Raw genomic sequence first — 56,113 nt, 5'->3', positions numbered from 1 at the left:
TCCGCCGGCGTGCCCGTCGCGGCGGGGATCCTCTATCCCTTCATCGGGCTCCTGCTGTCGCCCATGATCGCCGCCGCGGCGATGAGCCTGTCCTCGGTCTCGGTCATCACAAACGCGCTGCGCCTGCGCCGGGTGAAGCTTTGACACCCCCTTGTCACGGGCCTGTGACCACCAACGGAAGCCAGGCGTGAAGATACCTCTTGCCTGTTTCTTTGTACGCGGCAATGGTCGCCGCACGATGACAAGTCTCCGCGCAATCATGGCAAAATACGTGCTCGTCCTGGCCCTTCTGGTGCTTGGGGTCGAGCCCGTGATGGCACGGACCGCGGCGCTGGACTGCGTGGCGAGGACCGCCCCCACGGTCGCCGTCATGCAGGGTGTGCACGAGACGCACCGGCTCCACGCCGATCACGCGGCGGAAGAGCAGACAGAGACGTCGGACGCGCAAGCGGCGCCCGGCATATGCTGCATCGGCATGTGCGGTCTTGCCATGAACCTTTTGCCGCATGTGGACCGGACTGAGTCCACCCTCATCATCGCACGGCATCACGGGATGAGTGAGATCGGCGCGAACCTCGTCGATCCCAAAGGCCCGAGGAAATCGCCCAAGGGCTGAGTGTCCCATGCCGGCTCCGCCGGCACGCGCGACACTCATCCCAGGAAGCATTCCATGATATTCCGAATTGCGGCCACGGTGCCGCTTGTTCTGGCCGACTGCGCAACGTTGCCGGACCTTCCCGAGACCGCCGCTCTCATCGAGCCGGCGGTGTCGCTGCAAACCGCCCCGCCGCCGACCCACGCCATCGTCACGCAAAAGTCCCGACGGATCGAGGCACCCGCCGACTGGAGGAGCCTGAACGACGCACAGGGGCCGGGAGGCGGAGCGTGAGGGTGCTGGGCATGACCGTTCTTGCGGTCCCCGCGCTGCTCGCCGCCTGCGCCGACACCGCCACCGTTTCCGAGGCCGCCGGCCCTCGTCCGGGCTTCGTGATGGTGGATACGACCGCGCGCGCAGCTACCGGGTCAAGCCCGACCTGGGCCCAGAGCAGCGCCGAGATCGAGGAGCGCGTCAGGGCGCTGATCCACGGCAAGACGATCGGTCCCGAAACCGCCGTCCAGGTCGCCCTGATCAACAACCGCGCGCTTCAGGCCGCCTTTGCCGATCTCGGCCTTGCCGCGACCGACCTCTGGGAGGTCGCGCTTGGCCCCAACCCGAGCCTCGGCGGCACGATCAGCGGCATCGGCGAGGTCGGGATCGCGCGAAGCGTCGAGGCGGCGGTCGTCGGCTCCCTGCTCGAGCTTGCGACGCGGAACCAGCGGCGCGCCATCGCCCGGACAGTCTCGCGCTCCGAATCGAGCCAGGCGCCCAGGCGATCGAGAGCGATTTCGAGGTGGGAGACGTCGGGCGCAGGCGCGGCGACATGGGTTAGGACGATCGAGTTCATGCGAACCTCCGTAGCGATGTGTCCGGGGCATTCCGCCCGAGGGCCGCGTCGGAAACGACGGCGAGGGTTACCGCTGCGGCCGTCAAGAAGGGGTCGCAAGGTCTTGAATGAGGGGTCCGGGTCTCCGTCTGTCGCTCCGTTCGGAGGGGATTTTGTCCGGCCGCCGGACTGGCGAAGAAGAAAATGCACCCGGCCCGGCGGTTTAGCGTTCCAGCCCGGAAGCGCCGCAGGCCCTCCGTATGGCTTAGAGCATCTGCAGTTCGTCGTGGGCGGAGACGGGCCGGCGCGGCGCCACCTCGTAGACGTCGCGCTCGGGCTCAAGCTCAACCGCGTAGCCGAGGCGCTCCAGGAGATCGCTTGCCTCGGCGCGGACCCGGCGGCGCCGGTCGCGGTCCTCGTCGACCCCGTGAACCACGACGAACGCGATGCGGTTCGGCGGGCCGACATGCGCCTGCGCGTAAATGCGCAGGTGCGGCAGGTCGCGGTTGGCAGCCCGCAAGGCACTCTGGGACCAGCCCAAGCGATCGGGCGGGTATCCTATATGGAGCGCATGTCGCTCCTCTTGCTCCATGCAATGGAGCTTGGCCAGATCGGGCATCGACGAGACCGAGAACCTTTTCCCTCGGTCGGGTCCCGCGCGCGACATGATGTGTCGGCATTTCTCGATCAACGACGATCGCCGACGACGGCCAAATGTTGTTGCTATTTTTCTGCTACTTGACTCTGCGAGGCGTATTATTCAATTAAGATCAATGACCTACGAAGCGTTGCTCCAATCCATCATGGGGGCGACGGACAGACGCGCCGCCGCACGGACGCTGGATATCCCTTGTTTCATTGGCGTGTCCGAGGGCTCGTACATCCCGCGTTTCCGTCGTTTCGGCCGCGTTTCGCGGGTTTTCGTGCGTGCGGGACCACAAATGCAGGCCCGACACCGGATTTGCAGTCCCGGTCTCAGGCTCATAGCAGCCCGCGACCCCTGCTTCAAACCTGGAGACGACAGCGCAAAGACGATAGCACCGGCCATGCGGGTCCGGTTCGCAAGTCGACACGGGGGAAGCCAATCGTCACCCGGGCTGAGACGGTGACGGCACTGTTCACCTTGTCGATATGGCTGTCGGGAAAAGTCGCGGCATGGAAGTCCGCCGGCGTGGGGGCTTCGCCCCGGTCGTGCCACAGGCAGGTTGCGAGACAGGTCATGTCCAGTCCCCCGGTTGTCAGGAATGGGGCGGTTGCACGGTGTCTGTCGCACCGGCACTTGGGCGTTTCGTCTTCCAGTTGATGCGCCAGCCGAGCGCCAGCGTGCTGCCCGGCCCGTGAACGGCGGCGAACAGCAAGCCTGCGATAAAGGTGAAGTGATCGACGAAGAAGCCGAACTCCATCGGGTTTTCCGCCCACCGATCCGGCCCGTGGAACGCAAACCCGAGGAACAGGACATAGGCGGCGGAGATCACCGCCGCCTCGCTGAAGACCGCGCCGGTGAAAAGCGCCAGAGCCAGGCCGAGTTCGAAGAAGGCAGCCACCCAGGCGAAGACCAGCGGAGCCGGAAAATTGATCGAGGCGATGTAACCCGTTGTCGCGCCCATATCCGCGAACTTGAAACAGGCCGCCATGAGGAATGCTCCGCCAAATATCAGGCGCGCGATGAGAATTGCCGTTGTTTTTGCCATTCTGGTAATCCCTGGTTGTTTGCCCTGCCGGGCCTTGTGTCCCAAGGACGCACGAGATCGTCGCGTCACGACATGCGGGGGAAACTTTTTTCGGATCCATCGGCGCGGATACGCGAGCTGCAGGGCAGCGCCCTTGGTCGCGGGCTCATCATATTGTGAGGTGAGCGCCTCATGGGCACGGTCCAGTGCCTCGGCAGGCCATTGGCCGTGGTCATGGCGGAGGACGCCGCTGCGAATGTGACCGCTTCCGACCGATTGATGCGCGCCCGGACGTCGGCCGCACGCGACGGAGCGCTTACGATCCGCCCGTATCGCGCTCCCCTTCGAACCGATCCAGGTGCTGGCGGATATGCGCGGCTTCGGCGGGCGTGTTGGCAAGGGCGATGGCGCGGCCAAAGGCGGCGCGGGCCTCGTCATGGCGCCCCAGCCGTTCCAGCAGATTGCCACGCACCCCGTGGAAGTAGAAATAGCCGTCCAGCGGTTCGGACAGGGGCGCGATCATGGCAAGCGCCGCCTCGGCGCCGTGAAGCTTCCAGACGGCGACGGACCGGTTGAGCGTGACGACCGGCGACGGGGTGTGACGTTCGAGGGCGCCGTAAAGTGCGTCTATGCCCGCCCAGTCGGTGTCCTGCGGCCGTTCGGCACGCGCGTGGAGTGCGGCGATCGCCGCCTGGATCTGATACGGGCCGGGCCGGCGGTGCAGCATGGCCTTGTCGATCATCGCCAGCGCCTCGGCAATCTGTCCGTGGTTCCACAGCCTTCGGTCCTGGTCGTCCAGCAGGATCGGGGCCCCCGTTTCGTCGAACCGCGCCTTCTGTCGGGAGTGCTGGAGCAGCATCAGCGCCAGCAGCCCCATCATGTCCGGTTCGGCCGGAAACAGCCGCAGCATCAAGCGAGACAGGCGGATCGCCTCGTCGCAGAGCTTTGCCCGCTCGGATTTCGGGTTGGCATCGGTATAGCCCTCGTTGAAGACAAGATAGATCATCGCGGCCACCACCGCGAAACGGTCTGCCCGCTCGACCGGGCCGGGCGTCTCGAACGGGATATCTGCCTTGGCGATGCGGGCCTTGGCACGGGTAATCCGCTGTTCCATCGCCCGTTCGCCGACCAAAAAGGCCGCCGCGATACGGGGAACCGACAGCCCCGAGACAACCCTGAGCGCCAGCGCGATCTGCTGGGTGGCGGGCAGATCGGGATGGCAGCAGACGAAGAGAAGCCGAAGGATATCGTCGCGATAATCGGCGGTATCCAGGCGCTCGGCCATGTCCGGTTCGGTGTCCTCGCGATCGGAAAACACCTCTTCGTCGGGCAGCGCGGTCAGCCGCGCCTGTTTGCGCTTGTGGTCGATGGCGGCGTTGCGACCGACCATGATCAGCCAGCTAGCCGCGTCACGCGGCGGACCGTTCTTCGGCCAGGATCTGAGCGCCCTCAGGCAGGCCTCCTGAAACGCTTCCTCGGCCAGGTCGAGGTCGCGGAAATAGCGCAACAACGCAGCCACCGCCTGTGGCCGCGCGCCGACGAGACGCGCCTCGATCCAGTCCGCTTCAGGGGGTTGGGGCATCTTCTATGGCCTCTCCATTCGGATAGTAGAGCGCGATTGGCCGCAACTCGTAGGCGCCGCCTGGGTTTGCCTCGGCCATCTCGCGCGCGATCTGGACCGCCAGCTCGTAGCTCTCCACATTGACGACGTAGAAGCCGAGCAGTTGCTCCTTGGTTTCGGCGAACGGCCCGTCGGTGACGATGTTCTCGGACTTGCGCAGGGTGGTCGCCGCGGTTGTCGGCATCAGCCTGACGATGGGCTCAAAGCTTTTCGCCCATTTGCGGTTGACCGCCTTGAGGTTCTCGATCACCTCGGCGTCCTCTTCCTCGGTCCAGGAAGAGGTGACTTCCTCGCTGTGGTAGCAAAGTATCGTGTAGCGCATCTTTCGGGATCTCCATTCAAACGACCGCGCTACCTTGCATCAACCGACACGAAACGAGAACATCAGGCGCTTTCACGGTATCGCTCCGGTGCGGCCAGGACCGTGGTCCAAGACTCCGGTCCTGGCCGCTCTGGCGGTGTCCGCAGGCGAGGCCCGCCTCACGACTCCACGTGACGCTTGAAACTGTCGAGGATGGCTCCCCAGCCGGCGCGTTGGTCCTCCACCGAATTTTCGGTCTCGGCATCGAATGTCACGCGAACCCGGATTCCGGCGCTGTCCGGCAGGAACTCGACCTTCGCATGGCGGTCGCCGAACTCGTACTCGATAAGCTGATGTTCCACGATCCTGGTGTAGGTCCCGGCAAAGTCGAACCCCATGCTGCCGTCCCTGGCCTCCATCCGAGAGCTGAACGCGCCACCTTCGCGCAGGTCGACCGTTGCAGCCGGCGTATGCCAGTCTTCCGATGCCGAGTTCCACTGCATGATGTCTTCGGGGGTGGTGTAGGCGTCCCAGACCGTCGCGATGGGTGCGGCGACGGTGGTTTCGACGGTGATCGGTTGAGTCGTCATCCGATGATTTCCTTTGACTTGATTGCGGTGCAACGAGGCGGGGGTGCCCGCCTTACTGGTTGATCTCGGGCTCCACGAGCTTTGCCAACTTGCGCAGGCTTTCCTGCCAGCCGAGGTAGCAGGCCTCCAGCGGGATCACGTCCGGAACGCCTTCCTGCACGATGGACATTTCCGTGCCGACCGAGACGGCTTTCAGCTCGACGGTGACTGTCATCTCGCCGGGCAGATTGGGGTCGTCGAAACGGTCGGTGTAGACAAGCCGCCGGCCGGGGACGAGTTCCTTGTACTCGCCGCCGAAGGAATGGCCGTTGCCGGTGGTGAAGTTGCGGAACGACATCCGATGCTTGCCGCCCACCTCGGGCTCAAGCTCATGGACGGTGCACAGGAAGCCGAAGGGCGGCAGCCAACTGGCCACGGCGTCGGGTTCGAGAAACGCCCGATAGACTTTCTCGGGCTTGGTGGCGATGACGCGGTGCAGGCGGACAGTGTTGGGCAAGGCGGTTCTCCTTTCGGGCCGGTTTGTCGTCTGGTTGCTTCCGAAGCGAACAGTATGTCCTGCCGCTCTGTCATTAAGACGGTCGAGTGAACCCTGTCCCGACATCGCAGGAAAAATTTTTTGATGTCCGCCGGACCGCCGTGCCGGCCGCCGGGTTCTGGCCGCCGGGTTCTGGCCGGGTTCCGCCTGACCCCGACGGCACTGTGCCAGCTGAAACGACCGACCCGGGAACCAGCGGATAGCAGTCAAGGTGGCGGGCGCCGCCCGGGCCATCAGCGCCCTGGCCCACGCGCTGCGTCCTGTGACCCGGACCTTTGCGCCGCGCTCCCGGATCACATCCTCGCTGAAATTTTCGGGGTTCGCCTTGCCGCTCTCCGGGGCAATCGCGATCTCCTGAACGAATGCGTTCTTGGGAGGGTGTCCACACTCTCTGCTGCGGCGGATTTCGGTCATCGACGCCTCCCTGAAAGCCGCGCGGCAGCGATCAATTCTGCGGCGCGAGCCGAAACAGCGACAGGAACCTTGCGGCTGCCGCAATATCGCCTTCGGCATCGACCACGCCCTTGGACATCAGCGCCGGCAGAGGCGTCGCGCCATAGACCGCTGCCGCAAGCGTGTTGCCATTTCCCCTGAGCACAAAAGGCGCATCGGGTTTGCTGACCGAAGTCGTTTGCAGACGTCCCTCTGCCAGGTGCATCTCGAAGGCTTCACGACCGAAGTCGAACCCGGCCAGTGCGTCTTGTCCCCGGGCCAGATCCGCAACCAGATTGACCCCCATCGAGATCAGCAGAGCCGAGGGGCTGATGAAGCGTGACGGATCGTGGCCGGGCACGGTCAGCGCCCAACGGCAAAGCGCTTCGAGAACCGGAAGAAGGCCCCGCCCGGCCCCGGTCAGCGTGTAGATGCCGAGCCGCTCGTCGTGGTCGATCACGCCGACCTGCGCAAGTTGCGTCAGACGGCCGGTCAGCACGCTCGCCGTGATGCCCGGCAGGCCGGCACGGATCATCTGAAAGCGCTTGGGTGCGAACATCAGTTCGCGCACGACCAGCAGCGCCCAGCGGTCCCCGATCAGGTTCAGCGCATGGGCCGCAAGGCAACCTTCGTCATAGCGGATGCGAAGGTCTTTGGCTCGATTGGTCATCTTTTAATATCGTCCGTTGTTTTTTCATACTACCTCTGGCAAGCTGAACCGACAAGCGGAGATTCACCGCACCGATTCCGATGCAAGGGAGATGTGACATGACCTATCTGACGGGTGTCGTTGCGGCCGTGCCGACCGCCAACAAGGAGAAATACGCAGCCCACATCGCTGCTGTCTGGCCGCTGTTCAAATCCTACGGCGCCACCCGGATGGTCGAAACCTGGGGCGTGGATGTGCCCAAGGGCAAAGTCACGGATTTCTATGGCGCGGTGGAGGCCCGGGAAGACGAAGCCATCGTGTTCTCCTGGATCGAATGGCCCGACAAGACGACGGCGGACGCCTCCTGGCAGACCATGCAGGACGACGCGGCAATGAAAGCTATGCCGGAGATGCCGTTTGATGGCCGCCGCATGATCTACGGCGGGTTCGCCCCGATCTACGAGTCCGGAACGCACAACGGCGCCGGATATTATCAGGGTTTCGTGCTCGCCGTGCCGGAGAAGAACAGGGAACCCTACGTGCAAATGGCCGATGAGGGCTGGAAGATGTTCGAGAAGGGCGGCGCCATCGGCATGGTCGAGGGATGGGGCGCAGACGTTCCCCGCGGCGAGGTCACGGATTTCTACCGCGCCACCAAGGCGCAAGACGGCGAAGTCGCGATGTTCAGCTGGGTGGCCTGGCCCGACCGCACCACTTGCGATACCGCCGCCAAGGCAATGGAGGCCGAGTTTGGCGATATGGACATGTCCCAGATGCCGTTCGACGGAATGCGGATGATGTGGGCGGGCTTTGAGCCCCTGTTCGATTCCGACAGGGCCGCTTGATCGCCGCGCGCCCCGCAGGCACCGAAAACGCGGCTTCGAGAACGGCCGCCCGACGCAAGAGCCCTCTGTACGCCACGGCTAACCGTCCCGCTGACTGGCGGGACGCGTCAATGCGTTGAAAGGCCGAACCATTGGCACGCCGGCAACGCTGCACTGCCGCTGCGGCGGGGTCGAGATGGCGGCCAAAGGGGCCTGCGACCCTCCGCTTACCAGGGGCAGAAAGGCGCGCCGCGTCAACGCTCGCGGCTACATCTGCAGGATGTGTTCCGCCGTGACGAAGGCGAACGTCATGATCGGGCCCAAGGTGATTCCTGCTCCGGGATAAGCGCCGCCCATGACGCTGGCCCTGTCGTTGCCGACTGCGAAGAGGCCAGGCACCGGGGCATCGTCTTGCCCCAATACCTCGCCGGTCACGCTGGTCTTCAGGCCTTCGAAGGTGCCGAGCTCACCCAAGGTGAGGCGAAGGGCGTAGAAAGGACCGCGGTCTATCGGCGCCACGCAGGGGTTGGGTCGGTGGTCCGGGTCCCCCAAATATCTGTTGAACGCCGTCGTGCCGCGGCCGAACTCGGGGTCCTCCCCTTTGCGCGCCCCTTCGTTGAAGCGCGCCACCGTACGTTCGAGGCCATCGGGGTCGATGCCGCAGTGCTCCGCCAGTTCCTTGAGGTCGCGGCCTCTCTGAATGTACCCCTTCCGAAGCGGTCCGGCCAGCGGCACAGGCGCGGGCTTGGCGTGTCCGAGGCCGTACTTCCGTATGGTCCGGTGATCGCAGACCAGCCACATTTCCGGCGCGCGGTCCGCCGGCGCCGCCGCGGCCATCGCCGCTCCGACATCGTGATACGAGGCGGATTCGTTTGTGAAGCGTCGTCCGTCCCGCAGGACGCCGATCATGCCCGGCTTGTAGCGATCCAGCAGATGAGGGAAGGCCTCGGTCCGGCCATCGGCGTAGCGCACCTCCGAGACGGGCATCCATGCCGCGGGGTTGGCAAGCGGCGCACAGAGCGCGCCGCCCACGGCCTCGGCCAGGTCCAGACCGTCGCCCGTGTTTTCGGCGGGAACGGGCGAGAGGTGGTCTTCAATGCCATTCTTGTGCGCATACCGGTCGGCCGTGCGCCTGCGATCGCGAGCAAAGCCGCCGGTTGCCAGGACCACGCCCCGGGAGGCGGAGACTTCCCGGCCATCCTCCAGCGCCGCGCCGGTGATGCGTCCGTCGCGTGTCGTCAGGCGCTGGACCGACACACCGCAAAGGATCGGGATCTCCAGGTCCAGTGCCGATTTCGCAAGCCGGGCGGCCAGCGCGTTGCCGCTGGTGACTTGTGTCGCCCGGCCCCGCCTTGCCAGTTCGACCATGTGGCTCGCCAGCCTGCGGGTCACGTAACCCGCCGATTTCAGCGACTTCGTCGCGTTGAAGAAATGCCGGATATCCGCATTGGACGAATTGAACATCATCCCCATGAAGGTGATGGTCTCCAGAGGCGGCCTGAGATCCTTCATCCGGTCGCCAAGTCGGGTGATGTCGTAGGGCGCGGCGAGAATGGAGCGCCCCACATCCACCCCGCCGGGCCTGTCGGGATGGTAGTCGGGATAGAGCGTCGGCACGAACCTGACCTCCGTGTGCCGCTCCAGGAAGTCGACCATCTTCGGACCTTGCTCCAGGAACAGGTCCACGGCCTCGCCGTCGAAATGGTTCCCCGCTTCCTCAGCGATGTATTGGCGCGCCGAGCGGCGGCTCTCCTCGCCCCCTGGATCGTAGGTGCTGCCCGGAATCCACAGCACTCCGCCCGACCGGGCGGTCGTGCCGCCGAACGTCTCGGCCTTCTCCAGCACGACAACGTTCAGCCCACCCAGTTTCGCCCTGATCGCGGCTGTCAGCCCTCCGGCTCCCGATCCGATGACGACCAGATCGTAATGAGATGCCCCAAGTGACGGCATGATTTCCCCCTTCTCTCCGGCGCGCTCAGTAACCTGTGAGAGCAGCGACGCGGGTGACGTGATAGTGCGCGTTGCCAAGCAGGTGGTCGGCAACGCGCGCCCGTTTGAGGAAGAGCCCGATGTCGAGGTCGTCGGTGATGCCCATCCCGCCATGCATCTGGACGGCTTCCTCGGACGCGCCAAGCGCCGCCTCCCCCGCCTTGGCCTTGGCGACCGAGACCATAAGTTCGGCGTTCTCGGCACCCTCATCCACCGCGCGTGCGGCTTTCAGAACTGCTGCGCGCGCCTGTTCGATTTCGGCGAACTGCAAGGCCGCGCGGTGCTGAAGGGCCTGAAAACTGCCAATCGGGCGCCCAAACTGGTGACGCTCCTTGAGGTACGCGATGGTCCGCGACAGCACCTCGTCGGCCAGGCCGATCAGCTCGGCCGCCACCACGATCCGCCCGGCGGCGAGCACGGCGTCAAGGATGTCCCTGCCCTTTCCGGGGTCGGACAGAAGCTGCATCTGGTTCAGCTGGACGTCCTCGAACTTCAGTGCGGCAGAGTTGTGTGCATCCATCATCCACTGACGTCTGACTGTCACGCCCGGCGTATCCCTGGCCACGGCCGCAACCGTCATCTCGCCATCAAGGAGCCCGGTCACAAGAACGGTTTCCGCGATATGGCCGTCCACCACGAAGGTTTTGGTGCCGTTTGCCGTAACCGTTGCCCCGGACCGGGCGAAGCCGAGTCCCGGCATCCTTGGGTCATGATGCGGCCCGGTGTCGACGGCACAGGCCATGACGATGCGGCCCAATGCGATTTCGGGCAGGAAGCGCCGCATAAGGTGCGTGTTGCCCGATACCACGAGGGCCGTGGTCGCCATCACCGAAGTCGACAAGAAGGGGGACGGCGTGAGCGTGTGGCCGTATTCTTCGGCCACGATGGTCGCATCGAACAGAGACAAGCCAAGTCCACCGAATTCTTCCGGCACGAGAACTCCGGCGAAACCAAGCTCGCCGAACGTCTTCCAAAGCGCGGGCGAGATGCCGTCGCTGCTCCGGGCATTGCGCAGCGCTCTGAGGTGCGAGACCGGGGTTTCGGACGTGAGAAGTTGCCGAAGGTTGTCCCGGATCATCCGCTGTTCGTCATTGAAATTGAGCATGTTAACTTTCCAGGGTGCAACGCGTCAGAGGTTCGGAAGGCCAAGGACGCGCTTGGACAGGATGTTAAGCTGGATCTCGGTCGAGCCGCCTTCGATGGAATTGGCCTTGGCACGCAGCCACAGCCTTGCCGCGTCGCTGACCGGCGCATCCCATTCGAAGTAATCCGAGCCGCCGATTTCCAGCATGAGCGAGGTCCGAAGCTGGTTCAGCCTGGCGTAGTGGATCTTGAGAACCGAGGCATGGGCCGCCGTCGATTCACCTGCGGCGGCGAGGTCGCCCGCCCTTTCGGACAGGGCGGAGAAGGCCCAGGCCGACGCCTCGTAGGCGGCGATGCGCTCTCTTAGCGACGTGTCCAGCAGGCTGGCATCGCTCTCGTGCCCGGGACCTTCGCGCTGGCGATCCAACGCGGTCAGGCCGATCGACCGTTCTGCCATAAAGTTGCGCGCGGTCGAGATCGAATTGCGTTCGTTCGAAAGCAGTATCTTCGACACGTTCCAGCCGTCGTTGACCTCGCCGAGCACGTTTTCCTTCGGGACCTTCACGTCGGTAAGGAAAGTCTCGCAGAATGCCGACTTGCCCGAGATGAGTTCGATTGGGCGCACGTCGACACCCGGCGAGTCCATATCCAACAGGACAAATGTAATGCCCGCATGTTTCGGGGTATCGGGCCCCGTGCGCACGAGGGCGAACATCCAGTCCGACAGGTGCGCATGGCTGGTCCAAATCTTCTGTCCGTTGATGACGAAATGGTCGCCTTCGTCCCGGGCGCGGGTGCGCACCGAAGCGAGATCGCTGCCCGCATTGGGTTCGGAATAGCCCTGGCACCAGCGGGTTTCACCGCGTGCGATCGGGGGGAGGAACCGCGCCTTCTGAGCATCGGTGCCGATGGCCAGGATTGTGGGGCCCAGAAGGCCGAGCGCCTGACTCACCCGTTCCAGCGGGGGCCTGCAATTCAGCGCGTCCATCTCTTCCCGCAGGATCTTGGCCTCGGCGTGGCTTAGGCCGCCACCACCGTATTCCCTGGGCCACGTCGGAGCCGTCCAGCCGCGGTCGGCCATGCGCTCAAGCCACAGGCGCTGCGCGTCTGAGTGGAACGTCCATTTCCGACCGCCCCAGCAGCGTTCCTCCTCGACAATCGGAAGCCGCATCTCTGGCGGGCAGTTCTGTTCCAGCCAGGCGCGCGTTTCGGCCCGGAAATCCCGCACGGAAGCGTCGTCCTTCATGCCGTTTCCTCCTGTCCGAGCCATTCACCGAGAACCACATCGTTGTGTTCGCCGACGGCGGGCGTCGCACCGCGGATCGACAGCGGAGTCCCGGACATCTGAATCGTGACTCCCTGAACATGGAATGTGCCGACGCGGGGGTCCTCGATCTCGGCGATCTGTCCGCGATGCCTGAGCTGCGGGTTCGTCGCCACCTCCGAGATCGTTGCCACCTTGCCGCAGGGCACCTGGGCGGATTGCAAGGCGCCAACGACGTGCTCGGTCGTGTGCGCCTCGGACCAGGAGCGGACCAGCGCCTCGCTTTCGTCCCAGTTGTCGCGCCGGTCCTTGACCGTTGCAAACTTGGGGTTCTCGATAAGCTCCGGCCGCTCCATCGCGCGCAAGAGGCGCGGGAAGTACTCGGCTCCACCGCACACGATGTACACCCAGTCACCGTCCTGTGTTCGATAGACATTCGTCGGCGCCGAGTAGCGGTCGCGGTTGCCGGTCCGACGGGACCGTGTCCCGAGTGCATGGAACTCCGGGATCGCCGAAACCAGAAGTGAGGCCGCGGTATCGAGCAGCGAGATGTCGACCACCTGCCCCTGCCCCGTGCGATCGCGCACCCTGAGCGCCGCGAGGATTCCCATCGTGGCGTACATGCCTGCCGCGTAGTCGCAGACGAAGGTGCCGCAAACCGTCGGGGGACCGTCCGGATCTCCGGTCAAATCCATGAGCCCGCCAAGCGCCTGCGCGATACCGTCGAACGCCGGCAAGTGCGCCCAGGGGCCATCCTGTCCGAACCCCGAAATCCGCGCGACGATCAAGCGCGGGTTGATCTCCTTGAGGCGATCGGGGCCGAGCCCCATCTTTTCCAGGGTTCCGGGGCGAAAATTCTCGACAAGAACATCGGCCTTGGCCACCAGACCGGACAGAATCTCCAGGTCGTCCGCATCGCGCGGTTCCAGCGCCACGCTGCGCTTGTTGCGGTTGAAAACCAGCGAGTAGGCGCTGGCATCGCCGATCTTGGGCTGGTAGCCGCGTGCGGGGTCCCCGAGGCCGGGTTTTTCGACCTTCACGACATCGGCCCCCATGTCGCCCAGGATCATGCTGCAATAGGGCCCGGCGATGAAACGCGACAGGTCCAGCACCTTCAGACCCGTCATCGGTCCCTGAGCGAAGTCTTCCAAACCCGTCATCGCGACACCTTCACGATCCCGTCCCCGAAAGGCGCGTCGCGCTTGCGCGAGGCGTCGCGGAATCCCAGTGACTTCACGTCCTCGTCAAACAGCGCCTTTGCCCGTGTGAGGTGGGCGCGGGCATCCATCTCTGCCGCCATGCGCTGGATCGTGTTGGCACCCATCACCTCGAGCGCGATGTTGACGATCCGCTTGTTGGTGGTCAGCAACTCGGGGTCGATGGTGGCCATCGAGACCGCCATGTCGCGAACGGCCCCGTCCAGTTCATGGTCTGGGAAAGCTTCGATCGCCAGCCCGATCTTGGGCGCATCGCGGCCGGTGACGACACCGCCAGTCAGAAGCAAACGCTTCGCCCATTGCGGGCCGACGTGGTAGATCCACATATGGTTCGGCGGCGACCCCATGGCCCGGGTCGCGGGAAACCCGATGCGCGCGGACTCTGCGGCCACGACGAGGTCGCAGTAGAGGGCCAGGTCGGTGCCGCCGGCCACGCAGTTGCCATGGACCTTGGCGATCACCGGCTTGTGGAGCGCGAAGGGCGTGCGGAGCAACTCCTGGTTGCGTTCCAGTTTCCAGGCATCGTCGTCCAGGCTGCTGTTGCCGGACCGGTAGGGGGAGGTCCCGTCCTCAGCCGCGTAGTTTGCATAGGCCGTCTTCATGTCGTAGCCGGCACAGAAATCCTTCCCCGCGCCCTCGACCACGACAACGCTCACGGATTTCAGGTCATCCGCTTCCAGCAGCGCGTTGCGGTATTCGCTCAGCAGCTCCGAACACAGTGCGTTGCGCCGATCGGGCTTGTTCAGCCGCACCGTGGCGACCCCTTCTGAGACATCGAAATCGATGAACTGTGCCGACTTTATCCATTTGGCCAAAACAAAGGTCTCCTCTCGGTTGACCCCGGTTTAGCGGCCAAAGTAAAATTCAGTCCATGCCGCGGATACGATACGTCGTATCCATCGAGCGAATACAGCAGCGGAGCAGGCGAAATGGAAGATCGGTCAGAAATGCTGTTGCGCCACTTGAGGACCTTCGAACAGGTCTACAACGAACGCAGCGTATCCAGGGCGGCCGAGGTGCTCGGCCTGAGCCAGCCGAGTGCCAGCCGCCACCTGGCGCAACTTCGCACGCACTTCGGGGATCCGCTCTTCGTCAGAACCTCGCGCGGGATGGAGCCGACACCGCTTGCGACCGAAGTCATGCGCACGGTGCGCAACGCGTTCGACTTGCTCGACAAGGCCATCGGCACGCAGCAGACATTCGACCCGCGGAGTTCTGAACGGGTCTTTCGCATCGGCCTGACGCATATCACGCAGATGGTCGTGTTGCCCTTGCTGCACCGGATCCTGATGGAGGAAGCCCCGATGATCCAGCTCTACGTGGTGGACGTGGATGCAACGACGGTCGCCGGGCTGGAGAGCGGCAAGACCGACTTCCTTGTCGGCTATGTACCTGATATCTCGGACGGCTATTTTCAGCGCCGCCTTCTGACGCGTGATTTTGTCACCCTTGCGCGCAAGGATCATCCGCGGATCGGAACGACGATGACCCGCCAGGACTTCGAACGCGAGCGCCATGTCATCGTGCACGCAGAGGGATCCGGCATGCAACGCGCAGAAGATGCGTTCCGCGAGCAGAACATCGCGCGGAACGTCGCCATGCGGATATCCGACTTTCACAGCCTGCGCACTATCATCGGGGAATCCGATTTCATCTCGACCGTGCCGCGACCGGTCGGGGGGGTGCTTGCGAAGGGCAGCAACCTGCGCGTTCTGGAACACCCGATCCAGTTGCCCACATACTTGGTCCGCCAATTCTGGCACGAGAGGTTCCACCTCGAACCGGGCAACGTCTGGCTCCGCCAGAAGGTGGCAAGCATCATGCACCCGAACGCCCGCCTGGTCTGAAAAGACTATTCGGAAAGCGAATACTCGGTATCGACCCTATTGCATGGACGCGCTTGTGTCTTGGAGGCTAGTTGCTCTCCGGCACGTGCCGATCCGGCGCGAACGGCAAATGCCGATAGGGAGGGAATTGCTCGATGAAACGGATTACGAGCGCCATTGGCGCGATGATGCTGGCGGCCGCGGTACCGCTGGTTGCTGCCGCTCAGGACGCGCGCTTGCCGAATACTCTTTTCTGGACGACCTACGACACAGGCGGCAGCAACCACGCCACAGCTGTTGCGCTGAGCTCCATCCTGAAGAAGGAGCAGGGCGTCAACATGCGGATCCTGACGGCCGGCAACGGCACGGCGCAGCAGACCACGCTGCGGATCGGCAAGTCGGACTTCGTCCTGGCGGGGTTCGACGTGTACTTCGCGCAAGAAGGCGCGGTACTCTTCGGAACACGGGAGTGGGGGCCGCAACCGGTTCGCCTCGTCGTGACCTCCAACCCGAATGACAGCCAGGCTCTAGCCGTGGATCCGGCACTCGGGATCGCGCATCCCAGCGAGCTCAAGGGGCTGCGCATCGCCTATGTCGAGGGTTCGACCTCGATCGACCAGGCATTGAACGCCCTGATCATGGGGTGCGGAGGACTGGACTGGAGCGATGTCGAGAAGGTCTCCGTGCCCGGCTTTGGCGCCTCCGTGGATGCTTACATCAACGACGATGTGGACGTGTATTACACGGTCACCGGCTCATCGACGTCCATCAAGGCCGACAGTTCGAGCCGCGGCCTGGGCTGGGTGCCGATCCCGCACGACGACGAGGCATGCTGGTCCGCAATTCGGGCCAGCGACCCGCGCTGGATCAAGAAGGTGGCCACGGAGGGTGTCAATGTCCCGAGCAGTGGCATTGAACTGGCAGCGTCGCCGGACATGATATTGAACACCTATGCCGACCGTGACGCAGGTTATGTCCACGCGATGGTCAAGGCGATCTATGACAACTTCGAGACCTTTAAGGCATCAGTGCCGAAAGCCTATGGCTTCGCCACGGATCGCCAGTTGCTGCCATATGTGGTGCCCTATCACGACGGCGCGGTGCAGTACTTCAAGGAAGCCGGTCTTTGGAGCGACGAGGCACAGAAGGAACAGGACCGCCTGATCGAACGCCAAAATGTCCTCAAGGCGGCATGGGACGAGGTCGTCGCTCAGGATATCTCGGACGACGCGGACTTCGCCAAGGCTTGGCAGAAGCTCCGTCGAGAGCGCCTCGAAGAGGCCGGTTTCTCGGTCACTCTGGCATCCTGGTAACAGACACTGGAGGGGGCCGCGGTATCGACCGCGCCCCCACCCCCCCGGGAGAGCCCAATGCGCGTGTCGTTTGTCCTAACTGTTGTGTCCGCGCTCGGACTGATGCTGGTCGTGAACCAGACGTTCGTCTTCTCACGCGGCATCGACTTCGTGATCGACTCTCAGACGTTCATGTATGTCCTCGCGGCGATACTGTTTCCGGTAGTTTTCCTGGTTCGCCCGACCACAGGAGACAAGGCCGGGCCCATCGACTGGGCACTGTTCTGTGTCGCGACCGGCGTCTTTGCTTATCTGGTCGTGCATGCGCATGACATCATCTATTCCAGTTGGCAGTACATCTCGCCGCTCGAGGCAAGGATCGTCGCGTTCATAGGCTGGCTCGTGCTGATCGAAGGCGCGCGCCGCACCAACGGCTGGCCGCTGACGGTCGTGGTCGTGGTCATGTCGCTCTATCCCTTGATCGCCGGGCTGCTCCCCGGGTCGTTGCAGAGCGTCAACACGCCGTTCTGGGATCTGTTCGGATTCCACTTCTTCAGTTTCGAAAGCGTCTTCGGGGTGCCCATGAAGGCCTTCGCCGACCTCGTGATCGGTTTCATCGTCTTCGGCCTGACCCTGCAGCACACCGGCGCCAGCCAGTTCTTCAACGACGTGGCCTTTGCCCTCATGGGGCGCGTGCGCGGAGGGGCCGGGCATGTGGCTGTGATTTCCAGCGGCATGCAGGCCTCGATCAGCGGCAGCGTCATCTCGAATGTGATGACCAGCGGCTCTGTCACGATCCCCGCGATGAAGCGCACCGGGTTCAGCGGCACCTATGCCGCCGGGGTCGAGGCCGTGGCCTCGACAGGCGGCGTGCTTACCCCGCCTGTCATGGGAACCACGGCTTTCATCATGGCCACCTTCCTCAACGTGCCCTACTCCGATATCGCACTGGCTGCGGCGGTGCCGGCGGCCCTGTTCTATTTCGGCCTGCTCCTGCAGGTCGACTGCTATGCTGCCTCGCGGCGGCTGAAACCGCTTCCCGAGGACCAGATACCCACACTGGGGGCCGCGTTCCGCGACGGCTGGCACTACATGCTGGTCTTCGGGACTTTGATCTACCTTCTCGTACAGGGCATGAACGAGAGCAGAGCCGCCTTCATCTCCACCGGTCTTCTGCTTGTGGTGAACCAGTACAAGAAACAGCACAGGCTCGACCTGGCGGGGTTCGTCCGGCTGCTGCAGAACATCGGGCGTGGGCTGGCAGAGATCATTGCCGTGATCCTCGCGATCGGCATGATCGCGGGCGGACTCTCGGCAACCGGCGTGCTCAGCACCCTGTCCACCGAACTTGTCTATCTGGCCGGCGACACTCCTATCGCACTTCTGGTGATGGGGGCACTTTCCGCCTTCATCCTCGGTATGGGGATGACCGTTTCGGCCTGCTATATCTTTCTGGCCATCGTGCTGGTCCCCGCCCTGGTCCAGATCGGCTACAACGCAATCGCGGTGCATATGTTCGTCATGTACTGGGGCATGTTGTCCTTCATTACCCCGCCGGTCGCCATCGCGACCTTCGCCGCTGCCTCGATCGCGCAGGAATCTCCCACGAAAATCGGGTTCCAGGCCATGCGTCTCGGCAGCGTGCTATACTTCGTGCCGTTCTTCTTCGTCATGGAGCCGGCGCTATTGTTGCAGGGAACCTGGCCCGAAGTCGCAAAAGCGATCTCGACCGCGGCAGTCGGGATCGCGGCTATCGCCTGGGGACTTCAGGGCTACGTGCACCGTGTAGGCACCTGCGCCGCCGGCCCTCTCGGTTGGCTGGAACGGGGCGGTCTCATCGCAGGTGGCCTGCTCCTGGCATCCCCCGGCGTGCCTTCCCTCGGCCTCGGGCACATTGAAATCGCGGTCATCGGCCTTGCCGTGATCGCCGCTGCGGTTGTCTTGATGGCGGTGACCCCGGGACTCCAGCGTCAGATTGCGCCGCGTGACGCGCTGCGCTGACCGGACCAACCCTCAGCGCAGCGGTGAGAGGGCCAGGGGTCGGAGGAATTCGTGTCTGAGAACTCCGTCCGGCGGAGTGGCCCGACCGCGCTCGTGCCGCATGATCGTGACCTGCGCCCCGACGTCCCGCCCGGAGGCTACGGACCAACGTCCAAGCACCTCCGCTCCGGACACCGCGACCTCGGCGGCCGAAAACGAAAGTGAATGGTAACACGACGCGAAGATCGCTTCGGACGGGTCCTGATGGCCGACGGGGACCTGTGTGCGACCGAGTAATTCCTCGACCTCCGGACTCAGGTCCAGGGCGCGCAGGAAAAAGCTCTGCTGACGCAGGATCAGCGGAAAGCACTTGGGAACGAAGCGGGAATTCCAGTCTGCGTCCTCGGCAAGAGCGGCACGCGCTCTGGCCCGGTGCTCCATGTCCGCATATGGCCAGAGGTGATACAGACGGTTGAGCGCTCCGTTGTCCGTAAGCCAATATCCGACCATCGGAAGATGGCGCGTGACGTACTGCACACCATCGGTTCGAAAGGTCTCGAGGTACGCAAGGGCTTGCCCAGGCTTCAGATCGTAGGCGCGTAATTCGTGTATCACGGTCGGTCCTTGTTCCACGCGGGTCAGATGCCCGCGATCAAAGCGTCCCTTTTGGATAGCACTGCGTCGCACTTCATCTAACTGCACGACGTGGATTGTGGATATTCGTCTGGCGAACCTGACGCGCCGTGTGGCCAGAGGCACCAAGCGCCTCGGGAACCGCGCAAATCCATGAATGCCGATGCCGCCCGCCCTGACGTATTTCGGATGGCTCTGGCCCTGTCACCTTGCAGACACCACATGGCATGCCGCTGCGCCGAAAGACGATGCGTCAGGCTGGACAGCTCATGTCACGTGCCCCGGAAACGCGCGCGCAACGAAGGTGTGCCGGACCCAAGGCGCTCTATCGTGGGGAGAATGGACAGGCACTGACCTATCCCCTGCAGAGTTGCAGCCCGTCCAAGACCCGGCGTGCCGGCTGAAAAGTGACAGCGCACTATTCGCCAGGCAAATGCCGCTTATTTGCGCACAGACCTCGCGCGAATGTGGCGCAGCCGATAGCCTGCTGCTCGGAGGGACCGAAAATGAGAGTATCGACTGTAACAGGATCAGTTCACCCGAACGAACTCGGTCGCGTTTTGGTTCATGAACACCTGCGGGTAGCATTCCCCGGCGCTGAGCTGGAGGCCGGTTATATCTTTGACCGGGCCGGCTTCGTCGAACGCGCTGTCGACCTGATACACCGTCTTAAGGCGCAGGGCATAGGAACGATCGTCGACGCCAGCCCGATCGAGCTTGGCCGCGACCCGGAGCTGATGAGGGAAGTTGCGGAAAAGGGCGAGATCAACGTCATCTGCGCCACCGGCTTCTACACGGAAAAGGTCGGCCTCCCGGGATACTGGCGCATCAGATCGGCAGAGGATATCGCCGCGCTCTACATCAACGAGATCGAGAACGGATGTCTTGAAACCGGCATACGTCCGGGCGTGATCAAATGCGCGACGAGCAGACAGGCGCCAAGCGATCTTGAGCGCAAGGTGCTTCGGGCCGTCTGCATCGCCCACAAGGCGACGGGTCTGCCGATCATGACCCACACCGAGGACGATCTGGGCGCGCCCGAACAGCAGGAGATCTTCGCCGAAGAGGGTGTGGCGCTTGACCGGTGCCTGATCGGTCACTGCTCGAACAGTGCCGAGCCGGCGTATCATCGTCAGGTCTGCGAGAACGGTTCCTTCATCGGATTCGACCGTATCGGAATGGCCTTCCGCCACCCCGATACAGTGCACGCCGACAATATCGCCCGATTGATGAAGGACGGTTTCGTACGCCAAATCATGATGAGCCAGGACCGGTTCGTGGAATTTGCCGGCAAACCGTTCCGCCCGATGCCGCAAGCGGACTGGGACGAACTCAGCCGGATGGACCATCTCGTCGACGGCTTCCTACCGCTGCTGAAGCAGAGAGGGGTAACCGATGCCCAACTGGACATCATGCTGATTGACAACCCCCGCCGGTTTCTGACCGGGGCGGGCATCCTTGAAACACAGGAAAACAACACGGAGGAGACCACGAAGTGAATTTTCAAAACATACTGGCAACCACTGCGGTCGCCGTTTCGCTGACGGCCGGTTCGGCGGTAACCGCGGAGAACCTGACCATGGTCAGATCATCGCCCTGGGGCATGGACAGTGCGCAGTTCACCTTTGGCGAAGAGCTTGGCTATTTCGCCGCCGAGGACATCAACATCGATTACGTCGTCGCGCAGGGGTCGCTTGCCGCAGTCCAGCAGGTCGTGGGGGGGCATGGGGACCTTGGCTATCTCAGCCCTGAATCGCTCGCCGTGTCCTTTCAGGACGGCAACGATCCGCTGCCGGTTGTGCTGACGTACAACGCCTACCCCAAGACGGTGTGGGAAGTGGTTGTTCTGCAGGACAGCCCGATCACCGATTTTGCCGGTCTGAAGGGCAAGACGATCGGCGTCGGCACGAATTCTTCGGGCAATGTGCCGTTCACCAAGGCCGCGCTCAACGCTGCGGGTTTCAGCGATACCGACTACCAGTTCCTGGCGGTGGGCTTTGGACCCCAGGCATTCCACGCGCTGACGTCGGGCCAGATCGACGCGCTCAACCTGTTCCACACGATGCACGAAAGCCTTGCGTCATCGGGCACTGCAATTCGCCGCCTATCCTATCCCGAAGGCTTCCGCGAGGTGCCCAGCAGTTCGATCTTCTTCGGCACGGATTTTGTGCGGGAGAAGCCCGATGTCGTTGCCGGTTTCGGGCGGGCCCTGGCAAAGGCGAACCTTGCCTGCAAGACGAACCCGGAAGCCTGTGCGCGGTCGCTGTGGCGCGCCATGCCAGAACTGCGCGTCCCCGGCTCGGAAGAAAAGGCGCTGAAAGGGGCCGTGGCCACGATTAACGTCAACTTCGACCACATGCTTCCCGACTTCGTGAAGCCGGGCGAATACGGCGCGTTCTATCCGGACTCGGTCCGCGCCTTGCTGGAGGCAGCAAAGGACGGTGGTCTTCTGGCATCGGCCGACATTCCGGACGACAATATCTTCACCAACGAATTCGTCAGCCAGTACAACGATTTCGACGCGGACGAAGTTATCAAAAGGGCCAGGGCCGCGGAATGAAGACGCAACACGAGGAGGACGCGACGGCACTGCCGTCCGTCCTGCGCTTTGATGCCGTCGGGCTCAATTACAAGACCCGCAGCGGCACCACCACGGCCCTTGAGGGGCTGAATATCGATATTGCCGAGGCTGAATTCGTCTCGGTTCTTGGCCCGTCCGGATGCGGGAAATCGACACTGATGAAGATTGCCTCCGGTCTACTTCCGACGACTTCGGGGTCGGCAAAGCTGAGCGGCCAGGTGATCACCGGTCCGAATCCCGAGGTCGGCGTGGTCTTTCAACAGCCGACCCTGCTTCCGTGGAAAACCGTGCTCGAAAACGTGTTGATGCCGATCCGGAGCCTCGGACTTCCGCAAAAGCAGTACCGGTCTCGCGCGATGCAGCTGCTCGATCTGGTCAATCTCTCCGATTTTGCAAACAACTACCCCTACGAGTTGTCGGGCGGCATGCAGCAGCGCGTCGGCATCGCCCGGGGACTGGTACATGACCCCAAGGTTCTCCTGATGGACGAACCCTTCGCCGCGCTCGATGCAATGACGCGAGAGACCATGATGGGTGAACTGCAGCGCATCTGGATGGAGACCCGCAAATCGGTCCTCTTCATCACCCATTCGATTCCTGAGGCCGTCTTCCTGTCGGACCGTGTTGTGACGCTGTCGCAGAGGCCGGGACGCGTGATCGACGACCTGCGCATCGACCTCCCCCGCCCGCGTCAGTTGCAAGATATGACCAGCGCCGAATTCGGCGCGCACAGTGCGCGACTTCGGCAACTGTTCGTCGATATGGCCAAATCCGCCGATCCGCAGGAGGCTACCGCATGAAAGCCACTCTTCAGAACATCGGACTGTTTCTGATCAGCGGAACGCTTCTGATCCTGTTCTGGCAATTCTGGGTGGTCTGGTTTGAGGTCCCCAGTTACTTCCTCCCGTCTCCCGAAGCGACGGGCGAGGCGTTGCTGTACGGATTGTCAGGCCCGTATTATCCGCATATCTGGGCCACGCTCAGTGCGACCCTCTACGGCTATGTTCTGGGCTGCGGACTGGCTATCGTCACCGGGGTGATCGTCGCGGAGACACCGCTGGTAGAAAAGATCCTCACGCCCTATATCGTCGCGCTGCAGGCCATTCCCAAGGTTGCCCTGGCGCCACTGATTATCGTGTGGTTCGGCTATGGGTTGTCTTCCAAGGTCATCATGGTTGCGATGATCTGCTTTTTCCCGGTCTTCGTGAACGTGGTGGTCGGGATCAAGGCGACGGATGCCAATTTGATCAGCCTTTTCCGGGCCTTTTCGGCATCGCGCTGGATGATGCTCTGGCATCTCAAGCTGCCTGGCGCCGCTTCGATGATCTTTGCAGGTCTGCAGGTTTCGATCGTGTTCGCCCTGATCGGAACAATTGTGACCGAATTCGTGGCCTCCAAGCTCGGCCTCGGGGTGCTGATCAGCAGCTCCATGACGAACCTGAACGTGGCCAACATGTTCGCGATCATCGTTCTTCTCGCAGTGCTCGGCATTGCGTTGAACGAAATCATGCGGGTGGTGCATCGCAGAGTTGTTTTCTGGGAGTCGAATCGGAACTGACCACCCCGCCCTTTGCCGGGGTCGGGGCGTCAGGGAAATTGCCCCTTCCGATGACCGGTTTTTCCGATCGCCCGGCAATGAAAGCACGCGCCCGGGCGGCATCCGCCAGCTTCCGCAAAAGCGGCTGGCGGCTGCCGCGCGGTTCGAACCGCCGGGTGACGCCTGCACGATGGATGGCGGGTGTCGCCTGAAGTCGCGGCCCGGGGGGCGATACGGCATTCATCGACGCCCCCCGTGGCCCGACATTCGCATGTGTCGCCCCCGCCCCGACAGGCATCCCCCGCGAAGGCCATTGACCCAGGACGGCCAAGGCAATAGGCCCGGGTCGCGGGATGATGGCGTCATCTCGTTTCCCGATCAGACCGTCCTGGACGCCCGGACTCGTTCGAACATCCTGTCCGTTGCAGCGGGGTATCTCATGGCATTTGCGACCGCCGCCCACCCGGGAAAAACCGATATGGACAAGCGTCTTGGCATGGCCACGATGTGCATCGCCATGGTCTTACTGCCGATGGGGGACGCCATTTCGAAATCGCTGACCGCCTATGCCGCGCCGTTCGAGGTCACGGTCTGGCGGATGATCGCCCAGGCGGTCTTTTTCCTGCCCGCCGCCGTGCTGATGCGGCGCCATTTTCACGGGTCCATGTTCTCGCTCGGCTCGTTCCTGTCCGCCTGCCTGATCCTGACGGTGACGCTGTCGCTGATCACCGCCTTTGCCACGATGCCGATCGCGACGGCCATCGCGATCTTCTTTGTCGAGCCGCTCTTGCTGACCCTTCTCGCCGGGCCGTTCCTGGGCGAGGTGCCGGGCTGGCGTCGCTATGCCGCCGTGGGGGTCGGCCTGATCGGCGCCCTGGTTGTGATCCGCCCGAACTTCATCACCTTCGGCCCGGTCGCGCTGCTGCCGCTGCTGGCGGCGCTTGCCTATGCGCTGAACATGATCGTCATGCGCAAATCCACCCGCGCGCGGTCGGCGCTGAGCTTTCAGTTCGGCGCTTCGATGTTCGCGGCAGGGCTTGCGCTGGCTGTGCTTGTGCTCGCGTCATGGCTCGGGGTCGGATTGACCGGCCTGACCGCCCTGCCTGGCTGGGGGCCCTGGGCCGTGGCCGGTGCCGGGGCATTGGCGATGGTCGCTTTCCTGATGATCACCTTCGCCTTCAGCAAGGTCGAGGCCAGCCTGCTTGCACCGTTCCAGTATCTCGAGATCGTCGGCGCGACCGCGGTCGGCTATCTGGTGTTCAGCGAAATACCTGACGGGATGACCTTCCTCGGCACGGCGATCATCCTCGCCTCGGGCGGGTATGTCTTCCACCGTGAACGCGTCCGCGACGCTGATGGCACGCCCCCGCGCGCGGAGGAACCTTAAGACCCCGGCCTTGCACCGTATGGCCGGGGCAAGGCCCCTGGACGGCCCGGCATCGCCCTGGCCGCTTCGATTGCCGCATCGGCGCTCTCTTCGGGTGTCACCGGCACGTGTCGGATCTTGCCGGTGGCATCGCCCGCCCCGGTGACGGCGCGGGTCAGCACGACTTCGCAGTTCATTCGGACACGCTCCCCTTTTCCTCGGCTTGGCGCTCAGGGGGGCAAGTATTCTGTCGATTATCCGCCACGTCTTTCGCTAGGATGACGAAAAATCGCACCTCGATACAAAGGACGATCGCCGTGGAAATCGATGTCTCGCCCAGGATGGCGCGGGCGCAAACACATGCCGTCTTTATCGTTGTGCCAAGGTTCAACATCACCACGCTGATCACGATGATCGAGGCGATGCGAATCGCGAATTATCTCGCACCGGCGCCGATATTCTCGTGGGAGGTTGCCTCCTTCGACGGCGCCAGGATCACGGCCAGCAACGGGATGACAACCGCGGTCGGTGTGGCGGACGACGGCCTGGCTGAGTCCGAATTCGCCTTCGTTCTGGGCAGCTGGGGGACGGAACATTACACCAACAGGACACTCATCGCATGGCTGCGCAAACGCGCCCGCGCCGGCACGCTCATCTGCGGGGTCGAGCTGGGGTGTTACATCGTGGCCCGCGCCGGACTTCTGGATGGCAAGCCGGCGACGATCCACTGGTCATGGCTGAACGGATTCCGCGAGACCTTCGACAATGTCGAGGTGCGCGAGGGGCTGTTCACGCTCGACGGCAAGGTGATGACCTGCGCGGGCGGGCTGGCCGGTGTGGATCTGATGCTGCGCCTGATCGAAGAGCGCCACGGCAGCAGCTTTTCGGGCGAGATTGCCGACCAGATGCTGCACCACCCGATCCGCACCGCCACATCGCCGCAACGGCGCACGATGGGGCACGGCACCGAGACGATGCTGCCGCTGGTGCGCGAGGCGATGACCCTGATCGAGAACAATATCGAAGAGCCTCTGACCGTGCCCGAAATCGCGGATCTGCTCGACGTGTCGCAGCGCCAGCTGGAACGGCAGTTCAAGAAGCATGTCGGGTGCACCGTGGTGCAGTTCGGGCTGCTGAGAAGGTTGCAGAATGCGCGGCTCCTGCTCATCTCGACCCAGCTGAGCATCCGTCAGATCGCCACCGCTTCGGGCTTCAACACCCTGTCACATTTCGCGTATTCCTTCGGGAAATTCTTTGGCCGCCGCCCGTCGGATTATCGCGAGGCCTGGCCGGAAAACGAGCCCGCGCCCAGTTGGCCGGTCTCGCTTACCGATTTCCTGAACACCCTGAACAAGGCCCCGGCCAAGGATCAGGCGGACCGCAGCTGACGCAGTGCGCCCGGGCGCGCAGGTCGTGACGTCTGTCGACATCACCGAGCCTCTCTGAATTCCGGCATGACCTCTTTCACGAACATGCGCAGCGAACGCTGTTGCGCCTCGTGGCTGAGGCCCATGGAGGCGTAATAGATGAATTCGTTCACCCCCAGGGCCTGATAGTCCTTCAATTTCCGAATGGCCGTGTCGGGGGAGCCGAACATCAGGTTTTCCTCCAGCATCGCGGGGTCGTATTGTTCGCGGCCTTCCAACTCATCCAGGGGAATGGCTTTGGGGAAGCCATTGACCACGTCGCCGGTGTTGCGGAACAGGTTTTCGAACTGGCTGAGCAGGCGGCGGATGGCATTCAACGCCTCTTGCCGGTCCGCGTCATTGTCGTAAAGGCAGGCGTGGCGCATCAGGGCAAAGCGCGGGCTCCAGCCATTGTCCGCCTTGGCGATCGCCTCGTTCAATTGCCGCATGTAGAGTTCCGCTTCGGCGAAGGGACGGGTCAGCGGCCAGCAGTTGACGTTGCATTTCTCGCGCACGGCATAGTCGTAGGTGATGGGCGAGCGAGCGGCGACCCAGACGGGCACCTCTGGCTGCACCGGCTTGGGCACGGAGGTAGAGGTGGGAAAGCTCCAGTACTCGCCGTCATGGGCATAGTCGCCACGCCACAGCGCGCGCACCGCCGGCAGCATTTCCTGCATGTAGCGCCAGGCGTCCGACTGTTTCAGCCCTGGCCGCATCCGGTCGAACTCACGCTGATAGGCGCCCGAGCCGATGCCGAATTCCAGCCGCCCGCCGCTGATCAGATCGACAAACGCCGCTTCGCCGGCCAGGTTGATCGGATGCCAATAGGCCGCCGTGGCGACGGCCGTGCCCAGGCGAATGGTGCTGGTCTCATGCGACCACCAGGTCAGCAGCTGAAAGGGATTGGGCGCAATCGTCATTTCAAGCGCGTGATGCTCGGCGGCCCAGACGATATCAAAACCGCCCTCTTCCGCGATCTGCACCATCTCGAGCGTGTGACGCGCCACGTCTTTCATGTCGTAGCTGTCGTCGATCCGCTCCATGTTCACGGCCAGCTGGAATTTCATCTTGATTCTCCCTTCTCGATTCCCGGGGCGGCTCAGCGCATCACAAACGGGTTCGCCATCGGCTCGTCCGAGGTATTCACCCAGACCGTTTTGGGGCGGGTGTAGTCATGGATCGCCTGGAACCCACTTTCGCGGCCGAAGCCCGACCCTTTGACCCCGCCAAATTCCGCGATGGGTGACACCACGCGGTAGGTGTTCACCCAGACAATCCCCGCCTGCACCGCATTGGCCATGCGCAGCGAGCGCGCCGAATTCTGCGTGAAGATGCCCGCCGCCAGCCCGTGTTCGGAGTCGTTGGCCAGCTCCAGCGCCTGCTCTTCGGTCTTGAAGCGCTGGACGGTGAGTACAGGCCCGAACAATTCGGTATCCACGATCCGCAAATCCTGACGCGGGCATTCGATGATCGTCGGCTCGTAGAACAACCCGCCCATGCCATCGGGCTGTCTGCCCCCGGCCAGGACCGTGGCGCCCTGCTCTTGCGCATGGGCCACCTCGCGCTGGATGGTCTCCAGCTGCGCGCGGGTGCACAGCGGCCCCATCTGGGTGTCCTCTGCCAGCGGATCGCCGATCACGATCCGGCGCGTCAGCGCGGTCATCCGCGCCAGAAAGTCATCCGCGATATCTTCCTGCAGGTAGAGGCGCGACCCCGCCACACAGCTTTGCCCCGTGGCCCCGAATATCCCCGCGATGGAGGCGTTGACCGCGCTTTCGATATTGGCGTCCTCGAACACGATGAACGGGGATTTCCCGCCCAGCTCCAGCGAGACTTCGGCAAAGTTGCGCTTTACGTTCTCCAGCACGTGGCGCGCCGCATTCGGCCCCCCGGTGAAGGACACGCGCGCCACCAGGGGATGGCCCGTCAGCGCCCGCCCGCAGGGTTCGCCATGCCCGGTCACGATGTTGACCACACCGGGCGGGATGCCTGCCGCCTCGATCAGTTTTCCGAATTCCAGCATCGGCGCGCTGGCATGTTCCGAGGCCTTCAGCACCACGGTATTGCCCGCCGCCAGGGCCGGGCCGATCTTGACCGCCACCAGAAAGAGCTGCGAATTCCAGGGCACCACCGCGGCCACGACGCCCAGCGGTTCACGCTTGGTGAAGACGAACATGTCGGGCTTGTCGATGGGCAGGGTCTCGCCACTGACCTTGTCTGCACAGCCCGCGAAAAAGTGAAAGAATTCCGCGATATACCTGGCCTGCCAGCGGGTTTCCTTGAGCATCTTGCCGGTATCGAAGGATTCCGTGCGCCCCAGCCCCTCGGACTGGTCGGCCAGCAGATCGCCCAGCCTGCGCAGGCATTTGCCCCGCTCTGTCGGTGTCATCCTGGCCCAGGGGCCTTTGGTAAAGGCCCTGTGCGCCGCCTCGACCGCGCGGTTCACATCGGCTTCCGTCGCCTCCGGCACGCGGCTCCAGACCGCGCCGGTGCTGGGGTTCACGCTGTCGAAACTGCCGCCGTCGGATGCATCCACCCAGGCGCCGTCGATCAGCATTTGATAGGTCCTGATGTCATCCATCGCAAAAAACCCTCCGTGATGTGAGTCCCATTCATGGCGGCTTTCTCGCCAGGGATTCGGGAAAAAACGACACCATCTGTCGAAAAATCCGGAACTCTCCTTTTTGGATCGGGGCACGGTGAGCCGAAAGGAGAGCCGCAAGATGGTCGAGAAAAAGCAAGTCATCGGGGGGCCGCTGGAAATCGGCGGGCGGGTTCTGTCGCTCTCGCGGGCCGTTCGCGCGGGCGATTTCGTCTTTCTGACGGGGCAGGTTCCGATGCGCGACGGTGTGCCGATGACAGGGGGCAGCGTGCAGGATCAGACCCGCGCCGTGCTGGATGAGATCACCGCGACTCTGGCCCAGGCAGGCTGCACCCGCGACGACGTGGTCAAGGCCATGGTCTGGCTGCGCGAGCGCGCCGATTTTCCCGGTTTCAACGAAGTCTACGGCGCATATTTCCCGGTAGACCCGCCGGCACGATCCGCCGTTGTCAGCGACCTGCTGGTCGACGTGCGGGTGGAGGTCGAGGTCGTCGCCCACAAGCCCCTCGGGGGCAAGGCATGATGGCCCTGGCACCCGACGGCACGCGATTCGCATTGTCAGGCCCGGCGGATGCGCCGGTTGTCGTGCTGATCCACGGTCTGGGTCTGAACCGGATGTGCTGGCAGTGGACCACCCCGGCCCTTGCCCACAGCTACCGCGTTCTGACCTACGACCTTTACGGGCATGGCGGCTCTGCCATGCCGCCTGAAACGCCCAGCCTGTCGTTGTTTTCCAGGCAACTGGCCGGCCTGCTGGATCACTGCGGCAGTGATCGCGCCGTGATCGGCGGCTTCTCCCTGGGCGGCATGATCGCGCGCCGTTTTGCTCAGGATGCCCCCGGCAGGACGCGGGCCCTGATCATCCTGCATTCCCCCCACACGCGCAGCGAGGCCGCACAGGCCGCGATCCTGAAACGGGTGGAACAGGCGCGCGACATGGGGCCGGCTTCCACCGTCGAGGCCGCGCTGGAGCGGTGGTTTACCGACCCGTTCCGCGCCGCCAACCCCGGGATGATGGAGACCGTGCGCGGCTGGGTAACGGCCAATGACATGTCGATCTACCACAGGAACTACAGCGTTCTGGCCACCGGCATTGACGAGATCGTGGCCCCTGACCCGGCGATCTCTTGCCCCGCCCTGGTCATCACGGGCGACGAAGACCACGGCAACGGCCCCGACATGACCGCCGCCATCGCCGCTGAAATCGTAGGCGCCCGTACCGTGATCCTGCCCGGCCTGCGCCACATGGCCCTGGCCGAGGCCCCGGATGCGGTGAACGGGCCGATCCGGCAATTCCTTGACGCATTGAGCCCTGCATCATGAGCACGCAAATCCTGAAAGGCCTGCGCGTCCTGGACCTGAGCCGCATGCTCTCGGGGCCCTATTGCACGATGCATCTGGCCGACCACGGCGCCGAGGTGATCAAGATCGAAGGCGGCAGCGGCGACACCAGCCGCGGCAACGGCCCCTTCCGCGACGACGATCCCGGCCAGGACTGGGCCGGGTATTTCGTCAGCCTCAATCGGGGCAAGAAGAGCGTCCGGCTCGATCTGAAATCCGAAAGCGGCAAGGCCGGTTTCCGCAGGCTCGCCGCGACCGCCGATGTGATTGTCGAGAATTTCCGCCCCGGCGTGATGGACCGCCTGGGCCTGTCCTTCGAAAGCCTCTCGGCGGATAATCCCAGACTGGTCTATGCCGCGATCCGCGGCTTTGGCGATCCGCGTTCGGGAGCCAGCCCCTACAGCGACTGGCCGTCCTATGATGTCGTGGCCCAGGCCATGGGCGGGTTGATGGCCATGACCGGCCCCGATGCCGCGACGCCAACCACGACCGGCCCCGGCGTGGGCGATATCTTTGCCGGGATGATGATGGCCTTTGGCATCATGGCGGCCCTGCGCGAGGCCGAGGCAACCGGCAAGGGCCAGTTTGTCGATGTCGCCATGTATGACGCGATGATCTCGCTTTGCGAACGCATGGTCTATCTGCATGACATGACAGGCGCGGTGCCGGGTCCCGAGGGCAACGGCCATCCCTTCCTGGCCCCCTTCGGACTGTTTCCGGCCAGCGACGGGCATATCGCCCTCGGCATTGTGGATGATGCCTTCTGGCGGCGCTTGGCGGAGCTGATGGACCGGCCCGATCTGGGCGGGGATCCCCGCTATGCCACCCGCGCGGCGCGCTCTGCCAATGCGGTTGAACTCAACGCCCTGGTGGCCCGCTGGTGTGGCGGGCGCAGCAAGGCCGAACTGACCACCCTGCTGGGCGGCGAGGTGCCTTTCGGGCCGATGAACACAATCGCCGACATCGCAGCCGACCCCCATGTCGCGGCGCGTGGCATGCTGGCCCGCGTCGCGGCACCCGGACGGGCCCCCTGGACAATTGCCGCCAATCCCTTGCGTTTCGCGGCGCATGGTCATGGCCCGCTCTCTGCCCCGCCAAGCTTGGGCGCGGATGACGCCCTGCTGGACAGCCTGACCGCCCCCGCACAGTCCGATGCACAGGCCAGACGCGCCCTGCGCAACGCCTTTGGCAGCTTTGCCACCGGTGTGACCGTCGTGACAACGCGCCAGCCGGACGGCACGCCGCGCGGGTTCACCGCCAATTCGTTCACCTCGGTCTCGCTTGATCCGCCGTTGCTGCTGGTCTGCATCGCCAAGGCGGCGCTGTCCTGCGATACCTTCGCGCAGGCGGATCATTTTGCGGTCAACATCCTGACGGATCGGCAAAAGGAGTTCTCGGGCCTTTTCGCATCGCAAGCGGCCGACAAATTCGCCCTCGCGACTTGGCATGCCGATGCGCAGGACATGCCCCTGATCGACGGCTCTCTGGCCAGTTTCAGCTGCGCGCGGCATCGGCTGGTGGATGCGGGCGACCATCTGATCCTGATTGGCCGGGTGCTGCAATTCGCAACCGCCGAAGGCACGCCGCTGGGATTTTACAAAGGGGCCTATTTCGACATCGGCATGGACGACGCATTGGTCGACGCCGCCGCCGCGGCCGGCAGCGTTTCGCTGGGCGCGGTTCTGGCCTGCGAGGACCGGATCCTGCTCTGCGAGGATACCTCGGGCAAGCTGTCGGTGCCCGCGGCCCCGGCGCGGACACGCTCGGCCGAGGGGCTGACGGATCACCTCAGACGCATTGGCCTGACGGCCGACCTGGATCACCTTTACGCGGTCTACCAGAACAGGCCGGATGCGACCCAGCACATCATCTATCACGGTGTCGTTGCCGGGGACGCGCCCGGAGGCATGCGGTATTTCGCGCTCGACGCCCTGCCCTATGACCGGGTCAGAGCCGAGGCCGAGCGCTCGCTGCTGCGCCGGTATGTCCAGGAATATCAATACGGTGCCTTTGGCATCTATCACGGAACCGAGGTCGAAGGGGTGGTTCACGCCATTGCCGGACGCCGGAATTATCATGTCTGACAGGAGACCAAAGATGCTGCCCGAACTGCGGAAAATCGTTACCTTCGACGAAGACATTCACACCGAAGGTGGCCGCGCAGCCGACCCCGTCCTGCGCATGATCGGGGTGGCTGCCGTGGTCAGCAACCCCTGGGCGGGCCGCGGATTTGTCGAAGACCTGTCGCCCGAGATCACCCGCATGGCGCCCGTTCTGGGCGCGCTGCTGACTGACCGGCTGATCGCATTGGCCGGGTCCGGGGACGCCATCCAGGCCTATGGCAAGGCCTGCATCGCGGGAACCGGCTGCGAGGTCGAACACGCCTCTGCCCTCATCCACACCCTGCAGTTCGGCAACTTCTATCGCGAGGCCGTGGGCGCCAAAAGCTATCTCGGCTTCACCAACACCCGGGGCCCGGCGAATACCCAGATCCAGATCCCCCTCATGGACAAGCACGATACCGGCCGCCGGTCCCACTATCTGACGGTGCAGTTTTCGATCTACGACGCACCTGCGGTGGACGAACTGGTGGTCGCATTGGGGGCCGCCACAGGCGGGCGGCCGCATCACCGGATCGGGGACCGGTATTCCGACCTGGCCGTCATGGGCCGCGACGTCGAAAATCCCGCAGGTGTGTAGAAGCCGGGATCGGGGACTTGGGCGATGGCGGTCTGCCGCTGGTCACGAACTCGGGCCAGATGGACGGGTCCGCGCCCCGGCCTCGAAGCGGCAGAGGGCGGGGACGGGGTGGCCTGCGCCGCCCGCAAGCGGCCCCGGCCAGGCGCAGCGCGTCGCCGATGGAGGCTTCGGGCGCCCCGGCCAGCGTCTTGTCGGTCTCGGGGCCAGCTTGCGGCGGCCTTCGAACGAGCCGGTCCGCCCCCGATAGCGCGGGCACCGATCCGCAACCCGTCCGCGCCGGATCGGGTCATATTCGCCGCCGCACCCCCTTCAATCCGGCGGGAATGCGGCGCAGGATCGCCGCGCGTGGCCGCACCCGGCCCGCAGCCCGCGAAGGACGCACATGCCTGACACCTCCCCCCTGTCCACCCGCGCCCGGCTGGAACTCGTGGCCCCGGGGCTGGCGCTCTGCCTGATCGTGGCCGCCGCCGCGCGGTTCCTGTCGGAACATTACGGCGCCCCGCAGATGCTGTTCGCCCTAATGCTGGGCATGGCCCTGCATTTCCTGATGGAGGAAGGGCGCAGCGCCGCTGGCGTGGATTTCGCCGCGCGCCACATCCTCAGGATCGGCGTGGCCCTGCTGGGCGTGCGGATCACCTTTGACGAGGTCGGCGATCTGGGCGCGCCGGCGGTGCTGTGGATGGCGGGCGGCATTGTCCTGACCATCGGCTTTGGCGTGCTGGCGGTGCGCCTGACCGGGCAGAACAGGCGCTTCGGCCTTTTGTCAGGCGGCGCCGTGGCGATCTGCGGCGCCTCTGCCGCGATGGCCATCGCCGCCGTCCTGCCCCGTGATGCGCGCAGCGAACGCGACACCATCCTGGTGGTTGTCACCGTGACGGCCCTGTCGACCCTGGCCATGATCATCTACCCGACGGTGACGGCGGCCCTGGGGCTTGACGACCGGGCCGCGGGAATCTTTCTGGGCGGCACGATCCACGACGTGGCGCAGGTGGTGGGCGCGGGCTACTCGGTCTCGCCCGAAACCGGCGACACGGCAACCATCGCCAAGCTGTTCCGCGTGGCCATGCTGATGCCGGTGGTGCTGATCATCGGCCTGGGCACCCGCGCGGGCGGCGGGCCCAAGGCGCCGCTGCCGATGTTCGTCCTGGGCTTTGCCGCGCTGGTGGTCGCCAACTCGCTGGGCGCGGTTCCACCCGTGGCGGCCGAATGGCTTTCGACCGTCTCGGGCTGGTGCCTGGTGACCGCCATCGCGGCGCTTGGCATCAAGACCTCGCTCAAGGCGCTGTTCGAGGTCGGCTCCGCCCCGCTCCTCCTGCTTCTGGGCGAAACACTGGTGCTGGCGCTCTGGGTCGGGCTGGGGCTGGGGCTGGGTGTCTGAGACTTCCGGCTATTTGCCCACGATTCCGCGCGCCGATCCGGCGATCAGCCGGGCCGCATCGGCCAGCGGGCCGACCGGCGGCAGGGCCGAGCGGCAGCAGAAATAGCGCGGCCGCCAGACGGGATCGAACTTGGACTTGAACCGGCGCAGCCCCTCGAAGCTGTAGAACCGGTCCCCGCGCGAATAGACCAGATTGCCGAACCGCGCCCAGAGCGTCGCGCCGCTGCGCCCGGGCAGCCCGGCAAAGGGCACCATCCCCAGGCTGAAGCTCTGCCGCCCCTCGTCGCGCAGTTTCAGCATCAGGTCGGCGAACAGGAATTCCATCGTGCCCGCCGGCACCTCCTCGCCGTGGCGCATCAGGTCGACGGCGCTGCTGCGGTCGGATTCCATGAGGTTGGCAAAGGCGCAGATCCGGCCTTCGTGGCGTACCAGCGCGATGCGGGTCCGGTTCAGCCAGTCCGCATCGAACCGCCCGACGGAGAACCGCTTTTCCCGCCCCGCCTGCCGCGCCAGCCAGCCGTCCGAGATCGCCCGCAACTCGTCCAGCAGGGCCGGGTCATGGGGGGCGGCGGCGATCTCGACAGCCAGCCCGTCGCGCTGCGCCCGGTTCCAGGTGGTGCGCAGCTTCTTGCGCTGCGGCCCCTCCAGCGAGAATGCGGGCAACGGCACAACCGCCTCTTCGCCCATCTTGTGCAGGGTCAGGCCCATGTCGATGGCCTGCGGGGTGAAACCGGTCGGCGCCTCGTAGAACACGGGCCGGGCCCCGGCGGCGCGGGCGGCGTCGTGAAAGGTCCAGGACAGGTCCTCGACATCTTCCTCGGTGCCGACCGGGGCGCCCATGCAGATCCACGACCCGCCCCTGACACCGTAGGACAGCACCGATTGCCCCGCCGGGCCGAACATCAGCGACTTGTCCCCGGTGACGGCGATCAGGTCCGAGCCCTCGCCATGTTCGGCGATGATGCGCTGCGCCCGGTCCAGCGCCTCGGCGTCCGGCTCGATCACGCCCGCCCGCGCGGTGCGCAACCCGGAAAACAGCAGCGCCGCGCTGAGGATCACCCCCGCCGTCAGCGCCGCCCGCCAGGCGGCCACGGCAGGCGCGTCGCCGGTCACCTGCCACCACATCATGTCCCGCGCGGCGGTCTGTTCGTGCACCAGATACCAGGTGAAACCCAGCGTGATCAGCGTCGACAGGGTAAAGACGATCCAGCGCACCGACAGCACGCCCTGGGTCAGACGCGCGCGGCGGTAGAACTCGCGCCGGCAGGGCCACAGGATCAGGGCCATCGCGACAAAGACCGCCACGCGCTCCAGGTCGCGCGTCTTGAATCCGGCCACCGCAATGCCCACCCCCAGCACCGCCAGCACCATCCAGTAGGCCAGCCGCGACCGGCGGAAGACCGACACCGAAAGCACCGCCAGCAGCGAGCCGAGGATCGACGAGACCATCGGCCCGCCCTCCACCATCGACAGCGGCAGCAGCGTCTCCAGCTCCTTGGCGGTGACATTGGGATTGGGCAGCAGGCCCGCGAACATCATGAAGAGGCCCGAACCCAGCACCAGCACGCCGGTTGCCATCGGGATCAGCGACCGCCCCGCCGTGACCACGGGCGTCAGCGTGGCGATGCGCGGCAGGCGCGGGCCGGCGGCGCCCCAGACCTCGATCAGCGACAGCAGCAGCAGGGCCAGGACAAAGGGCAGCAGGAAATAGATCAGCCGGAACAGCAGCAGCGCGGTCACCGCGTCGTTCACCGGGACCGAGGACGGCAGCGCGGCGATGACCACGCTTTCGAACACCCCGATGCCGCCGGGCACATGGCTGGCCACCCCCACCATCGTGGCCACGGCAAAGACCGCCAGCATATTGGCAAAGGGCAGCGATCCGGTGGGCAGCAGCAGGTGCAGCGCCAGCGCCGCCATGCAGATATCGACCGAGGTGATCAGCAGCTGGCGCAGCATCGCCCCGCCGCCGGGCGCTGTCAGGGCGAAGCGCCCCAGCCGCACCGTGCCCCCCCGGCGCGCCACCCAGACCAGCAGCGCGACAACCAGCAGGCAGATCGCCAGGGCGCCAAAGCGCAACGCGTCGGGCGAGAGCGGCACCATGCCCTTGAGCGCGGCCGGGTGGATCGCCAGCGCCCCCAGCCCGATCAGCGTGGCCCCCACCCCGTAGGACATCGCCGCAAAGGTCGAGATCGCGGCCACGTCATAGGCATCGAGCCCGAGGGCCGAGTAGATGCGATAGCGCACCGCCCCGCCCGACACCGCCGTCAGCCCGATGCTGTTGCCCAGGGCATAGCCCAGGAACCCGCCCAGGATGATCGAACTGGGCGGCGCGGTCTTGCCGATATAGCGCATGGCGGACCAGTCATAGCCGACCAGTGCGGCATAGCCGATCGCGGTCGCGGCAAGCGAGCCGATCACGATATGGGGCGGCACGGCGCGCAGTTGGCCCAGCACCACCCGCATGTCGAGCGGCGCCAGCAGCCGGTAGAGCGCATAGGCCCCCGCGACAAAGAGAATGGCCGTGACGATCAGCGCCGCGTGACGGCGCAGCAGTGCCAGATTGGGATGCTCCGGCGGGCAGGTCTCCTCCCCGGTCTCGTCCTGTTCGGCCTGGGTCATGCTGCGCGTCGTTCCCGTCTGTCCCCGTGCGCCGCGATCCGGACAATCCGCCTGTCGCGGCGGCGGCGTCCGATGGGCGATTACCCGATACCCTGCCCGCCGGTACAGCACAACGTGCCAATGGCGCGCCCGGTATCCCGCGCCGGCGCAAGGCGATTTCGCGGGCGCTGGCCCCCGCCAGCGCTGCCCCCGACGTCGCAATCGGGCTGTCCGGCGCGACGGCGAGCCGCTCGGCCCTGGGCTATGGGTTTACGGGTCGGACCGCCAAGCCCCCCGCAGAATGGCGCGGGCGCCCCGGTCCGCCGGATCCGTCAGCGCGGCAATGGCCCCGTCGCCTCCAGCGGGATCTCGATCTGGTCCAGCGCCACCCGGGTCAACGGCTTGCGCGGCAGGTATTCCGGCAGATACCGCCTGAGGTAGGTGACCGCGCAGGCGGTGGCCTCGCGGCGGTAGGCCTCGGTGATCGTGCCATGATAGCCGTAGGAGAGCGACCAGATCCCGTCCATCGCCGCCGCCGACATCTCCAGCCAGCGTGGCAGGTCGGGCATGGGCGGCATGTCGAAATAGGCCTCGAACATCCGCGCCCGGCTGCGGGCCAGCCGCGCGTTGCCGGTGAAATCGGCACTGCGCACGGCAGCCGACACCCCCGCCCCCAGGAACAGGCGCAGCGCCGCCGGGCGGCTGTTCTGGAACGCCGCCGCCGCCGCATGCTTCATGTCCAGCAGTTCCTGCCATGTCTGCGGCTCGGGATCGGTCAGGGGCTGGATCGAGCGGGCGTAGATTTCCTCGTTGAACCGCAGGGCCAGGGCCACATAGACGGAATTTCGGTTGGGAAAGAAGTAATAGACCGAGGCGAGAGAGACCTCGGCCTGCTCGGCGATCTGCGCCAGGCTGATATCTTCGTCCCCGCTGTCGGAAAGCAGCGTTTCGGTGGCATCCAGGATCAGGTGATAGCGTTCGATTCCCCTGCGGCGCATCGGCCGGTTCTGGCTCATCTCGGCCAGAAGGTCGCGTGATGTGGTCAAGTCGGGCTCCCTGCGGACGCGGGCCCAACCTAATGTGAAGGGTCGGGGGCCACAAGTTTTCACTCTGCCGCTGCGCTAGGGGATCCGGCCCCATCCGCAGCGGCGCTCGGTCTGTCAGCAGGCGCGGCTGCCCGGCCCGCTCCGGCGGGTCACTCCAGCTGCCGCGGGGTGCGCAGGCCCGCCGTTTCGCCGCCGTCCACGGGCAGGACCGCGCCGTTCACATAGCTCGACTTGTCCGAGATCAGCCAGGCGATGACCTCGCCGACCTCGCGCGGATCGGCGATGCGCCCGGCGGGGATGCGCAGCTCCAGCTCGCGCCGCCGCCGGTCGTCGGACAGCACGCGCCCCATCATCCGGGTGCCGATCTGACCGGGGCAGACCGCGTTGAACCGCACCGCATGGCCCAGTTCCAGCGCAAGCGCCTGGGTCAGCCCGATCACGGCGGCCTTGGAGGCGGTGTAGATCGCCAGCTCCTCCTCCCCCGCCCGGCCGGCGATGGACGAGATGTTGACGACCGACCCGCGCGCCGCGATCAGCCCGTCCAGCGCCAGCCGCGTCATCAGATAGACGCTGCGGGCATTGACCTGCATCACCTCGTCCCAGTCGGCCAGCGTGGTTTCAGCAAAGACATGGCGCCGGCCCAGCCCGGCATTGTTCACCAGCCCCGCGATCCGTCCGCCGCCCAGTTCCATCGCCCGGTCGACCAGCGCGCGGCAGGCGGCCTCGTCGGTGATGTCGGTCTGCTGAAAGCTGATGTTCGCCACCGCCCCGGCGATGGCCTGGCCGGTTTCGGCGTCCCGCCCGGCGATCAGCACCTGATGCCCCTCGCCCGCCATGATCTCGGCCGCCGCGCGCCCGATGCCATGCGTTCCGCCCGTCACGATGATCATCACTGTCCTTTCAACCCTGACGGCTGTCACACGGGGCAAATGCCCGGCGGGTCCAGCCTGACGCGCCATCATAATATATCAGACAGCACTAAAATCACACGCAGGGAAGGGCCCATTTAAAATTTTTTCAGCTAACATCCCCCGGTTTGCATAATCTTTGCTGGTTTTCCCGCCGCACTGCGAGGAAGATCGGGGGCATGATATATCCGAATCAAGCAGGGGCTGACATGGACTCGCCAGCCAGTAATTCCAAGGCAATCGACGCAGAGCTCCGGACCCTCGCGGGGTTGCGCGGCCGTGTCGAGGTCACCCGGGACCAGTGGGGAATTCCCCATGTGAAAGCTGAAAATCCTGACGATCTTTTCGTTCTGAACGGATATATCCACGCCGAGGACCGGATGTGGCAGATGGAGGCCGCCCTGCGCCGGGGCATCGGGCGGCTGGCCGAATGGGCCGGCCCTTCGGCCCTGCCCGCGGACAGGCTGGCCCGCCAGCTGGGGGCCGAGGCCGCCGCGAAACGGGATTACGATGCGCTGGCCCCCGAAACACAGGCGATGCTGGTCAGCTACGCGGCGGGCGTGAACGCCTGGATAGACGCGGGCGGAACGGCGCAGGAATACGACCTGCTGGGCGAGGCGCCGATCCGGTGGGAACCCTGGTTCGGCGTCGCCGTGATGCGCCAGCGCGGGATCCTCATGGGATCTGTCTGGTTCAAGTTGTGGCGCGCCGCCGCCCTGGGCACCGTCGGGCCCGAGGCCGTGCCGCTGCTGCGCTACGACGACAACGGCCCGGAACGCTTCATCGTGCCCCAGGGCCCCGAGGGCCGCCGCCTGACCGCCACGCTGGCCGACCTGGCCCCCGCCGTCGAGGCGCTGTCGGGCTTTGGCCCCGGCGACGGGACGGTGGGCGGGTCGAACAACTGGGCCGTCTCGGGCGCGCGCACCGCCTCGGGCATGCCGCTGGTCGCGGGCGATCCGCACCGCGCCTACGAGATCCCGGGGATTTACACCCAGTTGCACCTCACCTGCCCGGCATTCGACGCCATCGGCTTTTCGGTCCCGGGCGTCCCGGCCTTCCCGCATTTCTGCCACACGGAAAACGTGGCCTGGTGCGTGACCCATACCTTCGCCGACCTGCATGACCTCTATGTCGAGGAATTCGCCGAGGGCGGCGCGACCTACCGGACCGAGGACGGATGGGCCAGGACCACCACGCGGCGCGAGACGATCCGCGTGCGCGACGGCGCGGATGCCAGCGTAACGGTGCACGAAACGCGCCACGGCCCGGTCATCGCGGGCGATCCGGCAACGGGCAAGGCGCTGGCGCTGAAATCGGCGCAGCTGTTCGACACCGACCGCTCGCTCGACTGCCTCGTGCCGATGATGACGGCGCCCTCGCTCGACGCCTTTTACGACAGCTGCAAGGGCTGGGGCGTGATCGACCACAATGTCGTCGGCGCCGACCGCGCGGGCCATATCGGCGTGCTGATCCGCGCCACCGTGCCCGAGCGCGACGCGGTGAACGGCTGGCTGCCCGTCCCCGGCTGGACCGGCACCCACGAATGGCGCGGCTACATCCCGTTCGAGCGGATGCCGCGCCAGCTGGACCCGGCCGAGGGTTACATCACGACCGCCAACAACCGCCCCGTGCCCGAGGATCACCCCGATTACATGGTGACCGACTGCCACCCCACGACCCGCGCCAGCCGCCTGGCCGAGCGGATCGAGAGGGTCGCGGCCCTGACCCCGGGCGACATGCAGGATTTCCTGCGCGACACCGACAGCGCCCCCGCACGCGAGATCGTGGCCCGCATCCTGGCCGCCGTGCCCCGGGGCGGGCCGCTGCTGTCCGCCCTCGCCGCCTGGGACGGGCGGATGGATCCGGGGCTGACGGCCCCCACGATCTATTACCTGATCCGGCAGGAGATGACGCGCATCCTGGCCCGCCGCTCGGGGCTCGACCGCGCCTCGGCCCATGTGGCGGCCTCTCCCGCGCCGGGCATCCCCGCGCTGAACCAGCTGTGGTGGACCCTGCCGAACCTGCTGCGCGCCGATGACACCTCGCTGCTGGATGGCGCCGACTGGGGCGCGGTGATCGCCGAGGCGGTCGCCACCGTCGGCGCAGGCCCGCAGCCCCAGCCCTGGGGCAAGGCGCATCGCCCGGTCTTTACCCATCCGCTGGCCCACGTCTTTCCCGGCGCGCCGGGCGTGGCCCCGCCCAGTTCGGACCCGACGGGCGGGGATGGCGACTGCGTGCTGGCCACCGGCGGCTTTCCGGGATCGGGCACAGGCTCGGTCTACGGGCCGGTGTCGCGCTACATCTTCGACCTGTCCGACTGGGACAACAGCCGCTGGATCGTGATGCACGGCACCTCGGGTCATGCCGGCGATCCGCATTATTCCGACCAGAACCCGCTCTGGGCGCGGGGCGAGATGGTGCCGATGGCCTACAGCGCCGCCGCCGTCGCCGCCCATGCCGCAACGCGCACCGTTTTCCGCCCCGTCTGACCGGCGGGCCGCAAGGATCGACCAAGACCAAGAAGAAGGCCGGCAGCCCAACCAGCCGGCCCGGACACATGAAACCGACAACAGGGAAAACGAGATGAAACACTTCGATCCACGAAAGACCATCGGCATCCTGCTTTCGGCGACGGTTCTGGCCACGGCGACCCTGGCCCCTGCCCTTGCCGAAGAGCCCAAGATGGGCGGCACGATCATCTATGCCAACAACTCCGGCCCCGGCCAGCTTGACCCGCAGATGTCGGCCAGCCTGGTGGAACTGGAAGTCGAGGCGCATATCTTCGAAAGCCTCGTCTCGATGGACGAGAACTATTCGGCCCAGCCGATGCTGGCCGAAAGCTACGAGATCTCGGACGACGGCACGACCTTCACCTTCCACCTGCGCAAGGGGGTCAAGTTCTCGGACGGGCAGGAGATGACATCGGCGGACGTCAAGGCCACCTATGAACGCTATGCCGAGGTCAGCCCCGGCAAGGGCACGCTGGCCGACGTCAAGGAATACCGCACGCCCGATCCCTATACCTTCGTCATCGAGCTGAACAAGCTGAACGCGGTGTTCATCGACCAGCTCAAGACGCCTGTCTATCCGCTCTACATCCTGCCCGCCTCGCAGCGCAACGCGCCGCCGCGCGGGATCGAGGTGATCGGCACCGGCCCCTTCAAGCTGGGCGAATGGGTCAAGGACAGCCACCTGGTGATCGAGAAGAACCCCGAATACGTCCCGCGCGAGGATGCCGAAGGCCCCACCGGCTATGTCGGCAAGAAGACCGTCTATGTCGACGGCGTGCGCTACAACTTCCTCCCCGAGGCCAACGCCCGCGTGGCCGCGATGCAGACCGGCGAGGCGGATATCACCACCTCGCTGCCGCTGGACCTGGCCAAGCGGCTTGAGGGGACCGAGGGCGTCGTGCCGGTCACCGTCTTCCCCTACTGCCAGCAGTACCTGATCGTTCACTCCAGCAATCCGCCGACCGACAACCGGCTGATCCGGCAGGCGATCCGGACGGCGGCGGATGTCGACGACCTGATCCTGGCCAGCGGCGAGGCGGCCAACAAGAACTTCTCGATGGTCTATCCCAACGGCGAATACTTCATCGGCGAGGACAACGCCGGCTGGTACGACGGCGGCGACCCCGAAAAGGCCAAGGCGTTGCTGAAGGAAGCCGGGTACAACGGCGAGGAAATCCTGCTGCAGACCAACACCAATTACGACTACATGCGGGATTCGATCATCGTCCTGGCCGAGCAGCTCAAGGCCGCGGGCATGAACGTCAAGCTGGACGTGACCGACTGGACGACCAACGCCTCGAACCTGCAGTCGGGCAATGGCGGCTGGAACGTGTCGACCACCTCGTTCTGTTCGAACCCGATCCTTGGCCCGCAGCAGTGGGAGACGATGATCTACAACTTCCCGCATATCGAGAACAACGAGAAGCTCGATACCGCCTATGCCAAGTTCTACAGCTCGCTCGACCTGCCGGACCGCGTGGCGGCCTGGAAGGATATCGAGGCCGAAGTGCTGGACGGCGCCTATATGATCAAGGTCTCGGACCGTGGCTCGAACCGGGCGCTGTCGACTGACCTCAAGGGCTTCCGCCCCTATAACATCAACATTTTCTGGGACATGTGGCTGGACCGCTGATCCCCGACCGTTGACCCAGGAACGGGCGGCCCGGCCGCCCGTTCCGCCACGCTCCCCCCTATCCCGACCGGCAGGAGATGATCGGCATGCCAAGACTCATCGCGTTCCGTATCGCCCAGGCGATCCCGGTGATGTTCGTGGTGGCGGTGCTGACCTTCCTGCTGATGCACATGCTGCCGGGCGATCCGGCCACGCTGATCGCCGGCGACATGGCGGATCAGGACGCCATCGCCCAGGTCCGCCGCGACCTGGGTCTGGACCGGCCGGTGCTGGCGCAGCTCTGGCTGTGGATCACCAACCTGGCACAGGGCGATTTCGGCAAATCGCTGATGCTGAACCAGCCGGTGGCCGAGGCGGTCTGGGAACGCCTGCCCGTCACCCTGTCGCTGGCCTTGGTCGCCTTTGTCATCACCATCCCGGTCGGCATCGTTCTGGGTGTCGTCGCCGCCGTCTGGCGCGACACCTGGGTCGACAGCGCGGTGATGTTCCTGGCCCTGATCGGCGTCTCGGTCCCGAACTTCTGGATCGCCATCCTGTCGGTGATCCTGTTCTCGGTCACGCTGGGCTGGCTGCCGTCCTCGGGCTATGTGCCGATGGGCACGGATTTCTGGCGCTGGCTGGCCTCGCTGATCCAGCCCGCCACGGTGCTGGCGCTGTTCCAGATCGGCTATCTGGCGCGAATGACCCGGTCGGCCATGCTGGACGTGCTGGATCAGGATTACATCCGCACCGCCCGGGCCAAGGGCGTCTCGCCCCGCAAGACCATCCTGAAACACGCCTTTCGCAACACATTGATGCAGGTGGTCACCGTCTCGGGCTATATCCTGTCGCTGCTGATCGGCGGCTCGGTCGTGATCGAACAGATCTTTGCCATGCCCGGCATCGGCCGACTGCTGGTGCAGGCGATCATGGCGCGGGACTACCCGGTGGTGCAGGGCACCATGCTGATGCTGGGGTTCGCCTTCGTCTTCATCAACATCGTGATCGACCTGATCTATGCCTATGTCGACCCGAGGGTCCGCTATGACTGATGCCACCGTCCCCCCCGCCGCCGCCCGCGCGCCGCTGTCGCCCGGCGCCGCGCGCCGCCGCATCCTGATGCGGCGCCTGTGGCGGCACCGCTCGTTCCGGCTGGGCGCGGTGATCCTGCTGGTCATCGTGCTGATGGCCCTGGCCGCGCCGCTGCTGAGCAATGGCGAGCCGACCAAGATGAACCTCAGGGCGCGCTTTGCCCCGCCCTCGGCCGATTTCATATTTGGCGCCGACAACTTCGGGCGCGACATCTTTACCCGGGTGCTCTACGGCGCGCGGATTTCGCTCTGGATCGGCTTTGCCTCGGCGATGCTGGCGGCGGCCGGCGGGGCGCTGGTGGGCCTGGCCTCGGCCTGGTACCGGCGGCTGGACGGGGTGATCATGCGGATCATGGACGCGCTGCTGGCCTTTCCCGCGATCCTGCTGGCCATCGGGATCAACGCCGCCCTCGGCCCGCAGGTGTCGAGCGTGATCATCGCCCTGGCCGCCGCCTATGTGCCGCGCATGGCCCGGATCGTGCGCGCCGCCGCCCTGGTGGTGCGCGAACTCGACTATGTCGACGCCGCCCGGGTCAGCGGGGCCAGCGCGGGGCGGATCATCTTTCGCCACATCCTGCCGAACTGCCTGGCCCCGCTGATCGTCTCGCTCACCTTCGTCTTCGCCTATGCCATCCTGGCCGAGGCGGCGCTGTCCTTCCTCGGCATCGGCCCGCCCCCGCCGCAGCCCTCCTGGGGCAACATCATCGCCGAGGGGCGCGATTATTCGGTCGAGGCCTGGTGGATCATGCTGTTTCCCGGGCTGGCCATCAGCCTGGCGGCGCTTGGCACCAACCTGCTGGGCGACGGGCTGCGCGACGTTCTGGACCCCCGGCTGAAGATCGAGGCCTGACCATGCTGCAAGTCGAAAACCTGAGCGTGGACTTCCGGGTGGACAGCGGCTGGATCCGCTCGGTCGACGAGGTGAGCTTTGCGCTCGATGCGCAGTCGACCCTGGGCATCGTGGGCGAAAGCGGGTCGGGCAAGTCGGTGACGGCCCTGTCGATCCTGCGCCTGCACGCCCGGCGCAACACCCGGATGACGGGCCGGATCGTCTTTGACGGCGAGGATCTGCTGGCGATGCCGGAACGCCGCCTGCACGAGATGCGCGGCCGCGACATCGCGATGATCTTTCAGGACCCGATGCATTCGCTGAACCCGGTGCTGACCATCGGCGACCAGATCGGCGAGACGCTGCGCATCCACCAGGGGCTGAACCGCGCCGCCGCCGAAAAGGCCGCCGCGGGCCTGCTCGACATGGTGCGCATCCCGGATGCGAAACGCCGCGTCACGGACTTTCCGCACCAGCTGTCGGGCGGAATGCGCCAGCGGGTGATGATCGCCATGGCCATCGCCTGCCGCCCCCGCCTGCTGATCGCGGACGAACCGACAACCGCGCTGGACGTGACCGTGCAGGCCCAGATCCTCGACCTGCTGCGCGACCTGCGCGAGGAAATCGGCATGGCGGTGATCCTGATCTCGCACGACCTGGGGCTTGTGGCGGAATTCGCCGAACGGGTGCTGGTGATGTATGCTGGCGAACTGGTGGAGGACGCCCCCGCGCGCAACATCTTCGAAGCCCCCGCCCATCCCTATTCCGAGGGGCTGCTGAAGGCGATCCCCTCGGCCGACGTGGACATGCACCGCCTCTACGCCATCCCGGGCCGCATCCCCGATCCGGGCGACCGCCCGCCGGGCTGCAACTTCGCCCCGCGCTGCGCACTGGCGCAGCCCGCCTGCTCGGCCACGCCGCCCGCGCTCGACACACTGGCCCCCGGCCACCGCATCCGCTGTCCCGTCCGCCTTGCCGCAAGGGAGCCCGCCGCATGAAGGATACGACCGATCCCGCCGTCCCGATCATCCGGGTCCGCAACCTGCGCCGCGACTTCAAGGTCGGCGCGCGCGGCCGGGGCCGGGGTGTGCTGCGCGCGGTGAACGACGCCAGTTTCGACGTGATGCCCGGCGAGACGCTGGGCGTGGTCGGCGAATCCGGGTCGGGCAAATCGACCATCGGGCGCATGCTGGTCGGCCTGCTCCCCGCCAGCGGCGGCGAGATCGAGCTGTTCGGCGAAACCATCACCGGCCCGCTGGGCAAACGTGCCCTGGCCCGGGTGCGCCACCGGCTGCAATTCGTGTTCCAGGACCCCCACGCGGCGATGAACCCCAGGATGCGGATTTCCGACATCATCGCGGAACCGATCGACATCCAGGGCGGCTGGTCGCGCAAGGCGCGCGCCGACCGGGTAAGCGAACTGCTGGACCTTGTCGGCCTGTCGGCCCAGTTCGCCGACCGCTTTCCGCATGAATTCTCGGGCGGGCAGCGGCAGCGCATCGTGATCGCCCGCGCCCTGGCGCTGGACCCGGATTTCATCGTCTGCGACGAGGCGGTCGCCGCGCTGGACGTGTCGATGCAGGCGCAGGTGATCAACCTGCTGATGGACCTGCAGGACCGGCTGGGGCTGTCCTACCTCTTCATCGCACATGACCTGGCCGTGGTGCGTGCCGTGTCGACCCGCATCGCCGTGCTCTACGCCGGCGAGATCGTCGAGCTGTCGGGCAAGAGCGCGCTCTACGAGGACCCCAGGCATCCCTATACCCAGGCCCTGCTGGCGGCGATCCCGCGGCCCGAGGTCGGCGTACGCAAGCCGCCGATCCGGGGCGAGGTGCCCTCGATGCTGAACCGCCCGGCGGGCTGCGCGCTCTGCCCGCGCTGCCCCTCGGCCTTTGATCGCTGCAAAACCGAGGCCCCCGCCCTGCGCGAGGTCGCCCCCGGCCACAGCGTCGCCTGCCACCTTTACGACGGAGCCTGACCGATGACCGATCCCGCATGGCTGACCGCGGCCCAGGCCGTGGCGATGATGAAACGGCGCGAAATGTCCCCGGTGGACTACCTCGACGCCCTGCTCGCCCGGGCCGAGGCGCAGGCCGACCGGCTGAACCCGTTCGCCCATGTCGCCGCCGAGCGCGCCCGGGTTGAGGCCCGCGCCGCCGAGGCCGCCCTGATGACGGGCGAGGCGCTTGGCCCGCTGCACGGCCTGCCGGTGCATGTGAAGGACCTGTTCCGCACCGCCGGGATCCCCACCGAATACGGCTCGGCGATCCACGCGGGCAATATCCCCGATGCCGACGACCTGCTGGTGACGCGCTTGCGCAGGGCGGGCGCGGTGGTCTTTGCCAAGTCCCACACGCCGGAATTCGGCCACAAGGGCCAGACCGACGGGCCGCATTTCGGCACCACCCGCAACCCGTGGGACACATCGCGCTATGCCGGCGGGTCCTCGGGCGGGGCGGCCTGCGCGGTGGCCGCCGGGATCGGCCCGCTGGGCCTGGGCACCGATGGCGCGGGGTCGATCCGCATCCCCGCCGCCGCCTGCGGCACCCTGGGGCTGAAGCCCTCGCCCGGCCTGTTCCCCTATGAGGAGGCTGTCGATGCCTTCTTCAACTACGCCGCCGCCGGGCCGCTGTCGCGCACGGTCGAGGACGCGGTGCTGATGCTCGACGCGATCCGGGGGCCCGACCCGCTGGATCCCTGGTCGCTGGCGGCCCCGGTGCCGGTGGCCACCCGCAGCGGCGCCTCGCTGCACGGGCTGCGGGTGGGCTATATCGAGAAGTTCCACAACGCCCATCTCTCGCCCGACGTGGCGGCGAACACCCGCGCGGTGCTGGACCTGCTGGCCGCGCGCGGCGCGCATGTCGAGGACGTGACCGAGCGGATCGACTGGATCGAATATCAGGGCCGGGTCATGTACCAGGCCAATATCGCCGTGTCGGGCGGGCCGCATCTGGCCAAGTTCGCCAACCAGATGGACCCGGTCTACAAAGGCTTCATCGAACGCGGCAAGGCGTTTTCCACCGACGATTACCGCAAGGCGCAGATCGCGCGGACCCGGCTCTACCGCCGTGTCCAGACGCTGTTCGACCGCTACGACGTGATCGTCACCCCCACCCTGACCCGCACCGCCCTGCCCGCCGATTTCGAGGCACTGGACGGCCAGGTCATCGTGAACGGAGAGGAAAACGGCCTGACCCGCGTGGGCATGTCGCCCTATTGTTACCCGTTCAACCTGACCGGCAACCCGGCACTGGCCGTGCCCTCGGGCTTTGGCGGGGACGGGTTGCCCACCTCGGTCCAGTTCGTGGGGAAATGGTACGACGACATGAACCTGCTGGCGCTGGCGGGCGCGGTGGAACAGGACCGGCCCTGGGCGCATCTGACCCCGCCGGGCCTTTAGTCCCAGCGGTAGTTGAAGCTGACCGATATCCGGTCGTCTTCGGACATGTTCATCGGCACCTCGTGGCGCAGCCAGCTTTCCCACAGCAGCACGTCGCCAACCGCGGGCGTGACGTAGATGAAGGGTTTCAGCTCTTCGCGCGCGTCCTTTACCCGGGTGGGCGCGGCCATCATCATCGGCAGGCGGGGGTCCTCCAGCTTCAGCGCGCTGGTGCCCTCGGGCATCGCGACATAGGTCGTGCCCGAGATCACGGAATGCGGATGGATATGGCTGGAATGAGTGCCGCCCTCTGGCAGGATGTTGATCCAGAGGTCCTCCAGCTTCAGCTCGCGGTCGCCAAGGTCAAAGCAGAGATCCTTGGCAAAGCTGGCGACATGGGCGTCGAGCGCGCTCACCAGATCGCCGAAGATCGGGAAGCGCCAGGGCAGATCGGTCAGCGAGGCATAGGAGGTGTAGCCGGGATAGGCGTTGTCCTCGCACCACTGCTGGCCGGCCTCGTCATCCTCGGCGATGGAATAGCACGAGGCCTCCAGTTCCGCCGCGTCGATGGCGGGGTCATGCGCCGAAAGGGGTGCGTGGTAAAGTCGGGTGGCAAAGAGCGATCTGATCCGGGTCATGGGGCCCTCGGGGTGGCTGGGTTGCCCGCCTCCCCTACCCTCAGGCACCGTGCTTTGCAAAGGCCCCGGCGCAAATCTCCACCCGCTTGCCCGCGGGACAGGACCGGATGCCCCGGGGCCAGAGGCGCGGAAGGGCCGGAGGCTCAGCCCCCCAGGCGGACCTTCGACACCTTCATGCCGGTCGAGCGCATCTCGTAGTCGAACATGGTCTTCGAATAGACCCCGTGCTTGAAATAGAAGTGCCTGGACCGGGCATAAGTCCGCCCCTCGACAAAGCTGTAGGCGCCCGCCAGTTCCTGCCGCCCGTCGAGCGTCACCCAGACCCGGAACCCGGATTTTCCGTCAAAGGACAGGATGATCTGCAAACGATGCGGCGTGCCGTCCCGGCTGATGCGGCCGGTCGAGACAGCGCCGTTCAGCGCCCGAACCGGTACGCAGGTGTTCCCGGGCGCCGTGCCGACCTTGTAGGCGCTGTCGAAGGACAGTCGCCCGTCGGGCAGGACCTCGACCTTCAGCGGCGGGGCACAGCCATTGCGCCCGTCGTGGATCTGGAAAATGTCGAACCGCTCGCGCGCGGGGCTTTGCATCCGGACCGTTGTCTCGAAGACATAGTCGCCGCGGTGCGTGGGCGCGATCTCCCTGGTCTTGATCTCGGCCCGCTGCCCGAAGGTGCCGCCGGGGCATCTGTTGGTGCTGGGCCGGAAGGTCCAGACCTTGCCCTTCCGGGTGATTGCCCCCGCATCGACCGAGCAGGAAATCGACCAGTCGTTCAGCGGGGTCGCCTGCGCCGGACGGGCGAGGCCACAGGCCAGGACGATCGCGCCCAGCAGGAGCGTCAGGCCGGTCAGCGGGGTTCGGGTGTTCAAAGCATGCATACCGGCAGGTTAGCCGCCTCCGGGCCGGGTGTCGAAAGATACCGCGCGCCGCTTGGCGATGACATGACACCAGCGCGGAACGCGAAAAGGGCGGGGATGATCCCCGCCCTTCCCATCAATTCTGTTCCGTCTGCTGCCTTGCCGCCGTCGTCACTGTTTCGGGCGGCGGCAGACCCGCCGGTTACCAGTCCTCGCGGACCACGACGCGGGTCTTGACCGGCAGCTTCATCGAGGCGAGGCGCAGCGCTTCGCGGGCGATATCCTCGCCCACGCCGTCGATCTCGAACATGATGCGGCCCGGCTTGACCTTGCAGGCCCAGTAATCGACGGAGCCTTTACCTTTACCCATCCGAACCTCGGTGGGCTTCGACGTGACCGGGGTATCCGGGAAAATCCGGATCCAGACACGGCCCTGACGCTTCATGTGACGGGTCAGGGCGCGGCGTGCTGCCTCGATCTGACGTGCGGTCACGCGCTCGGGCTCCGTGGCCTTGAGGCCATAGGTGCCGAAGTTGAGGTCCGAGCCGCCCTTGGCGACGCCATGAATGCGCCCCTTGAACTGCTTGCGGAATTTCGTGCGTTTCGGTTGAAGCATTTTTCTGTCTCCTTACCGGTCGCGACGACCGCCGCCCGCACCGCGGGGGGCCGGACCGTCCTGAAGCTCCTGCGCCTTCCGGTCGCGTGCCGACGGATCATGCTCCATGATCTCGCCTTTGAAGATCCAGACCTTGATGCCGATGATGCCGTAGGGCGTCGTGGCTTCGGAGTGCGCATAGTCGATGTCGGCCCGCAGGGTGTGCAGGGGCACACGGCCCTCGCGATACCATTCGGTCCGTGCGATTTCGGCACCGCCCAGACGGCCCGCGACGTTGACCCGGATACCCAGGGCCCCCATGCGCATGGCGTTCTGCACGGCACGTTTCATCGCGCGACGGAAGCTGACCCGGCGTTCCAGCTGCTGCGCGATGGACTCGCCGACCAGCTGGGCGTCAAGTTCCGGCTTGCGGACTTCGACGATGTTCAGGTGCAGCTCGCTGTCGGTCATCTTCGCCAGCTTCTTGCGCAGCGTCTCGATGTCCGCGCCTTTCTTGCCGATGATGACACCGGGACGGGCCGTGTGGATCGTGACGCGGCACTTCTTGTGCGGACGCTCGATGATCACGCGGGCCACGCCGGCCTGCTTGCATTCCTTGGCGATGAACTCACGGATGCGGATGTCTTCCAGCAGAAGATCACCGTAATCCTTGGTGTCGGCGTACCAGCGGCTGTCCCAGGTGCGGTTCACCTGCAGGCGCATGCCGATCGGATTGACTTTCTGACCCATCAGGCTTGCTCCTCGATCTGACGCACCTTGATGGTGAGTTCGCTGAACGGTTTGATGATCCGGCCATACCGGCCACGTGCCCGGGGACGGCCGCGCTTCATCGTCAGGTTCTTGCCAACGTAGGCCTCGGCCACGACGAGTTCATCCACATCCAGGTTGTGGTTGTTCTCGGCGTTCGCGATGGCGGACTGAAGGCATTTCTTCACGTCCTCGGCGATCCGCTTCTTCGAGAAGGTCAGGTCCGTCAGGGCCTTTTCCACCTTCTTGCCACGGATCATCGCGGCGACCAGGTTCAGTTTCTGCGGGCTGGTGCGAAGCATGCGGGTCTTGGCCATCGCTTCGTTGTCAGCCACGCGGCGGGGGTTCTTGTCCTTGCCCATGACTTACTTCCGCTTCGCTTTCTTGTCAGCCGCATGGCCATAATAGGTCCGCGTCGGCGAGTACTCACCGAACTTCTGACCGATCATGTCCTCGGAGACGTTGACGGGGATATGCTTCTGGCCGTTGTAGACGCCAAACGTCAGGCCCACGAACTGGGGCAGGATCGTCGAGCGGCGCGACCAGATCTTGATGACTTCATTGCGGCCCGACTCGCGCGAGGCTTCGGCTTTCTTCAGCACATAAGCGTCGACGAAGGGGCCCTTCCAAACAGAACGTCCCATGTCTTAACGGCCCTTCTTGCGAGCGTGACGCGAGCGGACGATATACTTGTCCGTCGCCTTGTTCTTACGGGTCTTGGCACCCTTGGTCGGCTTGCCCCAGGGCGTGACCGGGTGACGACCACCCGAGGTCCGGCCTTCACCACCGCCGTGGGGGTGGTCGATCGGGTTCATGACGACACCGCGGACGCTCGGGCGGATGCCCTTGTGGCGCATGCGGCCGGCCTTGCCGTAGTTCTGGTTGCTGTTGTCGGGGTTCGACACGGCGCCGACGGTGGCCATGCATTCCTGGCGCACCATCCGCAGCTCGCCCGAGGACAGGCGGATCTGCGCGTAGCCGCCATCGCGGCCGACGAACTGGGCATAGGTGCCCGCGGCGCGTGCGATCTGGCCGCCCTTGCCGGGCTTCAGCTCGATGTTGTGGACGATGGTGCCGATCGGCATGCCGCTGAAGGGCATCGCGTTGCCCGGCTTGATGTCGACCTTCTGGCCGGCGACGACCTTGTCACCGATGCCGAGGCGCTGCGGGGCCAGGATATAGGCCTGCTCGCCATCGTTGTACTGGATCAGCGCGATGAAGGCGGTGCGGTTCGGGTCATATTCGATCCGGACAACGATACCGTCCACGTCGTACTTGGTGCGTTTGAAATCGACGATCCGATAGAGGCGTTTCGCCCCGCCGCCCTTGCGGCGCATCGTGATCCGTCCGGTGTTGTTCCGGCCGCCGTTCTTCGTCAGACCCTCGGTGAGGGCTTTGACGGGGCGTCCTTTCCAGAGCTCCGAACGGTCGATCAGCACCAGCCCGCGCTGGCCCGGCGTCGTCGGCTTATACGACTTGAGTGCCATGCTTTCTGTCTTCCGTTTAGCAGTGCCAGGCGTTTGCGCCCGGCTATGTTTAAGGCCCCCCGAAGGTGACCGGATGTATAGGGCCCCGAAGGTCCCCGGCTAGAGCGGTGGCCCCGTGTCCCGGACATGATCCGGGACCTCCTGGCCACCCTGCCCCGGGGTCAGACCCTGGGGCTGCGGTCACGATGGACCGCAAAAGCAGAGCCCCGGACGAATCCGGGGCCTTGCGGATGGGGTCGTGTACGGGATGGGTGGTAGCAGGTCAAGGGCCCGGAACCATGCAATGCCACGGAAATGACCTGTCGCGCCGCTGCGCCTGCCACCCCCTTGCCCAAGTTGCCGCCCAAGCTTCGAAATGCATTATGGATCACCCAGACAAGCCGAGGAAAACATGCGTGTCATCCAGCCAAAAGGCAATCGCGGCAGCCTCAAATGGCTACAGCTCGCCGTAAACGAAACCCCTCACCTGCTTCAACCCGCCGGATTGCCCCAGATCGCCTGGCTGTCTCCGCTCGCCTCGGATGACTACGCCGAATATCGCGACGGCGCGTTTCTGGAACGCCTCGGTCTGGCGCACCTGACGGCGCCCCTGAAAGAGTTCTGGCCGCAGCGAGGGCCGCAATGGGATGCGCTCGGCACGATCGGTTCCGCGCCCGTGCTGGTCGAGGCCAAGGCCCATGTGCGCGAGTTCCTCTCGCCCGCCACCCAGGCCGGCCCCGAGTCACGGGCACAGATCGCCACCGCCTTTGGCATGGTTCAGGCCGACCTGGGCATTGCCGCCCCCTGCGACTGGACCCGGATCTATTATCAATATGCCAACCGCGTTGCGTTTCTGTGGTGGCTCAGGTCACAGGGCATCGACGCGAAACTGCTCTTTGTCAGCTTCCTCAACGACACCGAAATGAACGGCCCGGCCGCCGGAGAAACCTGGGATGCGATGTTCGCCGCGGCGAATTACGCACTGGGCCTGACCGGCGCAAAGGACCTGATGCGGCACGTCCATCACGTCATGCCCGACGTCATGACGATCCCAGAACCCGTGGCCTGACACCCCCCGAAACAGAAAAGGCCCCCGCGATCCGCGGGGGCCTTTCGATGCCGACAAAGGCGATCTCAGAGACCGGTGGTCACGTCGATCGTGTTGCCCTCTTCGAGGGTCACATAGGCCTTCTTGACGTCCTTGCGCGAGCCGAGCTGGCCGCGGAAGCGTTTGACCTTGCCCTTGGTGATGGTCGTGTTCACGGCCTTCACCTTGACATTGAAGAGGGCCTCGACGGCCTCCTTGATCTGCGGCTTGTTCGCGTCGATCGCCACTTCGAAGACAACCGCGTTGGCATCGGATGCCATGGTCGCCTTTTCGGTGATGACCGGCTTGCGGATCACGTCGTAATGTTCTGCCTTCGCGCTCATTTCAGTCGAGCCTCCAGTGCTTCGACACCCGCCTTGGTGAGCACCAGGGTGTCACGCTTGAGGATGTCATAGACGTTCGCGCCCATCGAGGGCAGGACATCCAGGCCTTCGATGTTGGCCGCGGCGCGGGCAAAGCCCTCGTTCACGGTTGCGCCGTCGATGATCAGCGCGCGCTTCCAGCCCAGGCTCTTGACCTGCTTGGCCAGCGCGGCGGTCTTGCCCTCGGACTCGGCGGACTCGATGATGACCAGCGAGCCTTCCTTGACCTTGGCCGACAGCGCGTGCTTCAGGCCCAGCTTGCGGAATTTCTTCGGCAGGTCATGGCCGTGGCTGCGCGGGGTCGGGCCCTTGTAGACGCCGCCGTGACGGAAGATCGGGGCCTTCTTGGACCCGTGGCGTGCGCCGCCGGTGCCCTTCTGGCGATAGATCTTCTTGGTCGAGTAGCTGACTTCGGACTTGGTCAGCACCTTGTGGGTGCCGGCCTGCGCCTTGTTGCGCTGCCAGCGGACCACGCGGTGCAGAATGTCCGCACGCGGCTCCAGGCCGAAGATCTCGTCGCCGAGATCGACGGAACCGGCTGCGGAGCCGTCCAGGTTGATCACGTCGAGTTTCATTCTTCGCCTTCCTTCTTCTCGGGTGCGGCGGCGCCGTCATCGGACTTGTCAGCCTCGATCGACGCTTCGGCTTCCTTCAGCGCGGCTTCCTCGGCGGCGGCCTGCTCGGCGGCGGCGGCTTCCTCGGCTGCCTTGGCTTCGGCTTCGGCTGCAGCTGCGGCCTCCTCGGCTGCCTTGCGGGCTTCCTCGGCGGCGGATTTCAGCGCGGCGGGCAGGATCGCGTTCTCGGGGAACGGCTTCTTCACGGCGTCCTTCACCGTGACCCAGCCACCTTTCGAACCGGGGACGGCGCCCTTGACCATGATCAGGCCGCGCTCGCTGTCGGTGCGCACAACCTGCAGGTTCTGGGTGGTCACGCGGGCTGCGCCCATGTGGCCTGCCATCTTCTTGCCCTTGAACACCTTGCCGGGGTCCTGACACTGGCCGGTCGAACCGTGCGAACGGTGCGAGATCGACACGCCGTGCGAGGCGCGCAGACCGCCGAAGTTGTGCCGCTTCATCGAACCGGCAAAACCTTTACCGATCGAGGTGCCCGACACGTCGACGAACTGACCTTCGAAGTAATGGTCGGCGGTGATCTCCTCGCCGACCGCGATCAGGTTGTCGGGGTCGACGCGGAATTCCGCGACCTTGCGCTTGGGTTCGACCTTGGCGGCGGCAAAATGGCCGCGCATGGCCTGGCTGGTGCGTTTCGCCTTGGCCGAGCCTGCGCCCAGCTGAACGGCGGTATAGCCATGGGCATCGGCGGTGCGCTGCGCCACGACCTGCAGGCCGTCGAGCTGCAGCACGGTCACGGGGACCTGCTTGCCGTCTTCCATGAACAGGCGGGTCATGCCCACCTTCTTGGCGATGATTCCGGAACGGAGCATCAGTGGACCCTCCTTACACCTTGATCTCGACATCCACGCCGGCGGCGAGGTCGAGCTTCATCAGCGCGTCCACCGTCTGCGGGGTCGGTTCCACGATATCGAGCAGCCGCTTGTGGGTGCGGATCTCGAACTGGTCGCGGGATTTCTTGTCGATGTGGGGGCCACGGAGAACCGTGAACTTCTCGATCTTGTTCGGCAGCGGGATCGGGCCACGGACCTGGGCGCCGGTGCGCTTTGCCGTGTTCACGATTTCCTGCGTGCTGGCGTCCAGCACGCGGTAATCGAATGCCTTCAGCCGGATGCGGATGGTTTGGCCTGACATGTCAATTCAGCCTTCTTCGGCGTTTGAGTTGAGAGGAGGAAGCCGGACCACCCGGCCCCCTCGTCGAACCCGCTTCGGGCGGGACTGGCGAAACGGCCCCGGATTGGTCCGGGGCCCTTTCGGGCTGTCCTGCCCTGTTATTGCTGCCCCGGGGTGCGGGGCGGGACGGGCGGCCCGGGGGCCGCCCCTTTCTTGACCAGACGGGTTCGCCGTGCGAGCCGCGTCTTACTTCAGGATCTTGGAGACCACGCCCGAGCCGACGGTCCGGCCGCCTTCACGGATGGCGAAGCGCAGCTTCTCTTCCATCGCGATCGGGGCGATCAGCTCGACTTCGAACTT

57 protein-coding genes (1 of these 57 cut by a window edge) are annotated in these 56,113 nt (G+C 65.3%); 27 read left to right on the top strand and 30 right to left on the bottom strand.

Features of this window, described 5'->3' with window-relative positions; genetic code table 11:
- The 4 genes from GLS40_RS10335 to GLS40_RS10320 form a co-directional block, all read left to right on the top strand.
- Positions 1-144: the end of a heavy metal translocating P-type ATPase gene (locus GLS40_RS10335; protein WP_202076085.1), read on the top strand. It extends 2,214 nt beyond the left edge of the window; only the last 144 of its 2,358 coding nucleotides appear in the window; the start codon falls outside the window, past its left edge; its stop codon occupies positions 142-144.
- A gap of 115 nt (positions 145-259) precedes the next feature.
- Complete coding sequence (locus GLS40_RS10330; RefSeq protein WP_107978295.1) at positions 260-616, top strand: hypothetical protein; 357 nt, start codon at positions 260-262, stop codon at positions 614-616.
- 54 nt (positions 617-670) lie between these two features.
- A complete protein-coding gene (locus GLS40_RS10325; RefSeq protein ID WP_076695428.1) occupies positions 671-889 on the top strand; it encodes a hypothetical protein in 219 nt (72 codons plus the stop codon).
- Positions 890-900: 11 nt separating this feature from the next.
- Positions 901-2,166 (top strand): hypothetical protein, encoded by a 1,266-nt coding sequence (locus GLS40_RS10320; protein WP_146178876.1) that lies wholly within the window; start codon positions 901-903, stop codon positions 2,164-2,166.
- A 496-nt stretch (positions 2,167-2,662) separates the two neighbouring features.
- Here GLS40_RS10320 and GLS40_RS10315 read toward each other — a convergent pair whose 3' ends face one another.
- From GLS40_RS10315 to GLS40_RS10290, 6 genes are all read right to left on the bottom strand, one after another.
- Positions 2,663-3,115 carry a DoxX family protein gene (locus tag GLS40_RS10315; RefSeq protein ID WP_160382699.1) on the bottom strand — a complete coding sequence of 151 codons (453 nt, stop codon included), beginning with the start codon at positions 3,113-3,115 and terminating at the stop codon, positions 2,663-2,665.
- A gap of 295 nt (positions 3,116-3,410) precedes the next feature.
- Entirely contained in the window at positions 3,411-4,676 is a 1,266-nt protein-coding gene (locus tag GLS40_RS10310) for an RNA polymerase sigma factor (protein WP_160382698.1), read from the bottom strand.
- Positions 4,660-5,037, bottom strand: a complete 378-nt coding sequence (locus GLS40_RS10305) for a YciI family protein (RefSeq protein ID WP_160382697.1) — start codon at positions 5,035-5,037, stop codon at positions 4,660-4,662. Before GLS40_RS10305 ends, GLS40_RS10310 begins: the two co-directional genes overlap by 17 nt.
- A gap of 158 nt (positions 5,038-5,195) precedes the next feature.
- On the bottom strand, positions 5,196-5,606 hold the full coding sequence (locus GLS40_RS10300) for an SRPBCC family protein (protein WP_160382696.1): 411 nt from the start codon (positions 5,604-5,606) through the stop codon (positions 5,196-5,198).
- Between the two features lie 52 nt (positions 5,607-5,658).
- Positions 5,659-6,555 carry an SRPBCC family protein gene (locus tag GLS40_RS17970; RefSeq protein ID WP_235905880.1) on the bottom strand — a complete coding sequence of 299 codons (897 nt, stop codon included), beginning with the start codon at positions 6,553-6,555 and terminating at the stop codon, positions 5,659-5,661.
- A gap of 31 nt (positions 6,556-6,586) precedes the next feature.
- On the bottom strand, positions 6,587-7,243 hold the full coding sequence (locus GLS40_RS10290) for a winged helix-turn-helix transcriptional regulator (protein ID WP_160382695.1): 657 nt from the start codon (positions 7,241-7,243) through the stop codon (positions 6,587-6,589).
- Positions 7,244-7,341: 98 nt separating this feature from the next.
- Here GLS40_RS10290 and GLS40_RS10285 point away from each other — a divergent pair, with 98 nt between their 5' ends.
- Complete coding sequence (locus tag GLS40_RS10285; protein WP_160382694.1) at positions 7,342-8,067, top strand: DUF1428 domain-containing protein; 726 nt, start codon at positions 7,342-7,344, stop codon at positions 8,065-8,067.
- Positions 8,068-8,313: 246 nt separating this feature from the next.
- Here the strand turns inward: GLS40_RS10285 and GLS40_RS10280 are convergent, their stop codons facing one another.
- Genes GLS40_RS10280 through GLS40_RS10260 form a run of 5 tightly spaced genes read right to left on the bottom strand, consistent with a single transcriptional unit; the run spans position 8,314 to position 14,414 of the window.
- Positions 8,314-9,996: an FAD-dependent oxidoreductase gene (locus tag GLS40_RS10280; RefSeq protein ID WP_160382693.1), complete on the bottom strand. Its 1,683-nt coding sequence runs from the start codon at positions 9,994-9,996 to the stop codon at positions 8,314-8,316.
- A gap of 25 nt (positions 9,997-10,021) precedes the next feature.
- Complete coding sequence (locus GLS40_RS10275; protein ID WP_160382692.1) at positions 10,022-11,140, bottom strand: acyl-CoA dehydrogenase family protein; 1,119 nt, start codon at positions 11,138-11,140, stop codon at positions 10,022-10,024.
- 24 nt (positions 11,141-11,164) lie between these two features.
- Positions 11,165-12,364: an acyl-CoA dehydrogenase family protein gene (locus tag GLS40_RS10270; protein ID WP_160382691.1), complete on the bottom strand. Its 1,200-nt coding sequence runs from the start codon at positions 12,362-12,364 to the stop codon at positions 11,165-11,167.
- Positions 12,361-13,542: a CaiB/BaiF CoA transferase family protein gene (locus tag GLS40_RS10265; RefSeq protein WP_160382690.1), complete on the bottom strand. Its 1,182-nt coding sequence runs from the start codon at positions 13,540-13,542 to the stop codon at positions 12,361-12,363. Before GLS40_RS10265 ends, GLS40_RS10270 begins: the two co-directional genes overlap by 4 nt.
- Positions 13,539-14,414, bottom strand: a complete 876-nt coding sequence (locus GLS40_RS10260) for a crotonase/enoyl-CoA hydratase family protein (RefSeq protein ID WP_160382689.1) — start codon at positions 14,412-14,414, stop codon at positions 13,539-13,541. Before GLS40_RS10260 ends, GLS40_RS10265 begins: the two co-directional genes overlap by 4 nt.
- A gap of 114 nt (positions 14,415-14,528) precedes the next feature.
- On the opposite strand from GLS40_RS10260, the gene GLS40_RS10255 reads away from it, so the two are divergent.
- The 3 genes from GLS40_RS10255 (at position 14,529) to GLS40_RS10245 (ending at position 18,718) form a co-directional block, all read left to right on the top strand.
- A complete protein-coding gene (locus tag GLS40_RS10255) occupies positions 14,529-15,446 on the top strand; it encodes a LysR family transcriptional regulator (protein ID WP_160382688.1) in 918 nt (305 codons plus the stop codon).
- Positions 15,447-15,580: 134 nt separating this feature from the next.
- Complete coding sequence (locus GLS40_RS10250) at positions 15,581-16,738, top strand: TAXI family TRAP transporter solute-binding subunit (protein ID WP_160382687.1); 1,158 nt, start codon at positions 15,581-15,583, stop codon at positions 16,736-16,738.
- Positions 16,739-16,795: 57 nt separating this feature from the next.
- Positions 16,796-18,718 (top strand): TRAP transporter permease, encoded by a 1,923-nt coding sequence (locus GLS40_RS10245; protein ID WP_160382686.1) that lies wholly within the window; start codon positions 16,796-16,798, stop codon positions 18,716-18,718.
- 12 nt (positions 18,719-18,730) lie between these two features.
- Here the strand turns inward: GLS40_RS10245 and GLS40_RS10240 are convergent, their stop codons facing one another.
- The gene (locus GLS40_RS10240) at positions 18,731-19,399 is read right to left on the bottom strand and encodes an NIPSNAP family protein (RefSeq protein ID WP_160382685.1); all 669 of its coding nucleotides are present in this window, start codon (positions 19,397-19,399) and stop codon (positions 18,731-18,733) included.
- 437 nt (positions 19,400-19,836) lie between these two features.
- Between GLS40_RS10240 and GLS40_RS10235 the strand changes: the two genes are divergently transcribed.
- From GLS40_RS10235 to GLS40_RS10215, 5 genes are all read left to right on the top strand, one after another.
- Positions 19,837-20,829: a phosphotriesterase family protein gene (locus GLS40_RS10235; protein WP_160382684.1), complete on the top strand. Its 993-nt coding sequence runs from the start codon at positions 19,837-19,839 to the stop codon at positions 20,827-20,829.
- A gap of 80 nt (positions 20,830-20,909) precedes the next feature.
- The gene (locus GLS40_RS10230) at positions 20,910-21,890 is read left to right on the top strand and encodes an ABC transporter substrate-binding protein (RefSeq protein ID WP_160382683.1); all 981 of its coding nucleotides are present in this window, start codon (positions 20,910-20,912) and stop codon (positions 21,888-21,890) included.
- The gene (locus GLS40_RS10225) at positions 21,887-22,711 is read left to right on the top strand and encodes an ABC transporter ATP-binding protein (protein ID WP_160382682.1); all 825 of its coding nucleotides are present in this window, start codon (positions 21,887-21,889) and stop codon (positions 22,709-22,711) included. The genes GLS40_RS10230 and GLS40_RS10225 overlap by 4 nt, the downstream gene beginning before the upstream one ends.
- Positions 22,708-23,469 (top strand): ABC transporter permease, encoded by a 762-nt coding sequence (locus GLS40_RS10220; RefSeq protein WP_160382681.1) that lies wholly within the window; start codon positions 22,708-22,710, stop codon positions 23,467-23,469. Before GLS40_RS10225 ends, GLS40_RS10220 begins: the two co-directional genes overlap by 4 nt.
- A 457-nt stretch (positions 23,470-23,926) precedes the next feature.
- On the top strand, positions 23,927-24,835 hold the full coding sequence (locus GLS40_RS10215; RefSeq protein ID WP_160382680.1) for a DMT family transporter: 909 nt from the start codon (positions 23,927-23,929) through the stop codon (positions 24,833-24,835).
- On the opposite strand, the gene GLS40_RS10210 is transcribed toward GLS40_RS10215, so the two are convergent.
- Positions 24,832-25,011, bottom strand: coding sequence for a 3-keto-5-aminohexanoate cleavage protein (locus GLS40_RS10210; RefSeq protein WP_235905878.1), 180 nt, complete (start codon positions 25,009-25,011; stop codon positions 24,832-24,834). The two genes, GLS40_RS10215 and GLS40_RS10210, sit on opposite strands and share 4 nt — an antisense overlap.
- Positions 25,012-25,131: 120 nt before the next feature.
- Here GLS40_RS10210 and GLS40_RS10205 point away from each other — a divergent pair, with 120 nt between their 5' ends.
- A complete protein-coding gene (locus GLS40_RS10205) occupies positions 25,132-26,202 on the top strand; it encodes a GlxA family transcriptional regulator (protein ID WP_160382679.1) in 1,071 nt (356 codons plus the stop codon).
- A 41-nt stretch (positions 26,203-26,243) separates the two neighbouring features.
- On the opposite strand, the gene GLS40_RS10200 is transcribed toward GLS40_RS10205, so the two are convergent.
- Together GLS40_RS10200 and GLS40_RS10195 are read right to left on the bottom strand one after the other, a co-directional pair.
- Positions 26,244-27,287 (bottom strand): LLM class flavin-dependent oxidoreductase, encoded by a 1,044-nt coding sequence (locus GLS40_RS10200; protein ID WP_160382678.1) that lies wholly within the window; start codon positions 27,285-27,287, stop codon positions 26,244-26,246.
- Positions 27,288-27,319: 32 nt separating this feature from the next.
- A complete protein-coding gene (locus GLS40_RS10195; RefSeq protein ID WP_160382677.1) occupies positions 27,320-28,801 on the bottom strand; it encodes an aldehyde dehydrogenase in 1,482 nt (493 codons plus the stop codon).
- 142 nt (positions 28,802-28,943) lie between these two features.
- Between GLS40_RS10195 and GLS40_RS10190 the strand changes: the two genes are divergently transcribed.
- From GLS40_RS10190 to GLS40_RS10170, 5 genes are all read left to right on the top strand, one after another.
- Entirely contained in the window at positions 28,944-29,345 is a 402-nt protein-coding gene (locus tag GLS40_RS10190) for a RidA family protein (RefSeq protein ID WP_160382676.1), read from the top strand.
- Positions 29,342-30,145 carry an alpha/beta fold hydrolase gene (locus tag GLS40_RS10185; protein ID WP_235905877.1) on the top strand — a complete coding sequence of 268 codons (804 nt, stop codon included), beginning with the start codon at positions 29,342-29,344 and terminating at the stop codon, positions 30,143-30,145. The genes GLS40_RS10190 and GLS40_RS10185 overlap by 4 nt, the downstream gene beginning before the upstream one ends.
- Positions 30,142-32,247 carry a CoA transferase gene (locus GLS40_RS10180; protein WP_160382675.1) on the top strand — a complete coding sequence of 702 codons (2,106 nt, stop codon included), beginning with the start codon at positions 30,142-30,144 and terminating at the stop codon, positions 32,245-32,247. The genes GLS40_RS10185 and GLS40_RS10180 overlap by 4 nt, the downstream gene beginning before the upstream one ends.
- A 13-nt stretch (positions 32,248-32,260) precedes the next feature.
- On the top strand, positions 32,261-32,863 hold the full coding sequence (locus tag GLS40_RS10175; protein ID WP_160382674.1) for an amino acid synthesis family protein: 603 nt from the start codon (positions 32,261-32,263) through the stop codon (positions 32,861-32,863).
- A 382-nt stretch (positions 32,864-33,245) separates the two neighbouring features.
- On the top strand, positions 33,246-34,241 hold the full coding sequence (locus GLS40_RS10170; RefSeq protein WP_160382673.1) for a YeiH family protein: 996 nt from the start codon (positions 33,246-33,248) through the stop codon (positions 34,239-34,241).
- A 9-nt stretch (positions 34,242-34,250) separates the two neighbouring features.
- Here GLS40_RS10170 and mprF read toward each other — a convergent pair whose 3' ends face one another.
- The 3 genes from mprF to GLS40_RS10155 all read right to left on the bottom strand — a co-directional run bounded on the left by mprF (position 34,251) and on the right by GLS40_RS10155 (position 38,778).
- Positions 34,251-36,863 carry a bifunctional lysylphosphatidylglycerol flippase/synthetase MprF gene (gene mprF, locus GLS40_RS10165; protein WP_160382672.1) on the bottom strand — a complete coding sequence of 871 codons (2,613 nt, stop codon included), beginning with the start codon at positions 36,861-36,863 and terminating at the stop codon, positions 34,251-34,253.
- Between the two features lie 311 nt (positions 36,864-37,174).
- Positions 37,175-37,888: a TetR/AcrR family transcriptional regulator gene (locus tag GLS40_RS10160; protein WP_160382671.1), complete on the bottom strand. Its 714-nt coding sequence runs from the start codon at positions 37,886-37,888 to the stop codon at positions 37,175-37,177.
- Positions 37,889-38,037: 149 nt separating this feature from the next.
- Positions 38,038-38,778, bottom strand: coding sequence for an SDR family NAD(P)-dependent oxidoreductase (locus GLS40_RS10155; RefSeq protein WP_160382670.1), 741 nt, complete (start codon positions 38,776-38,778; stop codon positions 38,038-38,040).
- A gap of 227 nt (positions 38,779-39,005) precedes the next feature.
- On the opposite strand from GLS40_RS10155, the gene GLS40_RS10150 reads away from it, so the two are divergent.
- The 7 genes from GLS40_RS10150 to GLS40_RS10120 all read left to right on the top strand — a co-directional run bounded on the left by GLS40_RS10150 (position 39,006) and on the right by GLS40_RS10120 (position 48,238).
- On the top strand, positions 39,006-41,285 hold the full coding sequence (locus tag GLS40_RS10150; RefSeq protein ID WP_160382669.1) for a penicillin acylase family protein: 2,280 nt from the start codon (positions 39,006-39,008) through the stop codon (positions 41,283-41,285).
- A gap of 94 nt (positions 41,286-41,379) precedes the next feature.
- Entirely contained in the window at positions 41,380-42,939 is a 1,560-nt protein-coding gene (locus GLS40_RS10145; RefSeq protein ID WP_160382668.1) for an ABC transporter substrate-binding protein, read from the top strand.
- Positions 42,940-43,025: 86 nt separating this feature from the next.
- Positions 43,026-43,970, top strand: coding sequence for an ABC transporter permease (locus GLS40_RS10140; RefSeq protein WP_160382667.1), 945 nt, complete (start codon positions 43,026-43,028; stop codon positions 43,968-43,970).
- Entirely contained in the window at positions 43,963-44,859 is an 897-nt protein-coding gene (locus tag GLS40_RS10135) for an ABC transporter permease (protein WP_160382666.1), read from the top strand. The genes GLS40_RS10140 and GLS40_RS10135 overlap by 8 nt, the downstream gene beginning before the upstream one ends.
- A gap of 2 nt (positions 44,860-44,861) precedes the next feature.
- Positions 44,862-45,836: an ABC transporter ATP-binding protein gene (locus GLS40_RS10130; RefSeq protein ID WP_160382665.1), complete on the top strand. Its 975-nt coding sequence runs from the start codon at positions 44,862-44,864 to the stop codon at positions 45,834-45,836.
- On the top strand, positions 45,833-46,816 hold the full coding sequence (locus tag GLS40_RS10125) for an ABC transporter ATP-binding protein (RefSeq protein ID WP_160382664.1): 984 nt from the start codon (positions 45,833-45,835) through the stop codon (positions 46,814-46,816). The genes GLS40_RS10130 and GLS40_RS10125 overlap by 4 nt, the downstream gene beginning before the upstream one ends.
- Before the next feature lie 3 nt (positions 46,817-46,819).
- A complete protein-coding gene (locus GLS40_RS10120) occupies positions 46,820-48,238 on the top strand; it encodes an amidase (protein ID WP_160382663.1) in 1,419 nt (472 codons plus the stop codon).
- On the opposite strand, the gene GLS40_RS10115 is transcribed toward GLS40_RS10120, so the two are convergent.
- From GLS40_RS10115 to rplB, 7 genes are all read right to left on the bottom strand, one after another.
- Entirely contained in the window at positions 48,235-48,855 is a 621-nt protein-coding gene (locus GLS40_RS10115; protein WP_160382662.1) for a 2OG-Fe(II) oxygenase family protein, read from the bottom strand. The genes GLS40_RS10120 and GLS40_RS10115 overlap by 4 nt on opposite strands.
- Positions 48,856-48,998: 143 nt before the next feature.
- Positions 48,999-49,721 carry a hypothetical protein gene (locus GLS40_RS10110; protein ID WP_160382661.1) on the bottom strand — a complete coding sequence of 241 codons (723 nt, stop codon included), beginning with the start codon at positions 49,719-49,721 and terminating at the stop codon, positions 48,999-49,001.
- Positions 49,722-49,911: 190 nt separating this feature from the next.
- Positions 49,912-50,325 (bottom strand): 50S ribosomal protein L16, encoded by a 414-nt coding sequence (gene rplP, locus GLS40_RS10105; protein WP_160382660.1) that lies wholly within the window; start codon positions 50,323-50,325, stop codon positions 49,912-49,914.
- A 12-nt stretch (positions 50,326-50,337) separates the two neighbouring features.
- Positions 50,338-51,054: a 30S ribosomal protein S3 gene (rpsC, locus tag GLS40_RS10100; protein ID WP_160382659.1), complete on the bottom strand. Its 717-nt coding sequence runs from the start codon at positions 51,052-51,054 to the stop codon at positions 50,338-50,340.
- Complete coding sequence (gene rplV, locus GLS40_RS10095) at positions 51,054-51,434, bottom strand: 50S ribosomal protein L22 (RefSeq protein WP_160382658.1); 381 nt, start codon at positions 51,432-51,434, stop codon at positions 51,054-51,056. Before rplV ends, rpsC begins: the two co-directional genes overlap by 1 nt.
- A 3-nt stretch (positions 51,435-51,437) precedes the next feature.
- Entirely contained in the window at positions 51,438-51,716 is a 279-nt protein-coding gene (gene rpsS, locus GLS40_RS10090; protein WP_160382657.1) for a 30S ribosomal protein S19, read from the bottom strand.
- 3 nt (positions 51,717-51,719) lie between these two features.
- On the bottom strand, positions 51,720-52,559 hold the full coding sequence (gene rplB / locus GLS40_RS10085) for a 50S ribosomal protein L2 (RefSeq protein WP_160382656.1): 840 nt from the start codon (positions 52,557-52,559) through the stop codon (positions 51,720-51,722).
- A gap of 391 nt (positions 52,560-52,950) precedes the next feature.
- On the opposite strand from rplB, the gene GLS40_RS10080 reads away from it, so the two are divergent.
- Positions 52,951-53,607 carry a hypothetical protein gene (locus tag GLS40_RS10080; protein ID WP_160382655.1) on the top strand — a complete coding sequence of 219 codons (657 nt, stop codon included), beginning with the start codon at positions 52,951-52,953 and terminating at the stop codon, positions 53,605-53,607.
- Between the two features lie 65 nt (positions 53,608-53,672).
- On the opposite strand, the gene GLS40_RS10075 is transcribed toward GLS40_RS10080, so the two are convergent.
- The 5 genes from GLS40_RS10075 to GLS40_RS10055 all read right to left on the bottom strand — a co-directional run.
- A complete protein-coding gene (locus GLS40_RS10075) occupies positions 53,673-53,969 on the bottom strand; it encodes a 50S ribosomal protein L23 (RefSeq protein ID WP_160382654.1) in 297 nt (98 codons plus the stop codon).
- Positions 53,966-54,583: a 50S ribosomal protein L4 gene (gene rplD, locus GLS40_RS10070; protein ID WP_160382653.1), complete on the bottom strand. Its 618-nt coding sequence runs from the start codon at positions 54,581-54,583 to the stop codon at positions 53,966-53,968. Before rplD ends, GLS40_RS10075 begins: the two co-directional genes overlap by 4 nt.
- A complete protein-coding gene (gene rplC / locus GLS40_RS10065) occupies positions 54,580-55,452 on the bottom strand; it encodes a 50S ribosomal protein L3 (protein WP_160382652.1) in 873 nt (290 codons plus the stop codon). Before rplC ends, rplD begins: the two co-directional genes overlap by 4 nt.
- A 13-nt stretch (positions 55,453-55,465) precedes the next feature.
- Positions 55,466-55,774, bottom strand: a complete 309-nt coding sequence (gene rpsJ / locus GLS40_RS10060; protein ID WP_160382651.1) for a 30S ribosomal protein S10 — start codon at positions 55,772-55,774, stop codon at positions 55,466-55,468.
- A gap of 225 nt (positions 55,775-55,999) precedes the next feature.
- Positions 56,000-56,113 (bottom strand): EF-Tu C-terminal domain-related protein (locus tag GLS40_RS10055; protein WP_160382650.1); only part of this gene is annotated, 114 nt, incomplete at its 5' end.

Origin of the sequence: Pseudooceanicola pacificus, assembly GCF_009789075.1 — a bacterium.
Lineage (GTDB): Bacteria > Pseudomonadota > Alphaproteobacteria > Rhodobacterales > Rhodobacteraceae > Pseudooceanicola > Pseudooceanicola pacificus.
The sequence above is the reverse complement of the archived record's forward strand: the minus strand, read 5'-3'. Positions and strand labels throughout refer to the sequence as shown.

Coding starts and splice junctions, on each gene's coding strand:
- GLS40_RS10150 (WP_160382669.1), top strand. CDS start 39,006: ATGGACTCGCCAGCCAGTAATTCCAAGGCAATCGACGCAGAGCTCCGG.
- rplP (WP_160382660.1), bottom strand. CDS start 50,325: ATGCTTCAACCGAAACGCACGAAATTCCGCAAGCAGTTCAAGGGGCGC.
- GLS40_RS10195 (WP_160382677.1), bottom strand. CDS start 28,801: ATGGATGACATCAGGACCTATCAAATGCTGATCGACGGCGCCTGGGTG.
- GLS40_RS10180 (WP_160382675.1), top strand. CDS start 30,142: ATGAGCACGCAAATCCTGAAAGGCCTGCGCGTCCTGGACCTGAGCCGC.
- GLS40_RS10275 (WP_160382692.1), bottom strand. CDS start 11,140: ATGCTCAATTTCAATGACGAACAGCGGATGATCCGGGACAACCTTCGG.
- rplC (WP_160382652.1), bottom strand. CDS start 55,452: ATGCTCCGTTCCGGAATCATCGCCAAGAAGGTGGGCATGACCCGCCTG.
- GLS40_RS10130 (WP_160382665.1), top strand. CDS start 44,862: ATGCTGCAAGTCGAAAACCTGAGCGTGGACTTCCGGGTGGACAGCGGC.
- GLS40_RS10175 (WP_160382674.1), top strand. CDS start 32,261: ATGCTGCCCGAACTGCGGAAAATCGTTACCTTCGACGAAGACATTCAC.
- GLS40_RS10135 (WP_160382666.1), top strand. CDS start 43,963: ATGACTGATGCCACCGTCCCCCCCGCCGCCGCCCGCGCGCCGCTGTCG.
- GLS40_RS10245 (WP_160382686.1), top strand. CDS start 16,796: ATGCGCGTGTCGTTTGTCCTAACTGTTGTGTCCGCGCTCGGACTGATG.
- mprF (WP_160382672.1), bottom strand. CDS start 36,863: ATGACCCAGGCCGAACAGGACGAGACCGGGGAGGAGACCTGCCCGCCG.
- GLS40_RS10115 (WP_160382662.1), bottom strand. CDS start 48,855: ATGACCCGGATCAGATCGCTCTTTGCCACCCGACTTTACCACGCACCC.
- GLS40_RS10255 (WP_160382688.1), top strand. CDS start 14,529: ATGGAAGATCGGTCAGAAATGCTGTTGCGCCACTTGAGGACCTTCGAA.
- rpsC (WP_160382659.1), bottom strand. CDS start 51,054: ATGGGTCAGAAAGTCAATCCGATCGGCATGCGCCTGCAGGTGAACCGC.
- GLS40_RS10210 (WP_235905878.1), bottom strand. CDS start 25,011: ATGAACTGCGAAGTCGTGCTGACCCGCGCCGTCACCGGGGCGGGCGAT.
- GLS40_RS10330 (WP_107978295.1), top strand. CDS start 260: ATGGCAAAATACGTGCTCGTCCTGGCCCTTCTGGTGCTTGGGGTCGAG.
- GLS40_RS10185 (WP_235905877.1), top strand. CDS start 29,342: ATGATGGCCCTGGCACCCGACGGCACGCGATTCGCATTGTCAGGCCCG.
- GLS40_RS10155 (WP_160382670.1), bottom strand. CDS start 38,778: ATGATCATCGTGACGGGCGGAACGCATGGCATCGGGCGCGCGGCGGCC.
- GLS40_RS10120 (WP_160382663.1), top strand. CDS start 46,820: ATGACCGATCCCGCATGGCTGACCGCGGCCCAGGCCGTGGCGATGATG.
- GLS40_RS10305 (WP_160382697.1), bottom strand. CDS start 5,037: ATGCGCTACACGATACTTTGCTACCACAGCGAGGAAGTCACCTCTTCC.
- rplD (WP_160382653.1), bottom strand. CDS start 54,583: ATGAAACTCGACGTGATCAACCTGGACGGCTCCGCAGCCGGTTCCGTC.
- GLS40_RS10075 (WP_160382654.1), bottom strand. CDS start 53,969: ATGAGCGCGAAGGCAGAACATTACGACGTGATCCGCAAGCCGGTCATC.
- GLS40_RS10225 (WP_160382682.1), top strand. CDS start 21,887: ATGAAGACGCAACACGAGGAGGACGCGACGGCACTGCCGTCCGTCCTG.
- GLS40_RS10230 (WP_160382683.1), top strand. CDS start 20,910: ATGGTCAGATCATCGCCCTGGGGCATGGACAGTGCGCAGTTCACCTTT.
- GLS40_RS10145 (WP_160382668.1), top strand. CDS start 41,380: ATGAAACACTTCGATCCACGAAAGACCATCGGCATCCTGCTTTCGGCG.
- GLS40_RS10290 (WP_160382695.1), bottom strand. CDS start 7,243: ATGACCAATCGAGCCAAAGACCTTCGCATCCGCTATGACGAAGGTTGC.
- GLS40_RS10250 (WP_160382687.1), top strand. CDS start 15,581: ATGAAACGGATTACGAGCGCCATTGGCGCGATGATGCTGGCGGCCGCG.
- GLS40_RS10310 (WP_160382698.1), bottom strand. CDS start 4,676: ATGCCCCAACCCCCTGAAGCGGACTGGATCGAGGCGCGTCTCGTCGGC.
- GLS40_RS10125 (WP_160382664.1), top strand. CDS start 45,833: ATGAAGGATACGACCGATCCCGCCGTCCCGATCATCCGGGTCCGCAAC.
- rplB (WP_160382656.1), bottom strand. CDS start 52,559: ATGGCACTCAAGTCGTATAAGCCGACGACGCCGGGCCAGCGCGGGCTG.
- GLS40_RS10170 (WP_160382673.1), top strand. CDS start 33,246: ATGCCTGACACCTCCCCCCTGTCCACCCGCGCCCGGCTGGAACTCGTG.
- GLS40_RS10285 (WP_160382694.1), top strand. CDS start 7,342: ATGACCTATCTGACGGGTGTCGTTGCGGCCGTGCCGACCGCCAACAAG.
- rplV (WP_160382658.1), bottom strand. CDS start 51,434: ATGGGCAAGGACAAGAACCCCCGCCGCGTGGCTGACAACGAAGCGATG.
- GLS40_RS10220 (WP_160382681.1), top strand. CDS start 22,708: ATGAAAGCCACTCTTCAGAACATCGGACTGTTTCTGATCAGCGGAACG.
- GLS40_RS10270 (WP_160382691.1), bottom strand. CDS start 12,364: ATGAAGGACGACGCTTCCGTGCGGGATTTCCGGGCCGAAACGCGCGCC.
- GLS40_RS10315 (WP_160382699.1), bottom strand. CDS start 3,115: ATGGCAAAAACAACGGCAATTCTCATCGCGCGCCTGATATTTGGCGGA.
- GLS40_RS10265 (WP_160382690.1), bottom strand. CDS start 13,542: ATGACGGGTTTGGAAGACTTCGCTCAGGGACCGATGACGGGTCTGAAG.
- GLS40_RS10325 (WP_076695428.1), top strand. CDS start 671: ATGATATTCCGAATTGCGGCCACGGTGCCGCTTGTTCTGGCCGACTGC.
- GLS40_RS10235 (WP_160382684.1), top strand. CDS start 19,837: ATGAGAGTATCGACTGTAACAGGATCAGTTCACCCGAACGAACTCGGT.
- GLS40_RS17970 (WP_235905880.1), bottom strand. CDS start 6,555: ATGACCGAAATCCGCCGCAGCAGAGAGTGTGGACACCCTCCCAAGAAC.
- GLS40_RS10190 (WP_160382676.1), top strand. CDS start 28,944: ATGGTCGAGAAAAAGCAAGTCATCGGGGGGCCGCTGGAAATCGGCGGG.
- GLS40_RS10280 (WP_160382693.1), bottom strand. CDS start 9,996: ATGCCGTCACTTGGGGCATCTCATTACGATCTGGTCGTCATCGGATCG.
- GLS40_RS10200 (WP_160382678.1), bottom strand. CDS start 27,287: ATGAAATTCCAGCTGGCCGTGAACATGGAGCGGATCGACGACAGCTAC.
- rpsJ (WP_160382651.1), bottom strand. CDS start 55,774: ATGTCAGGCCAAACCATCCGCATCCGGCTGAAGGCATTCGATTACCGC.
- GLS40_RS10320 (WP_146178876.1), top strand. CDS start 901: ATGACCGTTCTTGCGGTCCCCGCGCTGCTCGCCGCCTGCGCCGACACC.
- rpsS (WP_160382657.1), bottom strand. CDS start 51,716: ATGGGACGTTCTGTTTGGAAGGGCCCCTTCGTCGACGCTTATGTGCTG.
- GLS40_RS10215 (WP_160382680.1), top strand. CDS start 23,927: ATGGACAAGCGTCTTGGCATGGCCACGATGTGCATCGCCATGGTCTTA.
- GLS40_RS10080 (WP_160382655.1), top strand. CDS start 52,951: ATGCGTGTCATCCAGCCAAAAGGCAATCGCGGCAGCCTCAAATGGCTA.
- GLS40_RS10300 (WP_160382696.1), bottom strand. CDS start 5,606: ATGACGACTCAACCGATCACCGTCGAAACCACCGTCGCCGCACCCATC.
- GLS40_RS10140 (WP_160382667.1), top strand. CDS start 43,026: ATGCCAAGACTCATCGCGTTCCGTATCGCCCAGGCGATCCCGGTGATG.